This is a genomic window from Blastococcus sp. SYSU DS0510 (assembly GCF_054050835.1).
On sequence record NZ_JBJHAC010000013.1, the window covers coordinates 55,824 to 111,080 of the forward strand.

Here is a 55,257-nt window from a genome sequence, read left to right on the forward strand (position 1 = left end):
GCATCCTCGACATCCGCCCGCTGACCAAGGCGACGGGCGTGACGAACGACGACATCGCCAAGCGCCTGATCGACTTCGGCTTCCACGCCCCGACCATGAGCTTCCCGGTCGCCGGCACGCTCATGGTCGAGCCGACCGAGAGCGAGGACAAGGCGGAACTCGACCGCTTCGTCGACGCCATGGTCGCGATCCGCGCGGAGATCGAGAAGGTCGCGACGGGGCAGTACGACCGCACCGACAACCCGCTGCGCAACGCGCCGCACACCCTGGCGATGGTGGCGGGGGAGTGGGGCCGGCCCTACCCGCGCAGCCAGGCGGTCTACCCGGTGCGTGCGCTGCAGGGCCGCAGCTACCTCAGCCCCGTCCGCCGCATCGACCAGGCCTACGGCGACCGCAACCTGGTGTGCTCCTGCCCGCCACCGGAGGCGTTCGAGGACCACGACTTCGGCGCGCACGCGTCCTCGGGGAACGGTGCGGTGCCCTCACGCGGTCAGGGGCACCCCGACGACCTCGGGACGACGGCCGACGTGGTAGGGGCCCCGGCCTAGCGTCGGCACCCGGCGGCAGGGTGCCGGTCACGGATGCGCCTGCCGCGGTGCGTCGTGCCTCCAGTCGGGGCGCGGCGCGCTCCTCCGGGACGCTGCAGGGGGCCGCTCAGGCGGGGGCCAGCCAGACGTGGTGGTCGGGGACGGCCCGGCCGTCGGGGAGCAGTTCGCCGTCGTCGTCGAAGAGCACGACGCCGTTGCACAGGAGGCGCCAACCCTGCTCGGGGTGGCTGCTGACCACGGCGGCGAGGTCGCGCGCCTCGCTGGCTACGTCGGGGCAGGGCGTTGCGTGGTGGCACATGACGGTTCCTCTTCGTCGGTTTCCAGGACGGCCGGTCCGGGTTGCGTACCGCGCTCGTCTGACTCCTGGATTCGGCAGGTGTGCGCGCGTCCTGAAGCAGAGCGCGTGAGCCGGGTCACCAATCCACCCGGAGGAGTAGGCAGGTCCTGCCATGGCCGTCGGCCACGCCGGGCATCGGCCCAGGTCGGCCGCGGCGTGTCGGGCCTAGAGCTTGCGCAGCAGCACCCGGCGCACCGAGTGGTCCGCGGACTTCTGCAGCACCAGCCGCGCCCGCGACCGGGTCGGGGCGATGTTGTCGCGGAGGTTCGGGCCGTTCACCGCCGACCAGATGCCCAGCGCCGTCTCCCGGGCCTGGTCGTCGGTGAGGTCGGCGAAGCGGTGGAAGTAGGCCGTGGTGTCCTGGAACGCCGTCCGGCGCAGGGCCTGGAACCGCTCGACGTACCAGCGCTGGATGTCGGCCTCCGCCGCGTCGACGTAGACCGAGAAGTCGAAGAAGTCCGAGAGGAAGATCTCGGGCGCTGACCCGTCCGTCCGCCGGCCCGCCTGCAGGACGTTCAGCCCCTCGAGCACGAGGATGTCGGGCCGGTCCACCGCCTGCACGCGGCCGGGCACGATGTCGTAGGACTGGTGGTCGTACACCGGCGCGAAGACCTCCTCGCGCCCGGACTTCACGTCGGCCAGGAAGCGCAGCAGCGCCCGCCGGTCGTAGCTCTCCGGGAAGCCCTTGCGCCCCAGCAGGCCGCGCTCCTGCAGCACGGCGTTGGGCAGCAGGAAGCCGTCGGTGGTGACCAGGTCGACCCGGGGGACGCCGGGGGTGGCCGCCAGCAGCGTCTGCAGCAGGCGCGCGGTCGTGCTCTTCCCGACGGCGACGCTCCCGGCGACGGCGATGACGAACGGCACCTTGGCCGTGGCGTTGCCGAGGAACTCGCTCTGCGCCGCCCAGAGGCGGCGGCTGGCGGTCACGTGCAGGCTCAGCAGCCGGGCCAGCGGCAGGTAGACGGTGGCGACCTCGTCCAGGTCGATGCGGTCACCCAGGGAGGCGAGGGTCTCCAGCTCGGCCGCGTCCAGCGGCAGGTCCGAGCCCGCGGCCAGGGCCCGCCACGAGTCGCGGTCGAACACCGCGTAGGGCGAGATGGAGCCACGAGTCCCAGCCGTCACGCGCCCCATCGTGCCGTCCACCCCCGGGGCGGGGTGCGCGCGGGTCACCCGGCCGGGTCGGGTCACGGGGTACCGGGGGCGTGCGGAGCCCCGGCGGGGCGGAGCCGGTCTAGTGTTTCCCCGTGCCGACCCGCCCGGGGCTGCTCGAGTGCATCGAGCGCTACTTCGCCGCCGCGCCCCAGCCGGACGCGCGGATCCGGACCGCCGGGGCCCTCGACGTCCCGATCGCCGATCCCGCCTGGCCCTACCCCGCCCGCCCGCGGCACGACGGTGGCCAGGTCACCGCCGATGACGTGCGGGCGGCCCTGGACCTGCAGCGGGCGGCCGGCCTGCCGACGGCCCTGGAGTGGATCCCCGAGTGCTCGCCGGAGGTGGGGGCCGCCGTCCGTGCGGCCGGGATGGCCGTCGAGGAGCTGCCGCTGCTCGTGGCCGACGAACCCGTCGACGTCGTCCTGCCGGCGGGGGTCCGCCTCTTCCTGGTCGGCGCCGAGGACCCGGAGCTGCCGCACTACCAGCACGTGGCCGCGCTCGGCTTCGCCCACCCCGGGGGAGCCGTCGACGTGGAGGAGAGGGCGCCGGAGGAGTCGCCGGAGGCGGTGCGCCGCACCGAGGTGCTGCGCGAGCGGATCGCCGACGGGCGGACCGTCATGATGGTCGCCATCGACCACGGCCAGCCGGTCGCGGTGGGCTCGCACCAGCCCCTCGACGTCGACGGCACCGAGGTGAGCGAGATCGTCGCGGTGGCGACGTTGCCGCGGCTGCGCGGCCGCGGGCTGGGCGCCGGCGTCGCCTCGGCGCTGACCGCGCACGCCCGGGAGACCGCGGACCTGGTGTTCCTGGCCGCGGGTGACGACGACGTGGCGCGGGTGTACGAGCGCATCGGGTTCGCCCGCATCGCGACCACCGCCGTGGCGGAGCTGCCGCCGGGCTGAGCCCGCGCGGGATCAGGAGTCCCGCGGCGTGGGCAGCTGCGCCGCCGCGGCGTCGAGGGCGGCGCGGGCGGCGTCCCAGCCCACGGATGCGGGGACCTCGCTGAGCAGGACGACGACCTTGCGCCCGATCACCCCGACCGAGTGCAGGTGCCGGTTCCCCGCGACGCAGCACATCCACCCCTGCTTGACCGCCGGGCGCCCGGGGACGGCGCCGAAGACGCCGAACTCCTGGTCGAAGCCGTCGGCCGCGATCGGCGTAGCCAGCCGCATCCACGCGAGGATGGCCGCGGCGTCCGCGGGGTGCGCGACCGTGGGCAGCAGCGACAGGAACCGGGCGAGGTCGCGGGCGCTGGTCAAGGTCTGGCCCCACTGGCCGGGCACCGCCGGGGGGCTGGTGGCGCTCAGGCCGTACCGCTCGGCGACGTCCACCACCATCTGCGCGCCCCCGTAGCGCACCCACAGCTGCGAGGCCGCGGGGTCGTCGGACCGCCGGACCATCGCCTGCAGGAGCGCGAAGTCCTCCCTGTCCAGGGCCAGGCGCCCCGTCCGGGCGCGGTGCAGGAGGTCCGCGGCCATGTAGAGCTTCACCATCGACGCGCCCGGGATCGGCCGCCCGGCCACGTCGCCGTTGTCGGCCCGGAACGCGGCCGCCCGCGCCGTGGCCGCCTCCGCCGCCCGGGCCGAGCGGCCGCCCGTCGGGTCGGGCTGCCGGGCGATCGCCACCGCCAGCGTGCCCTGCGTGCCGTAGGCCGCCGTCATGGCCGAGACGACATCCTGGGCCGAGGGCCATGCGGCAGCGGCCGGGACCGGCGCGAGCAACGAGCCCACCAACGAGGCCAGCAGGGCCACCAGCAGCCCGGGGACGGGCAGCCGGCGCACGCGCCCGGGGCCGCGCCGGCCCGGGCGGCGGGGGGACGACGTCGCCATGGCGGGGAGCTACCCACCCGACGGCGGCCGCCGCACCCACCCCACGGTGGCCGCTTCAACGTTCAAGCGGCGGGCGGCGGGCCGTGGCGGTGCGGAGGTGCGCGGACGCGAGCGGTCAGCCCTGCTCGTACGTGGCCACCAGGGTCGCGCGGGCGAGCGTGTGCGAGAACAGGTTGAAGCCCAGGACCGCCGGCGTGGTGCTCTCGTCCACCTCGAGCCGGTCGGTGTCGACCGCGTGCACCACCACGAAGTAGCGGTGCGGCCCGTGCCCGGGCGGGGGAGCGGCGCCGACGTACCCGGCGAAGCCGCCGTCGTTGCGCAGTTGCACGGCTCCCTCGGGGAGCTGCGGGGCGTCCTTGTCGCCGGCGCCCGAGGGCAGCTCGGTCACCGACGCGGGGATGTTCGCCACCGCCCAGTGCCAGAAGCCGCTGGCGGTCGGGGCGTCCGGGTCGTAGACGGTGACGGCGAAGCTGCGGGTGCCCTCGGGGAAGCCGGACCACGACAGCTGGGGGGAGCGGTCCTCGCCGCCGGCGCCCATCACACCGCTGACGTGCGGCATCGCCATGGCCTGCCCGTCGGACAGGTCGCTGCTGGTCACGGTGAAGCCCGGCACCTGCGGCAGGAAGTCGTAGGGGTTGGGCGGGGTGGGCCGGTCGGCCATGGTGGTCCTCTCCCTCGGGGCGGTCGGTCGCTGGTCGGGGCCGCCGGAGCGTCCCCGTCGGACCCTAGGCAGCTCCACCGCCCGGCGCCCGTCGGGCCTGACGCCGACAGCGAGGCCGGCGCCGTCCCAGGACGTGCGCAGCGCCCGGCGCCGGTAGCGTCGCGTCAGTGTCCACCACCCGATCGGTCGGCCTCCCCGGCGGCGTCCGGGCCTGCCTGTTCGACCTCGACGGCGTCCTCACCCGGACCGCCACGGTCCACATGGCGGCCTGGAAGCGGACCTTCGACGAGTTCCTGCGGGCGCACGACCCGGCGGCACCGGAGTTCACCCAGGACGACTACAACCGGTACGTCGACGGCAAGCCGCGGGCCGACGGCGTCCGCGACTTCCTCGCCAGCCGGGGCATCGTCCTGCCCGAGGGCGAGCTCGGCGACCCCCCGGACGCCGAGACGGTGCAGGGGGTGGCCACCCGCAAGAACCACCTGGTGCAGCGGGAGCTCGAGGAGCACGGCGTCGAGGTGTACGAGGGCTCGGTGCGCTACCTGCGGGCGGTGAAGGAGGCGGGCCTGGCCACCGCGGTGGTGACCGCCTCGGCCAACGGTGAGCAGGTGGTGGCCGCCGGCGGCTTCGCCGACCTGATCGACACCCGGGTGGACGGCGTCGTCGCGCGGGAGCGGGGGCTGGCGGGCAAGCCGGCGCCCGACACCTTCCTCGCCGGCGCGCACGCGCTGGGGGTGACCCCGCGGGAGGCCGTCGTCTTCGAGGACGCCCTGGCCGGGGTGGCCGCCGGGCGCGCGGGCGGGTTCGCCCACGTCGTCGGCGTCGACCGCGTGGGTCACGCCGAGGCGCTGCGCGAGGCCGGGGCCGACGTCGTCGTGACCGACCTGGCCGAGCTGCTGGAGCGGCCATGACCGAGGGGCGGGCGGTCTTCCCGGTCCAGCCGTGGGCGCTCACCGAGGTCGGGATGGACCACGGCAGCCTCGGGGTGCACGAGTCGGTCTTCGCCCTGGCCAACGGGCACCTGGGCATGCGCGGGTCGCTGGAGGAGGGCGAGCCGGTCGTCGTCCCCGGCACCTACCTCAACGGCTTCTTCGAGGAGCGGCCGCTGCCCTACGCCGAGGCGGGCTACGGCTTCCCGGAGATGGGGCAGACCGTCGTCAACGTGACCGACGGCAAGCTGATCCGGCTGCTGGTGAAGGACTCGCCGCTGGACCTCAACTACGGCGAGGTCATCGACCACCGGCGCACCCTGGACCTGCGGGCGGGGGTGCTGCGCCGGTCCACGGAGTGGCGCTCGCCCAGCGGCCGGACCGTGCGGGTGACCAGCACGCGCCTGGTGTCGCTGGCCCGCCGGTCGATCGCCGCGATCGAGTACCAGGTGGAGGTCACCGACGACCTCGGCGACCTCTACGTCGCCCTGCAGTCGGACCTGCTGGCCAACGAGGACGGCGCCCCCGACGGCGACCGCGACCCGCGCGGTGCTGCCGCCCTGGCCCGCCCGCTGCAGTGCGAGCTCGCCGCCGGCCGGGGCCGCCGCGCGGTGCTGGTGCACCGCACGAAGCGCAGCCAGCTGCGCATGGCGGCCGGCATGGACCACCTGATCGAGGTCCCCGACAGCTGCACCGAGGACATCGAGGCCGTCGGCGACCTGGCCCGGTACACCCTCGCGGCCCGCATCCCGCCCGGCGGCTCGATGAAGATCATCAAGTTCCTCGCCTACGGCTGGTCCTCGCGCCGCTCGGGCGCGGCGCTGCGCGACCAGGTGGAGGCGGCGCTGGCGACGGCGAAGCTCGCCGGCTTCGAGCGCCTGCTCCGCGAGCAGCGCGAGCTCCTGGCCCAGCACTGGGACGAGGCCGACGTCGAGGTGGTGGGCGACGACGAGCTGCAGCAGGCCGTGCGGGTGGGCATGTTCCACGTCCTGCAGGCGGGGCTCCGCGCCGAGCGGCAGGCGATCCCGGCCAAGGGGCTGACCGGCCCCGGCTACGACGGGCACACCTTCTGGGACACCGAGACCTACGTGCTGCCGGTGCTCACCTACACCGCGCCGCACGCCGCCCGCGACGCGCTGATCTGGCGGCACACCACCCTGGGCCTGGCCCGTGAGCGCGCCCGCGTGCTGGGCCTGCGCGGGGCCGCGTTCCCGTGGCGGACGATCCGGGGCGAGGAGACGTCGGGCTACTGGCCCGCGGGCACGGCCGCCTTCCACATCAACGCCGACATCGCCGACGCCGTCGTCCGCTACCACGACGCCACGCTGGACGACGCCTTCGACCGCGACTACGGCGCCGAGCTGCTCATCGAGACCGCCCGGCTGTGGGCCTCGCTCGGTCACTTCGACACCGAGCACGGCTTCCGGATCGACGGGGTGACCGGACCCGACGAGTACACGGCGGTCGTCGACAACAACGTCTACACCAACCTCATGGCGCAGCGGAACCTGCAGGAGGCCGCCGCCGCGGTGCGCCGGCAGCCCGCCGTGGCGACCCGGTTGCAGGTCACGGACGAGGAGGTGGAGGAGTGGCTGCGCGGGGCGGCGCTCATGGCGGTGCCCTACGACACCCAGCGTGGCGTGCACATGCAGTCCGACGGCTTCACCCACCACGAGGAGTGGGACTTCGCCGGCACGCCGCGCGAGCGCTACCCGCTGCTGCTGAACTACCCCTACTTCGAGCTGTACCGGAAGCAGGTGGTCAAGCAGGCCGACCTGGTCATGGCCCTGCACCTGCGGGGCGACGCGTTCACGCTCGAGGAGAAGATCGCCGACTTCGCCTACTACGAGCAGCGCACCACCCGCGACTCGTCGCTGTCGGCGACCCAGCAGGGGGTCGTCGCCGCCGAGACCGGCCACCTGGAGCTCGCCCACCAGTACTGGGCCGAGGCGGCGCTCACCGACATCCAGAACCTGCACCACAACTCCGGCCACGGGCTGCACATCGCCTCGCTGGCCGGGGGGTGGACCGTCGCCGTCGCCGGCTTCGGCGGGCTCCGGGACCACGGGGGCCGGCTCTCCTTCGCGCCGCGGCTGCCCGAGCGGATCAGCCGGCTGCGGTTCCGGGTGGTCTACCGGGGCCGGAAGCTCACCGTCACCGTGGAGCGGGACCAGGCGACCTACCGCCTGGTGGACGGCGATCCGCTCGACATCAGCCACCACGGCCGGCAGGTGCGCATCGACCACGACGACGTGGTGCTCGAGCTGCCGCCGCCGCCCGACGTCGACCCGGTGCGTCAGCCACCCGGCTGCGAGCCGCGGCGGCGCTCGCGCGGCTGACCGCCGCCCTGCGACCGGACCCCAGCCCCGTGCGGCTGGGGCGACGACCACCGGGCTGGGGTCGTCGCGCGCTCGGTGCCCGTGATCACCGTTATCCCCAACAACGAACCACCTCAACCGGTGGTCGCGCCGATCAACCAGCTCGCGCCCAGAGCGAAGGCGCCGACGTCGACGAGCAGGAAAACGCCGACCCACACGATGGCGGGCAAGGGAGTGAGCCGGGCCAGCTGGTCGGCGTCGGAGTCCCGCGCACCGCGCCGTCGGCGGGCACCCTGGAGCTCGAGGACGGCGCGCGGAGCGGCCAGCAGGAGGAACCACGTCACCACCGCGGCGAACACCGCCTGCCCGGCCGGCGGCAGCCACCACGTGGCGGCGAAGACGACCGCGCCGGTGACCAGCACCGACCACAGCCCGTAGAAGTTGCGGATCTGCACGAGCAGCAGGGCCAGGAGCAGCAGCAGCGCCCAGAGCAACCCGATCGCGTGCCCGGCGGCGAGCACGGCGGCCGCACCGAGGCCGAAGAGGGCGGGGCCGGTGTAGCCGGCGGCGCAGGTCAGCACCATGCCGAGGCCGGTCGGCCGCCCGGCGGAGACGGTCAGCCCCGAGGTGTCCGAGTGCAGCCGGATGCCGGCGAGCCGCCGCCCGGCGGCCAGCGCCACCAGCCCGTGCGCACCCTCGTGGGCGATCGTCACCACCGCACGGGTCCGCCGCCAGAGGGTGGGGGAGAGGACCAGCACCGCGGCGGCGGCGGCGGTGGCGAGCAGGACCGTCGTCGAGAGGTCCGGGACCGTCGCCGTCACGCGGGCCCAGAAGCGGGCGAGGACCTCCACGCCCGGGAGTCAACCGCACGGACCTGTCAGCGACCGGGGAGCGGCGGGGGTGTCGGGGGAGGCAGGGCTCACACCGCCTCGGGGGACCCGGCGGACCCGGCTCCGGGCGATCCTGGGTGCATGACGACGACGACCGCCCTCACCCGGGACGACCTCCCGGTGACGGTGTCGTTCACGCGGCGCGCCGACCCGGCGCACACGCGCGAGATGACGGCGTGGATCCGCGCCGGCTTCGGCATGGCGGAGACCTTCCCCGGCTTCCTCGGCGGCGGCTGGGTGCGCTCCCGGCACGACGCCGACGAGTGGCACATGCTCGTCCGGTTCGCCGACCAGACCGCCCTGGACGCCTGGGAGGCCTCCACGGAGCGGCGGTGGTGGCTGCGCTCGGCGCAGGGGCTGGCCGAGGTCACCCGCACCGAGCGGCGCACCGGCATCGAGGGCTGGTTCGACGCGCCCGTCGCCGGGACGGTGGAGCAGACCCCTGCACCGGCCGCGCCGCCCCGGTGGAAGCAGGCGGTGACGATCTGGCTGGTGTTCTTCCCGGTCAACCTGCTGGCCACCGTGACGCTGGGGGCGGCGCTCGCCGACGTCCACGTGGTGCTGCGGGTGCTGGCCGTCACGCTGGCGCTGACTCCGGTGATGACCTACCTGGCCCTGCCGTGGATCACCGCGCGCCTGCAGTGGTGGCTGCAGGGCCGGAGCTGACGCGACCGCCGACCGCGCGGAGGGGACGGAACTTCGTCGACGTCCTGATCCACCGCTGCCACCATCGTCGGCGTGGAGGTCCTGACGACGGTGCCGGCGTTCCTGCTCGCCGTGCTGCTCATCTCGGCGTCGCCCGGGCCGGCGATGGCGCTCATCCTCCGGCGGGCGGCCCTGCGCGGCCTGCGCGGCGCCGTGCCGACGGTCCTCGGCCTGGAACTCGGCCTCTACCTGTGGGCGCTCGCGGCGGGGGCCGGGTTCGCGGCGCTGGTGGCCGCCTCGGAAGTCGCCTACCTGGTGCTGCGCGTGGTCGGTGCCGTGGTGCTGCTGTTCCTCGGGCTCCGGGCCTGGCGGGCGGCCTGGCGGGACCGGGGCAGCGCTCCCGAGGTCGCACCGGAGCCGGCCACCCCGGGGCGCCGGGGGTGGTGGGCGGCGTTCGGCGAGGGCGTCGTGGTGCAGCTGGCCAACCCCAAGGCCGCCGTCTTCGTGCTGGCGTTCTACCCGCAGTTCGTGCCGGCCGAGGGCCCGGTGCTCGCCACGACGGCGGCGCTGGCCCTGCTGCAGGTCGGCGTCGAGACGGCGCTCTACCTGGGGCTGGCGGCTGCGGTGGCCCGTGCGGGCACCTGGTTCCGGAGGCCCCGGGTCCGTCGGCGGCTGGAGGCGGTCAGCGGCACGGTGCTGGTCGCGCTGGGCCTGCGGGTCGCCGTCTCGGGCCGCTAACGGTCAGTTGCCCGGCTTGACCGCCTTGCCCCGCTCCTGGTCCGCCTCGTCCGCCTCGTAGGCGCCGGGGATCGCCTGCGCGCCGCCGTCGTCGCCCGTGCCGGGCGTGAGCGGCCGGCCGGTGAGGTCCTGCGGGCCGGGGGAGGGGGTGCCACCGGGCTCGTGCTGCTCGTCGGTGTCGGGACGGGCCTCGGTCACGGGTTCCTCCTGCGGCTTCGGGGGCGGTCCGCCGACGCCTACCCCGTCGGGTCCCGGAGGAACCCGACGCGGTCAGGCGGGAGTCACCGCCCTGGAGCGGCGGGCGCTCACAGCTGCTGGGTCAGGTTGACCGCGTTGCCGTCGGGGTCGGCGACGTGCGCGACCCGCTGGCCCCACGGCATGTCGGCCGACCCCGACGGCGCGGAGCCGCCCAGCTCGGCGACCCGGGGGAGGACCTGGTCGACGTCGGGCACCTCGATGCTGAGGAGGACCCTGCCCGGCGCGCCGGGCGCGACGGCCGGCTCCGCGGTCAGCCCGAGGTCGGAGTCCCCGACGCGCAGGCCCAGGTAGAACAGCGGGCCGTCCTCGGGGAAGCGGTCGGTCTCCTCGGCACCGAGGAGACCGACGTAGAAGGCGCGCAGCCGTTCGACGTCGGGCGTTGAGGAGGATCGGGCTGACGGCGGAGGACATGCGGGCTCCCGGTGGTCGAGGCGGTTGCTGCAGGGTGGACCGCCCCGGCCGGGGGAAGTGAGCGGTCAGCCCACGCGGGTGAACAGCCAGCGGGCGAAGGCGGCGTCCTCGTGGACCTCGGTGCGCCAGAGGACCGACACCCGGAACGCGCCTGGTGGCACGACCAGCAGCGGGCTGGCGTCGGTGGCGGTGTCGTCGGCCAGCACGGGGGACTCGGGCGTGGGGCCGGGGGACTCAGGCAGGAGGAAGGCGCCGTCCTCGCCGGTGCCGTCCAGCGCCGCACTGATGAACGCCAGCCGCCCGCTCGGCACCCGCACGACGTCGCCCACCTGGTCGTCGCCCTCCGGAAAGGCCAGCGCGGTGTCGAGGGTGGCCCGGTAGTCGCCGGCGCTCGCCTGCACGACGGCGACGCCGCCGTCGTCGGCCCGGAAGACCTCCAGCCACCCCTCGTCACCGACCTCCGGGTCGGTGAGGACCAGCGCCGCGGTGCTCCCGCCGACGGGGATGCCGGTGAGCTGGTAGTCCAGCCGCGGCACCAGGGCCTCGTAGGCCTGCTCGCTCATCCCGCGCCAGGCCGGGAGCAGGTCGCCGTCCAGGGCGAGGAAGGGTTCGCCGTTGGTCCAGCAGCGGCCGACGTGGGTCCAGGTACGGGGCATGCTCCGATGATCGCTCCTGGCCGGGTCAGCCGCCGGGGGTCAGGAGAGGTCGGCCAGCCGGTCGGGGCGGCTCACCGCGACGCGGTCGCCGGCCGCGACCTCGGCGGGCACCACCCCGAGCCGCTCGGTCGCCAGGCGGCGCAGGAGTCGGGGGGTGGTCGGGCGCGCGCGCAGTGCGAGCCAGAGCCGGCTGCAGGCGTCGCGGACGCCCTTTCCTGTGTGACGTAACTCGCCTCGACGAGCTGGGACAGTTGCTTGCTGAGCGCGGACTTCGAGATGCCGAGCTTCGCCCGATCCGGGAGGGCGACGGGGCCGGTCGGCATGTGCCCGGCACCCTTGGCTCAGCCCGACTCGGTCAGGACGATGGCCGGGTGGCGGGGACCGTGAACGTGCACGAACCGACGCATGTCGCGGTCACGGCCTCGTCGTCGGTGCTCGGGAAGCGACCTCGTCCGCTAGTTGACATAATGTCGATTATCGGCGCTATGGATCGGGCCCCGAGAGGGGCTCGTGATCACCGGGGCCGCCGCTTCCCGCAGGCGTCCCGACCGATCGGTCCACGTTCTCCTCGGCGAACTCCGCCGGCGTTGGTCGGTCGCCGCGCACGGACTGCCGGCGGCCTGGAGTCGGCGACGACGGGCCGGCCGGTGCGTGGCTCCGAGTGGCCGCCGCGGCAGACCGGCTCGACCGGTCATGCCCACCGCCGACTCCCCCATGAGTTGATCATGATCCAGACGATCTCGTGAGGCCGTCGCCCGCCGTGGGATCCGGAGCGCCGTCGACCGCTCCAGGGCTCGCCATCCGACCGTGCGCCGCGCTCCCCCCACCCACCGACACGACCGATATTCCGTCACTGTGACGTAAGAACGGGGATGTCGATGCTTCGACGGGCGGCTGTCTGCCGTGGTTCGTAGGCTCGCTCCATGAGAACCCGACGACCGCTCGCCGCACTGCTGACCTCGCTGGCGCTCTTCGGTGGAGGCGCCACGATGACCGCCTGCGGCGACCCGGCCGGGTTGGACCGCAACGACGGGAACACCGAGGACGTCGTCGAGACCGTGGACCCGGAGGAGGCGGACCGGGAGAACCTGCCGGACGTCAGCAACCCGGAGACCGACCAGAACACCGACGACGACACGCAGGACCCGGACTGAGCCGGCCGGTCAGCTGGAGCGTTCGCTGACCCAGAGCCGGTCGAGCCGGCCCGTCGAGCGGACCAGGTCGGCCAGCGAACGCTCCAGCTCGGCCTTGGTCGGCCGCTCGTGCAGCATCGTCTGCACGTCCTCGAGGGCGCAGCGCAGCTGGTACAGCCGGTCCTGCAGGCCGTCGAGCTCGGCCCGCGACACGAGCACCACGTCGCCGGGGAGCCCGGCCTTCGCCGTCGCGGAGCGCTGCTCGTAGGCCCGCTGGCGGCAGGCCTGCCCGCAGTACAGCCGCGGCCGCCCCACCGACCCCTGCTGCGGGAGGACCTTGCGGCACCACCCGCACCGCCGCTCCTCGCCGCTCCCCCGGCTGGGGAGCGGGGCGACGGGGAGGGATGCCGTGCTGCCGGTCGCGTGCTGCTGTGCCACGCCTGCGCACGGTAGACGCCGCTGCCGACAGTCCCGGATGACACGCCAGGGCGCCGGTCGGAACGGTGCAGGTCGGTGGGGCGGCGGGCACCGACGGCCGCACCCAAGGGCCCCGCACGGCCCCGCAGGCCTGCCACTAGCGTGGACGCGTGCCTGCGTCGCGCTTCGCCTTCCTGGACGCGCCGACGCCGTTGGCGATGGCCCACCGGGGCGGTGCGATCGAGCACCTGGAGAACACCATGCCGGCCTTCGAGGCCTGCGTGGGCCTGGGCTACCGGTTCCTCGAGACCGACGTGCAGGTGACCGCCGACGGCGTCCTCGTCGCCTTCCACGACCCCACCCTGGAGCGGGTCACCGGCCAGAGCGGCCGTGTCGACGCCCTCACGTGGAGACAGGTCTCCGAGGCCCGGATCGGCGGCCGGGAGCCGATCGTCCGCCTGGAGGACCTGCTCGGCGCGTGGCCCGACGTCCGGTTCAACCTCGACGTCAAGGCCGCCGGCGTGCTGGCCCCGCTGGTGCGGCTGGTGCGGCGCATGAAGGTCCTCGACCGCATCTGCCTGGGCTCCTTCTCCGACGCCCGCCTCGCCGCCGCCCGGCGGCTGTTCGGCCCGGCGGTCTGCACCTCGCTGGGGCCGCGCGGGGTCGCGGCGCTGCGGCTGTCGTCGTACTCCCCCCGCGCCGCCGGGCTGGTGCGCATCTCCGCCGGCTGCGCGCAGGTGCCGCTCCAGCTGGGCGGGCGCGCGCTGGTCGACGAGCGCTTCCTCGCCGCCGCGCACGCGCGGGGGCTGCAGGTGCACGTGTGGACCGTCGACGACCCCGCCGAGGCCGAGGCGATGCTGGACCTCGGGGTGGACGGCGTCATGACCGACCGGCCGGCGATGCTGCGCGGGGTCCTGGAGAAGCGCGGCCAGTGGGTGCCACCGTCGTGAGCCGGCTCCGGGGCCGGTGGCCGCGCACGCCGCCGCTCCCCGAGGACCTCGCCGCGCTGGTGCGCCCCGAGGACCCCGAGTGGTTCGCCCGTGAGCTCGCCGTCGCGGTGGCGCCGCCGTGGTGGTTCTGGCGACTCCTGCTGCGCGCGTCCGGCGGGCTGGTGGGGCTGTTCGGCAGGCTGGAGGTCACCGGGGAGATCCCCGAGGAGCTGCGGCGCGGCCCGCTGCTGCTGGTCGCCAACCACATCGGCGACTTCGACCCCTTCGTCGTCGCCGCGGCGCTCCAGCGGCTCGGCGTGACACCCCGGATCATGGCCACCGGGGGCATCCTCTCGGCGCCGGTCGTCGGCCCCCTCCTCGAGCGCGCCGGCACCATCCGGGTGGAGCGCGGCACCGAGCTCGCCCGGCACGCCGTCCGGGTGACGGAGGTGGCGCTCGTGCACGGTGGGCACGTCGTCGCCTACCCCGAGGGCCGGGTGGGCCTCGCGCCCGGCCTGTGGCCCGAACGGGGGCGCACCGGCATGGCGCGGCTGGCCCTGGGGCTGCGTGTGCCCGTGATCCCGGTCAGCCAGTGGGGCGCCCACGAGGTGCTGCAGTACGGCAACGACCTCGGCAAGCTGCGGTCGGCGCTCCGGGCCGTCCGACGGCGGCCGGCGCTGCGGGTGCACGTCGGGCCGCCGGTCGTCTTCGACGACCTCCGGATGGGTCGCGTCGGCGACGCCAACCGCGCCCGCACGCGCATCGCCGCCGCCCTCACCCGAGGGTTGCGCCCGCTGCGCGCCGGCGAGCCGGACGGCCCCGCCTTCGTAGACCCGACCCGGCCGACGACCGCCGTTGCCGCCTTCCCGGGCGGGGTCGTCCCGGAGGACATCCCGTGACCGCTCGGGGCCGGTGCTGGACCGGCGCCCGGCCGCCTGGGAGCCTGCCGCGGTGACCACCGCCGTCCCCTCCGCCGACCCGTCGGTCCCGCCGGCCGACCGCGCCCTCGCGCGCGAACGCTTCGGTTGGTACTCCTACGACTGGGCGATGTCGGTCTTCAACACCTCGGTGACGACCGTCTTCCTCGGCCCGTACCTGACCGCCATCGCGCGGGACGCCGCCGGCCCGGACGAGCGGCTGTCCTTCCTCGGCCTGTCGATCGCGGCGGGCAGCTGGTTCTCCTACGTGCTCTCGGCGTCGGTCGTGCTGCAGGTGCTCGTGCTGCCGCTGACCGGCGCCGTCGCCGACCGCACCGGCCGCAAGCGGGAGATGCTCGCCGCGTTCGCCGCCCTGGGAGCGCTGGCGACCACGGCCCTCTTCTTCGTCGGCGACGGCCGGTGGCTGATGGGCGCGCTGCTGTTCGTGCTCGCCAACATCAGCTTCGGCGCGGCCACCGTCGTCTACTACTCGTGGCTGCCCGACCTGGCCGGCCCCGACGAGCGCGACCAGGTCTCCAGCCGGGGCTGGGCGTTCGGCTACGTGGGCGGCGCGCTGCTGCTGGCCGTCCACCTCGGGCTCGTGGTCGCCGCCGAGGACCTGGGCCTGACGACCGGTGAGGCGGTCCGCATCGCCCTGGCGACGGCGGGGTTGTGGTGGGGCGCGTTCACGCTGTTCTCCGTCTCCCGGCTCCGCAACCGCCCGGTCGCCGCCTCCGCGGTGCGCTCGGGCAGCAGCTTCCGGCAGCTGGCCACCACGTTCCGCGAGATGCGCGCCTTCCCGCTGACGCTGTGGTTCCTCGGCGCCTACCTGCTCTTCAACGACGGCGTGCAGACGGTGATCTCGCTGTCGGCCACGTACGCCACCGAGGAGCTCGACCTGGCGCAGGACGTGCTCACCGGCGCGATCCTGATGGTGCAGGTCGTGGCGATCTTCGGGGCGCTGGGGCTCGGCCGGCTGGCGGGCCGCTACGGGGCCAAGCGGGTCGTCCTGGGCGCGCTCCTGGCCTGGATCGGCGTGCTGTTCGCCGCGTTCTTCCTGGAGACCGGGGCGGTGGCGCAGTTCTACGCGCTGGCCGCCGTCATCGGCCTCGTGCAGGGTGGCACGCAGGCCCTCTCCCGGTCGCTGTTCAGCCAGCTGATCCCGGCGGGCAAGGAGGCCGAGTACTACGGCTTCTACGAGATCAGCGACCGCGGCACGAGCTGGCTGGGCCCGCTCGCCTTCGGCCTCACCTACCAGCTCACCGGGTCCTACCGCCTGGCGATCGTCAGCCTGGTGGTCTTCTTCGTGGGCGGGTTCATCGCGCTCGCGACCCTGCCGATGCGCCGCGCCGTCCTCGCTGCCGGCAACACCCCACCGGAGAAGCTGTGACCTCCCCTGCCGCCGGCGAGCGGCCCGCTCTCCCGCTGCCGGCGCCCGGCGCGGTCCCCGCCTCCGGGGACCGGCGCCGCCACCCGGCGCCGGCGCACCTCCGGTTCTTCCACGGGCCCATGGACTGCGGGAAGTCCACCCTCGCCCTGCAGGTCGACCACAACCACAGCAGGCAGGGCCGGCACGGGCTGCTGGTGACCCAGGGCGACCGGTCCGCGGCTCCCCGGATCAGCTCCCGGGTCGGGCTGAGCCGGGCGGCTGTGGAGATCGGCGCGACCACCGACCTGCGGCTGCTCGTCCGCGACCGCTGGGCCGGCGGTCAGCGCGTCGACTACCTGATCGTCGACGAGGCGCAGTTCCTCTCCCCCGCCCAGGTCGACCAGCTGGCCGAGCTCGTCGACGAGTCGCACGTCGACGTCTACGCCTTCGGGTTGACCACCGACTTCCGGACCAGGCTCTTCCCGGGGACCCAGCGGCTGCTCGAGCTCGCCGACGACGTGCAGCGCATCCAGGTGGAGGTGCTGTGCTGGTGCGGTCTTCCGGGGCTGTTCAACGCCCGCGTCGTGGACGGCGTGATGGTCCGCTCGGGCGAGACCGTCGTGGTGGCGGACACCGCCCCGCCGGAGCTCCCCGGCGGGGGCGCCGGAGCGCCCGCCGTCCGGTACCAGGTGCTCTGCCGGCGGCACTACGTGCGGGGCGAGCTGGCCCCCACGGCGGCCGGTCCCGGGCAGCTGGCCCTGCCCTGAGGAGCCGGTCCTCACCCCTGCGGGGGGCGAGCGCGCCGCAGATCCCACCCCATGCGATGATGAGCAGCCGATTCGGCGGAATCTCTCCGCCTTTTCGGTCGTTCACTCCTCTGACTCCCCGATCGCCTGGGTACTGCCCTGGCCATCGGACGTCGAGTCCCGACCGACACGAGCACGAGAGGACGGTGTGCCATGGGTGAGCGTTCCCTGCGCGGCAGCCGACTGGGCAGCGTCAGCTACGAGACCGAGCGGAACACCGCGCCCATCGAGCGGCAGTACGCCGAGTACCGGTGCCCCTCGGGCCACCTGTTCACGGTGCCCTTCGCCGATGACGCCGAGCTCCCCGACACCTGGGAGTGCAAGTTCGACGGTTCCGCGGCGAAGCTGGTCGGTGGCTCCGAGCCGGCCCCCAAGAAGGTGAAGCCCCCGCGGACGCACTGGGACATGCTGCTCGAGCGACGCAGCGTCGAGGACCTCGAGGAGGTCCTGGCCGAGCGCCTCGAGGTGCTCCGCGGTCGGCGTACCCGCGCCAGCTGACGACGGCCCCGCCCTCAGGGCGGGTTGCGCTCACCGTCTTCCGGACGGCCCCGGTGGAGAGATCCACCGGGGCCGTCCGTCGTCGTGGGACCGGGGCGACCCGGCGGTCCGCGCTGACGCGTCAGGGCCGGCCGTCGGTGTCCCGCAGGACCTCTCCTTCGATCACCCGCGGCTCGGCCGGCCGGGAGGGGTGCGTCGCGTCGACGGGAGCGGTGCGGGTGCTGCCCACGCGCACCGGTCCGCGCATGTGCTCGGGCAGCCGGGCGAGCACGAGGCGCCGGAGCACCCCGCGAACGAGCCCCCGGGTGCCCGGCAGCAGGCAGAGCAGGCCGATGAGGTCACCCAGGAAGCCCGGCAAGACCATCAGCAGGCCGCCGACGGCGACCAGGCCGGCGTCGCCGAGCTCGCGGCCCGCGGCCTCGCGGGACTGCGCCCGCCGGCGCAGGTCGGCGAGGGTGCGCCGGCCCTGGCTGGCCAGCAGCACCCAGCCCAGCGCGCTGGTGACGAGGGTGGCGACGATGGTCCACCCCAGCCCGATCCAGGCGGCGACCAGGACGAAGACCACCAGCTCCGCCAGCGCGGTCAGCCCCACCACCGTGCGCAGTCTCCGACGCACCACGTCAGCCACGTCGCCTCCTCCCTGTCGGTCGTCCCATCCCTGCTCCCCCGTCGGCCGGCCGCCGTCTCAGCGTCCGGCCGGATCGGCCGGGCCGGTCACCGGCGGGCGCACCCGGCGGGGCAGCCAGTCGGCCAGCCGGTCCTGCACGCCCCACACGGTCACGCGGGCCCACGCCTCCCCAACGATCGAACTGCTCATCTTGCTCCGGCCGAAGGCGCGTTCGGTGAAGGTGATCGGCACCTCGGTCACCCGGGCCCCCGCCCGCAGCGCCCGCCAGGCCCAGTCGACCTGGAAGCAGTAGCCCTCGCTGGCCACCTCGTCGAAGGGCAGCCGGTCGATCAGCTCGGCGCGGACCGCACGGAACCCGCCGGTGGCGTCGCGGAGCGGCAGGCGCAGCGCCCAGCGCGTGTAGCGGTTGCCGATGCGGGAGAGCACCAGCCGGTGCACCGGCCAGTCCTCGACCCGGCCGCCGGCGACGTAGCGGGAGCCCAGCACCAGATCGGCGTCGGCCAGTGCAGTGAGCAGGTCGGGCAGCTGCTCGGGCGGGTGCGACCCGTCGGCGTCCATCTCGACCAGGACGTCGTACCCGCGTTCCCGGGCCCAGCGGAACCCGGCGACGTAGGCGCGCCCGAGACCGGCCTTCGCGCTGCGGTGCAGCACGTGGACCCGCGGGTCGGCGGCGGCGCGGGCGTCGGCGACCGCCCCGGTGCCGTCCGGGGAGGCGTCGTCGACGACGAGGGCGTGCGCATCCGGCACGCTGGCGTGCAGGCGGTCGAGGACGCGCGCGAGGTTCTCCACCTCGTTGTAGGTGGGGATGACCACCAGGACGCGTCCGCTCACCCCCGGCCCGCCCTGCGCCGCCGGAGAGCCGCGAGGAGGACCGCGCCGAGACCCAGTGCGGTGAGGAGTGCCTCCGGCACCGCGCCCAGGCGCTGGGCGACCGTCCGGTCGTCGCGCTGGGCGATCTCCTCCACGAACACCGCCGGCTCGAACAGCTCCGAGGAGCGCACCACGGTGCCGTCCGGGGCCACGACGGCCGAGATACCGCTGGTGGCGGCGACGGCGACGGTGCGCCCGAACTCGACCGCCCGCAGCCGGCTCAGCGCCAGTTGCTGCGCGCTCTCGTCGGTGTAGCCGAAGGTGGCGTTGTTCGTCTGGACGACGAGCATGCCGGCGCCGCCGTCGACGACGTCGCGCACGAGGCCGTCGTAGACCACCTCGAAGCAGATGAGGTCGCCCAGGCGCACCCCGCCCACGTCGAGCACCCCCACCTCGTCCCCCGCGGCGAAGTCACGCCGCACGAGGTCCACCTTGTCGCTGAACGTCCGGAAGAAGTCACGGGCGGGGATGTACTCGGCGAAGGGCACCGGGTGGCGCTTCACGTAGGTCTGCCCGGGCCCGTCCTCGGGCGACCAGACGATGGCGGTGTTGCTGATGTACTCCCCCGGGCCGTCGACGACCGCGCCGACGAGCACCGGGGCCCCGACGGCGTCGGCCGCCCGCTGGATGCCGTCCGCGGCGTCGGCGTTGCGGTAGGGGTCGATGTCGGAGCTGTTCTCCGGCCAGAGCACGACGTCCGGTCGCGGCTGCCGGGCCGCCGCCACCTCCGCGGCCAGGCGCAGCGTCTGCTGCACGTGGTTGTCGAGCACCGCCCGGCGCTGGGCGTTGAAGTCCAGCCCGGCGCGCGGCACGTCGCCCTGGATGACCGCGACGATGGCGGTCGGCCCGCCCGCGGTGAGGGACGCCCCGGGGAGCGGCAGCCACGCCAGCGTCCCGACGAGCGGGACGACGAGCGCCCCGGCCAGCGCCACCGGGGCCGCGCGGCGGCCCCGCCCGGCTCGCAGGCCGAGGAGGGCCGCAGCGAGCAGGGCGCCGGTCAGGGCCACGGCGAAGCTCACCAGCGGGACACCGCCGTACGCGGCGAACGCCAGGAACGGCCCGTCGGTCTGGGAGAACCCGAGCCGGCCCCAGGGGAAGCCGCCGAAGGGGAACCGGCCGCGGGCGGCCTCGACGGCCACCCACAGCGCCGCCGCCCACAGCGGCCAGGCGGGGAGGCGGGAGGTGAGCGCGGTGAGCCCGCCCAGCGCGGCTAGGTACAGCGCCTGGCTCACCGCGAGCGCCAGCCACGGGAAGGCGCCCACGTAGATGCCGGTCCACGACAGCAGCGGCACGAAGAAGGCGAGACCGGTGACCAGGCCCAGCCAGAGACCGGCGCGCACGCCGCGGCCGTGCACGGCGACGGCCAGGGCGGCCGGGCCCACGACGGCCAGCGCGACCAGGTCGTACCCGGGGAAGGCCAGGAACATGGCCAGGCCGCCGGCTGCGGCCAGGAGCGTGCGCCAGGGAGCGCGTGACCAGCGGGCTCCGCGCCCGGTCGACGGCACGGGCCGATCCGCCCCGCCCGGGCCGGTCGGCCGCGGGAGCGTGCCGGTTCCCGGCCCGCCATCGCCTGCGGGCACCCAGCGCCTCCCCGGTGCAGCCGCCCTGCGTGGGCGGGACGTCCCCGCGCCGGACTGGGCGGGGTCCGGACCGCGGTGTCCACGCGGTCCCGACCCAGCATCCCATCCCGGCGGAGCGGGTGACCCCGCCCGTGGCCGCCCCGTCCGGACCCCCGTCCCGGATGCGCCGGCGGTCACCCTCCGCGGACGGCGCGCCTTCGGGCCGGACGGCCGGTCGCTGGGGGCGATCGGCGCGACCGTTGTCTGATGGCGCGCGTCCGTGCGGGCTCCGCCGGGGTACCCGCCCGCGGTCGCCGGCCGGCCCGCCCGTCGTCGGCGGCCTGGGGGCGCCCTCCGCGGGAGGGCGCCGACCGGGAGGACGGACGCGCCTGCCGGGGTCGTGCGTGCGGTGCTCCCGGTCAGGAACTGCAGGGACTGTAAGAAGCGCGCGGCCCCGGATCGAGACCTTCGGCACCTCCGGGTCGCAGTGTGACCGGATCGTTACTGATCGTCGCGAGTCGGAACGGGCCGGCCGTCGACGACCAGCCCCGCGCACGCCGGCCGCGCGCGGTGCTCCAGCACGGCGGAGAGCCCGTCGTCGGTGGCCCACAGGGCCAGGTCCGCGGGCGCTCCCACGGCGAGCGGCCCGGCCGGGTGCTCGGCGCGGACGGCGGCCCAGCCGCCGTGCGTCGCGGCGTCGAAGGCGTCGAAGGGGCGCATCCCGGAGTCGGGGCTCCGGTGGTCGACGGCGGCGTGCACCGCCCCCCAGGGGTCCAGCGGCGTGACCGGCGCGTCGCTGCCCAGCGCCAGGACGACGCCGGCGTCGGCGAGGTCTGCCAGCGGGTTGGTCGCCAGCGCCCGCTCGACGCCCAGCCGCTCGGCGTACATCCCCGAGTCCCCGCCCCATGCGGCGTCGAAGGCCGGCTGCACGCTGGCCACCATCCGCCAGTTCCGCATCCGGGCGATGGCCTCCGCGGAGGGCATCTCCAGGTGCTCGAGGCGGTGGCGGCAGGCGCGCACGGCGTCGACGCCGAGCTGGGCGACGACGACCCCCACCGCGTCCAGGACCTGTTCGACGGCGGCGTCGCCGATGACGTGGAAGCCCGCCTGGATCCCCGTCGCGGTGCAGGCGCGCACGTGCTCGACCAGCGAGGAGGAGTCGAACCGCAGAGCCCCGGACGTCTCGGGCCGGTCGCTGTAGGGAGTGCTCAGCGCGGCCGTGTGCGAGCCGAGGGCGCCGTCGCAGAACAGGTCCCCCCCGGCGCCGGCGAGGCCGAGCTCCCGCACGAGGTCCAGGCCGCCGCGCTCGGACAGCTCGCCCCAGTACCCCACGACCCGCGGCCCGGGGACCTCGGCCGCCAGCGCCAGCAGCTCTCGCAGGTCGTCGGCGGAGGAGACCTCCGGGCCGGCCATCTCGTGCAGGCTGCCGATCCCCAGCGCGGCGGCGGTGGCGCGGGTGGCGTGCTGGGCGTCGGCCCGCTGCGCAGGGCCGACCGCCCCGTAGGCGGCCTGGCGGGCGGCGTGGTGGGCGTCCAGACGGAGCCGCCCGTCCGGTGAGAAGCCCGGGAGCGCGGCGATGCCGGGGACCAGGTCCAGCAGCGCGGTGGAGACGGTCGCGGAGTGGACGTCGACCCGCGCCAGGTAGACCGGCCGGCCCGCGGCCACGGCGTCGACGTCGGCGCGGGTCGGTCCCCGGCGCTCGGGCCAGTCGGTCTCGTCCCACCCGGTGCCCAGGACGATCCCGGCGGGGGTCGCGGCGACGTGCTGCCGGAGGGCGGCCATGGCCTCCGCAAGGCTGAGGCTCGAGTGGAGGTCGAGACCGGTCAGCGCGAGCCCCGTCGCCGTCGCGTGCACGTGCGCGTCGACGAAGGCCGGGGTGAGCAGGGCTCCCTCGCCCGGGATCACTCGCTCCGCCCGTGGGGCGTCCGCCGCGGCGCCGGTCCAGGCGATCCGGCCGTCCACGACGTGCAGCGCACGCCCGAGCCGGTCACCCACCCGCACGTCGGTGAGCAGCAGGCTCACGTCGCTCCTCCTCCCGTCCCGTCGCCTGCCGGGGCGGCGGGCCGACGAGTAGGAGACCACGACCCGCCGGGCCGGCGTCCGGGTGGCCGGTCCTGGCGGCCGGCGGTAGGCAGGAGCGATGGGCGGTGAGGAGACGGGGCTGCGGACCGGGCGGTTGCGGCTCCGCCCGTGGACGACGGCGCCGGCGGACCTCGCCCGGCTCTGCGACCTCTACGGGCGTGTCGAGGTGACGCGCTGGCTGGGCGGCACGCCGTCGATCCCGCCCCGGGAGCTGGTCGACCGCTGGGCGGAGGTGCACCGGCGCGACGAGCGGCACCTGTGCTGGGCGATCGAGCGAGCCGACGGCGTGCCGGCGGGCACGGTGCTGCTCAAGCCACTGCCGGACGGGGTCGGTGAGGTGGAGGTGGGCTGGCACCTGCACCCGGACTCGTGGGGGCACGGCTACGCCACGGAGGCGGCGCGGGCGGTCATCGACCGGGCCTTCGCCTGCGGCCTCCCCGAGGTGTACGCCGTCGTCCGCCCCGGCAACGAGCCGTCGATGGCGGTGTGCCGGCGGCTGGGCATGACACCGCTGGGGCGGATGCGCCGCTGGTACGACGTGGAGCTCGAGGCGTTCCGCCTGATGGCGCCGGTCGTCGTCGAGTGATCCCGGTGCTCAGCGCCGGCGGAGCAGCCCGGTCAGCCGGCTGACCGCCGTCCGCTTCGGCGGCTTGGTCGCCCGGCCGGTGGCGCGCAGGGTGTCGGCGGCCGCGGCCTCCGACGGCGTCGGGGCGGTCCCCCCGAGGTGGGCCGGGAGCCACCAGCGGTCGTCGTCCCCGGCCGGCTGGTCCGGGTAGCTGCGCTGCGCCTCGTCGAGGAGCGCCTCCATGGCGGTGCGCGTGCGTCCCAGCAGCGAGGCGATCTGCTCCCCGGGCTCGGCCGCGATGGGCTCGCCGAGGATCACCGTCACCGGCACCCCGCGGCGCAGCTCGACCTTGTGGTTCTTCGTCGCCACGCGGTGCCCGCCCCAGACGGCGGCGGGGATGATCGGGACCCCGGCATCGATCGCCATGCGGGCGGCGCCGGCCTTGAGCTCCTTGACCGTGAAGCTGGTGCTGATGGTCGCCTCGGGGAAGACGCCGACCACCTCGCCGTCCTTGAGGGCGCGGACGGCCGCCTCGAACGCCGCCGAGCCCGCCTTCCGGTCGACGGGGATGTGCTTCATGGCGCGCATGAACCGCCCAACGAACCAGTGCTCGAACACCGGCGACTTCGCCATGAACCGCACGAGGCGGTGCTGCGGCAGCGCCCCGAGCCCGAGGAACGTGAAGTCGAAGAAGCTCACGTGGTTGCTGCAGATGATGGCGCCACCGGTGGGCGGCACGTGCTCCGAGCCGCGGACGTCGAACCGGAAGCGGAGCAGCCGGAAGACGACCAGGGCGAGCCGGATGATGGCGCGGTAGGGCTTGTCCCGCGGATCGGGCGAGGGGCCGAACAGCCCGGGACGGACGACGTCGCGCCAGCTCGCGGTGTACATGGCGGGAATCTAGCGGCTGACCCCGGCTGCTGCCCGGGCGGTCTCCTCCCCCGCGGTGGCGGCGACGGCCGCTCGGACGACCGCGGTCAGGTCGCCGGTCTCCCGGTGCACCTGCCGCTGCAGGTCCGCTCCCGTGCCGCGGTCGAGGATCGCCCGGAGCCCGTCGCCGACCAGGGCCTCGTCGCCCGCGTCGGCCAGCGCCGGCCGGACGTGGTCGAGCAGATCGGCGAGGACGTCGGCCGCGGGCGCGGGGCGGCCGGTGCGCGGGTGCACCAGCTCTCCGGACAGCCCGGAGCGGGAGGCGCGCCAGCCCGCCAGGCGCAGCACCTCGGGCCGCATCTCGGGCACCGCTCCCCCGGCCCGGGCGTCGCGGGCGGCGGTCTCGACCAGGCCGCGCACCAGCCCGGCGAGGGTGACGGCGTCCTCGATGCGCAGCGCCACGTCCATCGTGCGCACCTCGATGGTGGGCCAGCTCGCCGACAGCCGGGCGTCGAAGTAGACCATCCCGTCGTCGAGCACCGTCCGCGTCGCCAGGACCGCCTCCACGAGCCGGTGGTAGTCCTCCGCGTCGCGGAACGGTCCGTTGGGGCCGGCCGAGGGCCACCGGTGCCAGACCTGCGACCGGAAGCTGGCGTAGGAGGTCTCCCGGCCCTGCCAGAACGGCGAGTTGGCGCTCAGCGCGGTCAGCACCGGCAGCCAGACGCGGATGCGGTTGAGCACCGCGACCCCCTCGTCGTCGTCGGCGACCGAGACGTGCACGTGGCACCCGCAGGTCAGCACCTCCTCGGCGGTGCGGCCGAAGGTCTCCAGCAGCCGCCGGTACCGCTCTCCGTCCGTCGGCATCGGTGCGACCTCCACCGGCGAGCTGGCCAGGGCGGCCACGCGGGCGCCGACGGCCGATGCCGCCGCGTCGGCCCGGCCGCGCCAGTACCGCAGCTGGGCCCCGACCTGGGCCAGCGTCGTGCACACCGGCGTCCCGAGCTCCAGCTGCTGGGCCTTCAGCTCGGGCACCAGGTGCGCGGTCTCCGGGACGGCGACGTCGGCACCCTGCTCCTCGAGGTCGTGCTGGTGCACGTCCTCGCCCTCGCCGCGGCGGGCCGCCACCGCGAGTGCCTCCGGTGCCCGGGGAACGGGGACGCCGTCCGCGTCGACCACGAGCAGCTCTTCCTCGACGCCCACCGTTCGCACCGCCCCATGATCCGGAGGGTGGTCCTCCGGTGCACGGTCAACCGGGAGGGTCGTTCGTCGGTGCCTGGGCGCCCGGAGGGCGCCGTGATGGTGGCTTCGTCACGTGCCCACAACCATGAAGCGTATGTTTGTTGGGGATAACGGTAGTATTCGACCATGCCTCGTGCATGGCAGCAGCCACTGCCCGACATGCCCGCCCTCCCCCCGGCGCGTGCCTGGTCGCGGCTGCGCCCACCACCCGGGTACGAGACCCAGTGGCGGCGACTGGCCGAGGCGGCCCTCGAGCTGGGCCTGGGACCGGAGGAGCTGGCGGCCGGCGGCCTCGGCGACCTGGCTGCCGCGCGGGGGTGGAAGCCGGCGACCGTGGCGCTCTACAGCAAGGTGGCCCGCTACGGCGGCCTGGCGCTGGCGCTGCCGGTGACGCCCGAGCCGGATCCTCCGCAGCTCGACCTGCGCCCGCTCACGCAGATCCGGGCCGAGGACCCCGAGCACCTGCGGTCGGTGGCCTGGTGTGCCCTGGCGCTGGGCTGGCCCGCCCCCGTGGGGACGTTCCGCTCCCTGCGCCGGGACCAGGTGCGGGCGACCGCGCGCCGCCTGCTGATCTCCACGGACGACGGCGAGTGGGCCGTGCCCGGGGCGGTGACCGCCTGGCACGCGTGGGAGGCGACGCGCGGGGCCTTCCCGGCGTTGGCCGCCAGCCCCTGGGTGCTGCCGGCGCTCCGCCGGGGTCCGGGCCTGGACTCGCGCATCGGTGGCCGCCTGTCCAACCAGGCCCTGCAGGCGACGTTCACCAAGCACGTGCGCGCGACGGTCGGGCACCTGCGGGCAACGGTCGCGCCCTCCCGCCGGGAGGACGTGGAGGAGCTCGCCGCCGCCTACCGCCAGCTGTCCTACGACAGCTACCGCCGGCTGGCGCTGGCGGCCGGCGCACCCCCGGTGGGGGCGCGCGGCATCGTGCGTGCCGCCCGCGCGACGGCCCGGGCGGCACGCACCGGCGGCTGACCCCGCCCCCTCACAGCAGGGTCAGCTGCTCGGCCGGGCCGGCCGGTGCGTCGGGGGGCCGCCCACCCGTGACCCGCGACGGCAGGCTGCCGGCGGGGAAGCCGACCTCCTCGTCGCCGGGGACGCCAGCCACCTCGACCTTCCGGGCCGCGCCGCCGCGCTGGCGGTCCAGCCCGTGCCGGGCGAGCAGCGGGGCCACCTGCCGGGCGAGCCAGGTGCGGTACTCCGCCGGCACGTAGGCCCGGCGCGCGTAGAGCCGCTCGTAGCTCGGGACCAGCTCGGGGTGGCTGCGGCGCAGCCAGGCCATGAACCATTCCCGGGCCCCCGGGCGCAGGTGCAGCGGGATGACCGTCACCCCGGTGGCGCCCGCCGCGGCGATCGCCCCGAGCGCGGTGTCCAGGCGTTCCGGGGAGTCGGTGAGGCCCGGCAGGACGGGCGCGAGGAAGACCCCGCAGGGGAGCCCGGCGTCGGCGAGGGCGCGGACCAGCTCCAGCCGTGCCCGCGGCGTGGGGACACCGGGCTCCAGGCCGGCGTGCAGGTCGTCGTCCCAGATGGCGATGGAGACGCCCAGCCCGACAGGTACGTCGCGGGCCGCTGCAGAGAGCAGCGGCACGTCCCGGCGCAGCAGGGTGCCTTTCGTCAGGACGGAGAACGGCGTGCCCGACCGCGCGAGGGCGTCGATGACCCCGGGCATCAGCCGGTAGCGGCCCTCCGCGCGCTGGTAGGGGTCGGTGTTCGTGCCGAGGGCGACGTGCTCCCGCTGCCACGCCGGCCGGGCCAGCTCCCGCCGCAGCACCTCGACCAGATTGGTCTTCACCACGACCTGGGTGTCGAAGTCCCGGCCCGAGTCCAGCTCCAGCCACTCGTGCGTCCGGCGCGCGAAGCAGTTGTGGCTGACCACGCCGTTGGCGATGAAGTCACCGGTGCCCGTGGTGATGTCGTACATCGGCATCTGGAGGCCGAGGTCCTCCACGCCGGCGACGCGCAGGTCGGCCGTGCTCTTGATCGCGGTGCCCTGCAGTCGGCATTTCCGGCGAATGGCGGGATCGACCAGGTGGATGAACCGCACGTGCTCCTTCAGCCCACCGCGCAGGCGAACGGTGCGGACCCGGTCGGGCCGTCCTGGGTCCTCGAGGACGCTGTCGAACCCGTGCGCGGCGAGCGCTGCGCTCGTCTGCGCCAGCATCTCGTCGTCCGCGTTGCTCACCCGGACGACGTGTCGGCTGCGGCACCCCTCCGCATCGAAGATGCCGGCGAGGAAGCCACGCCTCCACTCGGCCGGCGGGGTGGCCGGCCAGCGCACCAGAGCTTGGATGTCCGCAATCGCACGACCGCGCGCGGCGCGGATGCCGTGCATGGCCTGGCGCCCTTCCGACGCCGGGGAGAAGTCGAACCGGGCAGTCGTGACGCCCTCCTCCTGCAGAAACCTCTGGGTGCGGAGGAGGGCGTCCAGGTCGATCAGGGCGAGTCGGAACTGGTGGACGACGCCCGGCCGTCCGTTGGACCGCCGGTACCCATACGTCGTGAGTGTCGCGTCTCCACGGATCATCCCCGTGAGATAGCCACGCCGGTACGCGACCGTCTCGTCGGGCGTCACGACGGTGCTGCCGAAACCGAGCATCTCGTCGTTGCAGGTCAGGTGCGGGCGCTGGCCGGCGCCCGCACCGGTACCCGCGACGCGTTTCCACCCGCGACCGGTGAGGAAGCGGTGGTCGCCGCTGGCGACCAGGGTCGTCCCGTCAGCGAGGGTCACGCGGTAGGCGCGCTTGAGGGTCGACCAGTGCGCGAGCACCGTGGTCTCCACGTAGAAGCGGTACCGGCCGCGCTTCACCGTCCCGACGATCCGGTCGCCGACCGCGAGGTCCGCGATGCGGACCTGGCGGCTGTCCGCCGTGAGGACGAGCGTGTCTCCGCCTACGCAGTAGACGCACGAATGGGAGCAGCCACGGTAAGGGTTGATGGTCCACGGGAACGGCATCGCCGACTCCCCCGGTACCCGGTTCAGCGCGCTCTTCGACCGCACCTCGTGGAACGTCAGCCCGGGGAACTCCGGCACCTGCACGCTGCGCAGCAACCCCCGGATGCTCGGCATGCCGGGGAGCGCCCCGGGCTCCTCGAGGTCCAGCCGCTGCGCGTCCCACCGCATGCGCTCATCCGAACACATGTTCGAACAGATGTCCACGGGGGCCGACGGACGTCGTGTGCGCCGGGACCCCACCTCGAACCGGCACCGGGCGCTCAGCGCCTGGTCTCGTACCTGGCCAGGAGCACGCCGCCGGGGAACGTCCGGGTCTCCACCAGGGTCAGGTCGACCCAGTTGTCCAGGGCCGCGAAGAACGGCGTGCCTCGGCCCACCAGGACCGGATGGGTGACGAGCGCGTACTCGTCGATCAGCCCGGCCCGCATGGCCGCCGCGGCCAGGGTGGCGCCGCCGACGTCCATGGGGCCGCCGTCCTCGGTCTTGAGCCGGGTGATCTCGGGAACCGCGTCGCCGGTGACCAGGCGGGCGTTCCAGTCGACCGCGCTGGTCGTCGAGGAGAACACCACCTTCGGCATGTCCCGCCAGCGGCGGGCGTACTCCCTGTGCGCCGGTGCGGCCCCGGGCTGCTGGTCGGCGGTGGGCCAGTGGGAGCTCATCGCCTCCCACAGCCTGCGTCCGTACAGCGCCGTGCCCGTTCCCCCGACCCGGTCGGACCACCACTGGAACAGCTCGTCGCTCGGCACGCCCCAGCCGAGGTCGCCGCCGGGCGCGGCGATGTAGCCGTCCAGGGACAGGTTCATGCCGAAGGTCAGTCTCCGCATGGCGTCGGCCTCTCCGAAGTCGGTGTTCGGCGTACCGACCAGCACGGCGGTGGGAAATCATCGGTCCGGCCACACCCCAGGCCATCACGCCGGTCAGATCAGCGGCCGGGCCTCGTAGGACGTGGAGAGCACCACCGTGGTCCGCGTGGTGACGTTCGCGGCGGAGCGGATCTCCTTGAGCAGGTTCTCCAGGGCGTCCGGTGAGGCGACCCGCACCTTGAGGATGTAGCTCTCCACCCCGGCGACCGCGTGGCACTCCTCGATGGCGTCGAGGTGGGCCAGCAGCGTGGGGGCGTCGTCGGTCTGCGCGTCGGTCGGGGTGATCGACACGAAGGCGGTCAGCGGCAGCCCGATCTTCGTGGCGTCCAGCGTCGCCCGGTACCCGGTGATGAGGCCGCGCTGCTCGAGCCGGCGCACCCGCTGGTGCACGGCCGAGACCGAGAGCCCCACCCGCTCGGCGAGGTCGGTGAAGCTGGCGCGGCCGTCGCGCGCCAGCGCCGCCAGGAGCGCCCGGTCGACGTCGACGGCGCCGCCCTCAGCCGGGGAGCTCGACGAGGCCACGGGGACCGTTGTTCAGGACGCGGACGCCGTCGTCGGTGCAGACGACGATGTCCTCGATGCGGGCACCGTGGCGGCCGGGCAGGTAGATGCCCGGCTCCACGGAGAAGGCCATGCCGGGCTCGAGCGGGAGCGGGTTGCCGGCCACGATGTAGGGGGCCTCGTGGGAGTCCAGCCCGATCCCGTGGCCGGTCCGGTGGATGAAGTACCCGCCCCATCCGGCTTCGGCGATCACCTGGCGGGCGGCGGCGTCGATCTCCTCGGCGGGGACGCCGGGGCGGACCGCCGCGGTCGCCGCCTGCTGAGCGGCGTGCAGGACCGCGTACCACTCGGCGACCTCGGCGTCCGGGCTGCCGCCGACGACGTACGTGCGGGTGCAGTCGGAGCGGTAGCCGGTGGCGGTCTCGCCGCCGATGTCGACGACGACGAGGTCGCCGGCCTCGATCACGCGATCGGAGAGCTCGTGGTGCGGGCTGGCCCCGTTCGGGCCCGACCCGACGATGGTGAAGTCGACGGCGACGTGCCCCTCGGCGAGGATCGCCGCGGCGACGTCGGCGCCCACCTCGGCCTCCGTGCGGCCGACGGTCAGCCACTCCCCCATGCGCGCGTGCACTCGGTCGATCGCCGCGCCCGCCCGGGCCAGCTCCTCGACCTCGGCCGGCGTCTTGACCATGCGCAGCTGGTCGATGACCGGCGACGCGAGCTCCAGCACCGCGCCGGGCAGCGCGCGTTGCACGCCGAGGGCGTGCTCGGCCCAGGTGCGGGAGCCGACGGCGACGCGCGCCGGCGCGGCGCCCAGGCGGCCGACGGCGGCCCCGGCCAGGACGGCGAAGGCGTCGTCGGTCTCGTCCCACGCCAGGACCTCGAGACCCAGCGCTCCCGCGGGCCCGGCGTCGACCATCGGGGCCTCCAGCCGTGGCACCACCAGGAACGGCTCGCCCCTGCGCGGCACCGCGAGCGCGGTGAGCCGCTCCATCGCGTGGGCGGCGTACCCGCAGAGGTAGCGCAGGTCGGCGCCCGGCGTGAGCACGAGGAGGTCGATCCCCAGCTCGCCGGCGACCGCGCGGGCGGCGTGCAGGCGGTCGAGGCTCACGAGCGGGCCGCTTCCGGCCGGTTCTGTCACGGTTCCCACCGGCGCAGAGTAGCCAGGCGGGACGGCGCTGCTCCCGAATCGTTGCCAGACCGCTACCGTCCGCGGACGTGGGCGAGCGCGCGAGGTCTCAGCGGACGACGGCACCCGGCGGCAGCGGGGCGGCCGCGTGACCACCATGCTCCTGGACGCCGCGTCGCTGTACTTCCGGGCGTTCTACGGCGTCCCCACCAGCGTCACCACCCCGGACGGGCGGCCCATCAACGCCGTCCGCGGGTTCCTGGACATGACGGCGCGCCTGGTGACCGCCCACGGCCCCGACCGGCTGGTCGCCTGCTGGGACGACGACTGGCGGCCGGCCTTCCGCGTCGAGGCGCTGCCCTCCTACAAGGCGCACCGCCTGGCGCCCGACGGCGGTGAGGAGACGCCGGACGAGCTCGGCCCGCAGGTGCCGGTCCTGGTCGAGGTGCTGGCCGCGGCGGGGATCGCCCGGGTGGGCGCCCCCGGCTACGAGGCCGACGACGTGATCGGCACGCTCGCCACCCGGGCCCGCGGGCCCGTCGACGTCGTCACCGGCGACCGCGACCTCTTCCAGCTCGTCGACGACGCCCGCGGGATCCGGATCCTCTACACCGCCCGAGGGATCTCCGACCTCGAGTACGTCGACGAGGCCGGCGTGGCCGCCAAGTACGGCATCCCCGGCCGGGCCTACGCCGACTTCGCGGTGCTGCGCGGGGACCCCAGCGACGGGTTGCCGGGCGTGGCCGGGGTGGGCGCGAAGACCGCGGCCGCGCTGATCAACGAGTACGGGGACCTCGCCGGGATCCGGGCGGCCGTGGCGCGGACCGTCGTCCCGACGCCGCCGCTGACCGCAGCGGTGCTGAAGAAGATGCACGCGGCCGCGGACTACCTCGACGCCGCGCCGGTGGTCGTCGCCGTCGCGCGGGACGTCGACCTGCCCGCCGTGGACGGGGCGCTCCCCCGCTCCCCCGCCGATCCGGGGACGCTGGCCGCGCTCGCCGAGCAGCACGGCCTGCAGTCCTCCATCGGCCGCCTGGGCGCCGCGCTGGGCTGGCCGGCCGACGTGCTGGGCTGAGCCCCCGGTCAGCGCTCGCTCCAGGTGTAGCGGGCGTCGTCGGCGTCCGTGATCTCGATGCGCAGGGTCACCTCCTCGTCGTCCGCCGTGACGCCGGTGCACTCGTAGCGGGCGCCGGTCTCCACGCGCATCTCCTGGTCGCAGTCCAGGTCGACGGCGACGCCCTCGCGCTGCTCGAACTGCGCGGCCACGTCCCGCTCGACGGCCGACCGGGAGAGCACGACCGGGCCGGTCGCCGTCGCCAGGAGCGCGACCCCCGCGACGAGCGCGAGGACCACGGCGGCGAGGAGAAGCAGCAGGGTGGCCCGGCGCCGGCCGTCCGGCGGCGGCTGCGCCGACGAGCCGTACCCGGCGCCCCCAGAGCCGGGTGCGACGTGTGCGGGGGGCCCGTACGCAGCTCCCCCGTACCCGAGTGCACCGTGCGGCGGGGAGCCCGGGTGGGGTGCGGGCCGCGGGCCCTGCGACGAGGGCTGCCAGCCCGGCTGCGGGAGCCGCCCGGTCCCCTCGTGCGGCCGTTCGCCGTACGGCGGGTGGGTCATCGTCGCTCCCGGATCGGTGGGGTGCCCCCTCGGGGCCGCTCGCATCCTGCCGCACCGGTTGCCGGCGGGACCGGCGACGCCGCGGGTCAGCCGCCGACGGCGACGGCCACGACGCCCCGCCGCACCCGCTCCACCGCGGCCCGGGCGGTGCGCGCCACCGGCTCGTCGGCGACCTTGCCGAGCTGGTCCAGGAGGTCCAGCAGCTGCCGCGCCCAGCGGACGAAGTCGCCGCCGGAGAGCTCGGTGCCGGCCTGCTCGGCTCCCGCGAGCACCCGGTCCAGGCTCTGGCCGTCGGCCCAGCGGTAGGCGGCCCAGGCGAACCCGAGGTCGAGGTCGCGGCTCGGGGGCACGTCGTGGTCGAGCTCGACGTCCTGCAGCCGGGAGCGGATGCCGCGCATCTCGCCGATGGCGGCGCCGACCTTGCCGGCGGGCACGGAGGGCAGCCCCGGGGTGTCCCGCCGGGCCTCGAACACCAGCGTGGAGACGGAGGCCGCCAGCTCGGCCGGGCCGAGCCCCCGCCAGACCCCCTCGCGCAGGCACTCGGCGACGAGCAGGTCGGACTCCGACCAGATGCGGGCCAGCCGCCGGCCGTCCTCGGTCATCACGGGCACGTCGTCGACCGCCCCGAGCACCTCCGTGTCGGCGGGCACCAGCGGCGCCACCTCCGGCACCAGGTAGCCCAGCTCCTCCAGGACGTCGCAGGTCCGGTCGAACTGCCGGGTGAGCGAGCCGGTGCGCTCGGCCATCTTCCGCTGCAGCGACTCCGCCTCCTGGACCGCCCGCAGCCAGCGCTCGGCCACCCGCACCCGCTCCTCCCGGTCGGGCAGCTGGTGGACGGGGTGGTTGCGCAGCGCCTGCCGCAGGTCCTCCAGCACCGGGTCGTCCGCCGCCGCTGAGCGGCCCTTCTTCACCCGCCGGGCGCCCAGGTCGTGCTCCACCCGGGCGTTGCGCAGCGTCGAAGCGAGGTCGCGGCGGGCGTGCGGGCTGCGGTGGTTGAAGTTCTTGGGCAACCGCACCCGCGCGAGGGCCTGCACCGGCGTCGGGAAGTCCACCGAGCCGAGCCGGCCCGCCCACTTGTCCTCGGTGAGCACCAGCGGCCGCGGATCGGCCAGGTCGGTGATGCCGGGGTCGAGGACGACGGCCAGCCCCTGCCGCCGTCCCGTGGGCACCCGGATGACGTCGCCGGGGCGCAGCGCGGCCAGCGCGTCGGCGGCCTCGATCCGCCGCTTGGCCTGGGAGTCGCGGGACAGCTCCTTCTCGCGTTCGGAGATCTGCCGCCGCAGCAGCGCGTAGGCGCCCACGTCGCCCCGGTCGGAGTGCATGTGGGCGGCGAACTCCTCGGCGTCCCGCTCGTGGCGGGCAGCGGCCCGGGCCAGCCCGACGACCGAGCGGTCGGCCTGGAACTGCGCGAACGAGCTGGCCAGGAGCTCGCGGGCGCGAGCCCGCCCGAACGAGCCGACCAAGTTGACCGCCATGTTGTAGCTCGGCCGGAAGGACGACCGCAGCGGGTAGGTGCGGGTGCTGGCCAGCCCCGCCACGACGCTCGGGTCCATGCCGGGCGCCCAGATGACGACGGCGTGCCCCTCGACGTCGATGCCGCGCCGACCCGCCCGGCCGGTGAGCTGGGTGTACTCCCCCGGCGTGACGTCGACGTGCGCCTCGCCGTTCCACTTGACCAGCCGCTCGAGCACGACGGTGCGCGCCGGCATGTTGATGCCCAGCGCCAGGGTCTCGGTGGCGAACACGGCCTTGACCAGGCCGCGCACGAAGCACTCCTCGACGGTCTCCTTGAACGCCGGGACCAGCCCCGCGTGGTGGGCGGCGAGCCCCGCGAGCAGGCCCTCGCGCCACTCCCAGAAGCCGAGGACGTGCAGGTCCTCCTCCGGCAGCGAGCCGGTGCGCTCGTCGATGATCGCCGCGATCTCGGCGCGCTCGGCCTCGTCGGTGAGCCGGAGCCCGCTGAGCAGGCACTGGTGGACCGCGGCGTCGCAGCCGTTGCGGCTGAACACGAAGGTGATCGCCGGCAGCAGCCCCGCCCGGTCGAGGCGCTCGACGACGTCGGACCGCGCCGGTGGCCGGTACCGGGGCCGGTGGTGGCCCTCCCGGCGGCCGTTGCCGCCCCAGGTGTCCAGGCGGCGCTCGTGCTCCCGCACGTAGCGGACGAGCTCCGGGTCGACGACGGAGGCGCCGCGTTCCCGCGTGGACAGCGGCCGGGGCCCCTCGCCCTGCTCCCCGGCGTGCGCCGCGGGCCGCAGCGAGAACAGGTCGAACACCCGGTTGCCCACGAGCATGTGCTGCCACAGCGGGATGGGCCGCACCTCGCTGACCACCACCTTGGTGTGGCCGCGCACGGTGACCAGCCAGTCGCCGAACTCCTCGGCGTTGCTCACCGTCGCCGAGAGCGAGACCAGGGTGACCGACTGGGGCAGGTGGATGATCACCTCCTCCCACACGGCGCCGCGGAACCGGTCGGCGAGGTAGTGGACCTCGTCCATCACCACGTAGCCCAGACCGTGGATCGCCGGGGACTCCGCGTAGAGCATGTTGCGCAGCACCTCGGTGGTCATCACGACCACCGGGGCGTCGCCGTTGACCGCGTTGTCGCCGGTCAGCAGGCCGACCCGGTCGGCGCCGTAGCGCTTGACCAGGTCGTTGTACTTCTGGTTCGACAGCGCCTTGATCGGCGTCGTGTAGAAGGCCTTGCGCCCCTCGGCGAGAGCCTTGTGCACGGCGAACTCGCCCACCACGGTCTTGCCGGCGCCGGTGGGCGCGCAGACCAGGACGCCGGAGCCCTCCTCCAGCGCCTCGCACGCCTCCACCTGGAACGGGTCCAGGGAGAAGCCGAGCTCGGCGGTGAAGTCGGCCAGCGTCGGGTGGGAGGTCCGCCGCCGGGCTGCGGCGTACCGCTCAGCGGGGCTGGACATGCCCCCACGTTAGGCGCGCCCCGGGCCATCGGCTCGCCACGATCAGCTTCCCTGATCGTGGCGCGTCCTCCCTGAGCGCCTGCGCTGAGGGAGGACACCGCATGATCAGGTCAGCTGATCATCGCCGGGCCCGGCGCCGGCGATCCGGACGGCGGCGAGCACACACTCGACGACCACCGGCAGGGGCCCGATCAGCTCCCCGTCGGCATAGGTCCTGACGCCGGCGCACGACAGCTCCACGCGGGCCGCCCGGTGCACCGTCACCGCGGGGTGCCCGACGTGGCTGCCGTCGGCCAGCCGCGGTCGGGTGCGCACCAGCTCGCGGCGCGTCACGGGCCCGACCACGGTGACGTCGAACAGCCCGTCGGCGCAGTCGGCGCCCGGGCACATCCGCAGACCGCCGCCGTACCAGGCGGTGTTGCCGACGGCGACCATCGTGGCGGCCAGCGTGCGGGTCTCGCCGTCCAGGGAGAGCGTCACGTCATACGGGCGCAGCCGGGCCAGCTCGGCCAGGACGGCGACGTCGTAGCGGCGCCGGCCCCGAGGCCAGCGCAGCCGGTTCGCGCGGTCGGTGACGGCCGAGTCGAACCCGCAGCACAGCACGGTGGCCCACCAGCGGCCGGCGGCGCGCCCCGCGTCCACCGCCCGGTGGCGCCCGGCCAGCAGGTCGCGGGCGGCGGCGCGGGCGGCCACCACCGGATCGGCCGGAACGTCGAGGGCCAGGGCCAGGTCGTTGCCGGTGCCCGCCGGGACGACGGCGAGCGGGACCGCCGACCCCGCGACCGCCTGCAGCGCCGCGTGCCCGGCGCCGTCACCGCCCACCGCGATGACGGCTCCGGCGCCCCCGGCGATCGCCTCCGCCGCCTGGCGCTCGGCGTCGGGCCGGGTGGTCGCGTCGAGCACCCGGGGCACCACCCCCTCTTCGCGCAGCGCGTCGAGGACCGACCGGCTCGCGGTGAGGGCGCGGCCGCGCCCGGCCGCCGGGCTGACGAGGACCGCGACATCCACCGCCGTCAGCCGCGGGCCGACGGCGAGTGCTCGACCGGTTCCTCCAGCTCCGAGGGGCGGGCGTCCAGCGGCGAGGCCTCGTCGTCACCCAGGTCGTGGAAGTGCTCCGCGGCGGCCCGCCGGGCCCGGCGCCGGTCGACGACGCGGGCGAGCTGGATGGCGAGCTCGAAGAGCACGATCATCGGGCCGGCCATCAGCAGCATGGTGAACGGGTCCTGCGTCGGCGTCACGAACGCGGCGAAGACGATGGTGAGGAAGAAGATCCACCGGCGGCTCTTCGACAGCACCTCGTAGCTCAGCACGCCGGCGAGGTTCAGCGCGACGGCGATCAGCGGCACCTCGAAGCTGACGCCGAAGGCGACCAGCAGCGACAGCACGAAGCCGATGTAGTCCTGGGCGGTGAGCGCGACGACGACGCCGTCGCCGGCGAGGCTCAGCAGCAGCTCCAGGCCGGCCGAGAGCGAGACGTAGGCGAGCACGGCGCCGAGGGCGAAGAGGGTCGAGGAGACGACGACGAAGCCCACGCCGTAGCGCTTCTCGTTGCGCTTGAGGCCGGGGGTGATGAACGCCCACAGCTGGTACAGCCAGAACGGCGCGGAGAGCACCACGCCGGCCAGGAAGGCGACCTTGAGGCGGATGAACACGCCACCGAAGACGTTGGTGATCAGCAGGCCGCAGCCCCCGGCGTCGTCCCCGCCGTAGCGCAGCTCCTCGGGGAGGCCGCAGTACGGGGCACGGATGAACTCCCCGAGGCCGTGCCCGTACCACCAGAACGAGATCGCGGTGGCGACGAGGATCGCCAGCCCGGCCTTGAGGATGCGGTTGCGCAGCTCGGTGAGGTGCGCGATCAGGCTCATCGTGGCCTGCGCGTCGCGCGGCGGCCGCCGGCGCCGGCGCGCGCCACGGGTCGCCTCGCTCACCGCCGTCCCCCCGGGTGCGGTGCGGTCAGCGGGAGCGGTCGGCCGCGCGGGCCTGCTCGGCCTGCGCCCGCAGCTCCGCGGCCCGGAGCTCGGCCTGCCGCGCCTCCTCCTGCAGTTGGGCGCCGAGGTCGTCCGACGCCGGCGACGCGGGCGCGACGATCTCCCCGCGCACCGGCGTGGTGCGCGCGGCGTCCTTGGTGCGGACGTCGTCGTCCTTCATGCCCTTCATCTCGCCCTTGAAGATGCGCAGCGAACGGCCCAGGGACCGCGAGGCGTCAGGCAGCTTCTTGTACCCGAAGAGCAACAGGATGGCCAGGATGATCAGACCGATCTCCAGCGGGCCGAGTCCGGCCATGGCGCGTCCTCCAGAGGTGTGGTTGCTGCGGTGATGCTACGCCGCCTCGCGGCGATTCCCAGAGGTCTGCGCGCGAGGTGGAGCCGCCGGCCGGTCGAGTTCGCCGGCCGTTCAGCCGGCGGTCGTCCGGGCGTCGCGCAGCCGGGCGGCGTGGTCGGCGGACTGCTGCAGCTCCGCGCGCACGGGGGCGACGTCGTCCTGCGCGGCCGTCAGCTCGCGCGTCAGCCGGCCGAACGACCCGAGCACGCCGTGGACGAGCACGCCGAGGACGACGAGCGCCAGCAGGACCACGACGGCGAGGACGATCCAGAACACCACGGCGGAACCCTAGCCCGCGCCGCCGGAGGGCACCCCGTACCGGGCCAGGGCGGCGCGGGCCTCGGCGGCGACCTGCGCCCCGAGCTCGGCCGGCTCCTCCACGACCGCGTTGCCGCCCAGCAGGGCGACCAGCCGCCGGGCCCACGCCAGGTCGGCGGTGCGGACCGTGACGGCGAGCCCGCCGGGTGGGTCGTCGACGGGGGTGAGGTCCTCGGTCGGGTAGTAGTCGGCGACCCACCGGGCGCTGCGGGACAGCCGCAGCCGGACGGCGGGCGTCTCGGGCCCGGGCTGGTACAGGCTGTCGTCGATGCTGCGGCTGGTGGCCTGGGGCGGTGCGGCGGCCGGCTCGTCGAGCACCGTGGCCTCGTCGACCCGGTCGAGCCGGAACAGCCGCACGCCCTCGGCCCGCCGGCACCAGGCCTCCAGGTACCAGTGGCCGTCCACGTACAGCAGCTGCATCGGGTCGACGGTGCGCTCGGTGCGCTCGTCGCGGGCGGGCACGTAGTAGTGCAGGTGGAGCGCGCGCCCCTCCTGCAGCCCGCGGCGGGCGATCGCGAGGGTCTCCTCCTGCGCGTCCACGCTCACCGCCAGGGGCGCCGTCCCCGCCGCGGCGTCACCGGTGGCCGCGGAGACCTTGGCCAGGGCCCGGCTCACCGCCTCCCGCTCGACGAGACCGGGCAGCTCCAGCAGGGTGCGCAGGGCCACGACGAGCGCGACCGCCTCGTCCGTCGTCAGGCGCAGCGGCCGCACCATGCCGGCGTCGAAGGTGACCCGCACCCGGTCGCCCTCGAAGGCTACGTCGATCAGGTCGCCCGGGCCGTAGCCGGGCAGCCCGCACATCCACAGCAGTTCGAGGTCGCGCTGCAGCTGCCGCTCGGGGACGCCGAAGTCGCGGGCGGCCTCGGCCAGCGGCACCCCCTCGGGGCGGGCGGTGAGGTACGGGACGAGGGCCAGCAGCCGGGTCATCCGGTCGGTGGTCGCGCCGGCGGTCACGCGTGCACCTCCATGGCGGCCAGGCGGGTCAGCCGGGCGATCACGGCCTCCCGCATCGTGGTCGGGGCCTCGACGACGACGTCCGCGCCGTAGGCGGCGATCTGGTCGGCGAGCGCCCAGGGCTCGGTGGTGCGCAGCTGCAGCCGGTCCTCCACCTGGCCGGTGCCGTCGTCGGCCGGGCCGAGGGAGGTGGCGTGCCGGCGCAGCCCCACGGCCGTGCCGGGGCGTGCCCGGACGACCACCAGGTGCTCCTCCCCCTGCACCTGCTGGCCGGCGACGACCGCGGTCAGGTCCAGGTCGGCCGGCGGTTCGAAGGCGCCCGCCCGCCCGACGGCCTTCGGGGTGCCGACCACGCGGGAGAGCCGGAACACCCGTGGCGCCTGACGGTCGAGGTCCTGACCGACCATGTACCAGCGGCCGTGCCAGGCGACGACGCCCCAGGGCTGCACGTCCCGGCGGACGGCGGCGTCCTCGTCGGGGCGCCGGTAGTCGAACTGGAGACGGCGCCGGTCGCGGGCGGCGGCGTAGCAGGGCTCGAAGGCCGCCTCGCCGCGGTCCAGCCGGTGCTTGATGGGCAACGCGCGGGAGGAGTCGACGTCGACCCCGGCCGCCCGGAGCTTGACCAGGGCGCCCTGCGCGGCGCCGGCGAGCTGCGCGGACTCCCAGAGCCGCAGCGCCAGGCCCACGGCAGCTGCCTCCTCCCCGGTCAGGTGGATCTCGGGGAGCTCGTAGTCGGCCCGGGCGATGCGGTAGCCGTCCTCGGTGTCGAAGGCACTGGTGCGCCCGGTCTCCAGGGGCACCCCCATCTCGCGGAGCTCGGCCTTGTCGCGCTCGAACATGCGCTTGAACGCCTCGTCGGCCCGGTCCGTGCCGTCGTCGACCTCGTAGCCCGGCACGGTGGCGCGGATGCGCGCCGCCGTCACGTACTGGCGCGTGCTCAGGAGCGCGATGACCAGGTTGACCAGTCGTTCCGCCCGCTTGGCCGCCATGGCCCTCAGGCTAGTCAGCCCGCCGGCGCCCCGTCGCCGCCCGGCCGGTCCGCGGCCCGCTGGATAGCCTGCCGGTATGACCCGTGCTGCTGCCTCCGCGCCCGCGTCCCGGATCCGCTGGCGGCGCGGCCGGGTCACCGCGACCGGCCGGTCCTGGCCCGACGCGCTGGAGCTGACCGTCGAGGTGGGCGGTGAGGGCGAGCTCCGCGCACTGGCCCACCCCTCGCTGGTCGGCGTCCCCGAGGTGGGCGACGACGTGCTGCTGAACACCACCGCCCTGGCGCGGGGCCTGGGCACCGGGGGCTACGCGCTGGTGGTCGCCGTCCCCGACCGGCTGCCGCCGGACCCCGAGGGCCCCGGGCACCTGGTGAAGGCCCGGTACACACCGCTGCAGGTGATGGTGCAGGGCGTCGACGAGCAGGAGACCGAGCACCACGCGACGATCGCCGACGCCGACGACCTCGGCGGGATGCCGGTCGTGGTGGCCGACCTGCACTCGGCGCTGCCGGCGGTCCTGATCGGGATGCTCGCCACCGACCCCGACCTCAGGGTCGCCTACGTGATGACCGACGGCGGGGCGCTGCCGGCGGCGTTCTCCCGCACCGTGGGGGCGCTCAAGCCCTCGCTGGCCGGCGTCGTCACGGTGGGGCAGGCCTACGGCGGCGACCTGGAGGCGGTCACCCTGCACACCGGGCTGCTGGCGGCCCGGCACGTGCTCCGCGCCGACCTGGCGATCGTCAGCCAGGGGCCCGGGAACCTGGGGACGGGGACGCCGTGGGGCTTCTCCGGGGTGGCCGCCGGTGAGGCCTGCAACGCGGTCAGCGTGCTGGGCGGGGTGCCGGTCGGAGCGCTGCGCATCTCCGACGCCGACCCCCGCCCACGGCACCGCGGGGTCTCCCACCACTCGCTGACCGCCTTCGGGCGGGTGGCGCTGGGCGGGGTGGCGCTGGTGGCGCCGCGCGGGCTCTCGTCCGAGCTCGGCGGGCAGGTGGACGAGGACCTGGCGGGCCAGCCCGAGCGCAACACCGTCGTCTGGGTGGACACCGACGGGCTGGACGCGGCGCTGGGCCTCTCGCCGGTGCCGCTGCGGACGATGGGTCGCGGTTACCCGGAGGAGCGCGCCTACTTCCTGGCGGCCGCGGCAGCCGGCCGCTACGCCGCCCTGCAAGCACCCCTCGCTTCGTCAGCCTCCGGCTGACACCGCGGCCACGAGCCGTCCCCCCGCTGCGCTGAGCCCAGCCGACGTGCCGCGCCGGGGGGCCTCCGGCCCCGCGTCGCAGCACGTCCCTCGCAGGGCGTGTCCGACGCGTCCATCGCGGACCCCTCCGGGGCCCACTCGGACACGTCACATAGAGGCGATGAGCTTCTCGACGCGCTCGTCCACGGCCTTGAACGGGTCCTTGCACAGCACGGTGCGCTGGGCCTGGTCGTTGAGCTTGAGGTGCACCCAGTCGACGGTGAAGTCGCGGCGCTTCTCCTGGGCCTTGCGGATGAACTCGCCCCGCAGGCGGGCGCGGGTGGTCTGCGGCGGGACGCTCTTGGCCTCGAAGATGCGCGGCTCGTGCGCCACCCGGTCGACCTGGCCGGCGCGCTCGAGCAGGTAGTACAGCCCGCGGGTGCGGCTGATGTCGTGGTAGGCGAGGTCCATCTGCGCGATGCGCGGCGAGGAGAGTGGGAGGTCCCGCTTGGCCCGGTAGCGCTCCAGCAGGCTGTACTTGATCGCCCAGTCGATCTCGCGGTCGATGAGGCCGAGGTCCTCGCTGTCGACGGCCTTGAGCACCCGGCCCCACAGTTCGAGCATCTGCCGGTGGACCGGGGTGCAGCCCTCGCGGTCGACGAACTCCATGGCCCGGCTGTGGTACTCCGACTGGATCTCCAGGGCCGACATCTCGCGGCCGCCGGCCAGCCGTACCTTGCGGCGTCCGGTCATGTCGTGGCTGATCTCGCGGATGGCCCGGATCGGGTTCTCCAGCGTCATGTCCCGGATCGGGGTGCCGGCCTCGATCATGCGCAGCACGAGGTCGGTCATGGTGACCTTGAGCAGCGTCGTCGTCTCGCTCATGTTCGAGTCGCCGACGATGACGTGCAGCCGCCGGTAGCGCTCCGCATCCGCGTGCGGCTCGTCGCGGGTGTTGATGATCGGCCGGGAACGCGTGGTCGCCGACGACACGCCCTCCCAGATGTGCTCGGCGCGCTGGCTGACGCAGTACAGGGCGCCCCGCGGGGTCTGCAGCACCTTGCCGGCGCCGACGACGATCTGCCGGCTGACCAGGAACGGGATCAGGACGTCGGCGAGCCGGCCGAACTCCCCGTGCCGGCCGACGAGGTAGTTCTCGTGGCAGCCGTAGCTGTTGCCCGCCGAGTCGGTGTTGTTCTTGAACAGGTAGATGTCGCCGGTGACGCCCTCCTCGGCCAGCCGCTGCTCGGCGTCGACGAGCAGGCCCTCGAGGATCCGCTCGCCGGCCTTGTCGTGGACGACCAGCTCCGAGAGGTCGTCGCACTCGGCCGTCGCGTACTCGGGGTGGCTGCCGACGTCGAGGTAGAGCCGTGAGCCGTTGCGCAGGAAGACGTTGGAGCTGCGCCCCCACGACACCACGCGCCGGAACAGGTACCGGGCGACCTCGTCCGGCGAGAGGCGGCGCTGCCCCTTGAAGGTGCACGTGACGCCGTACTCGGTCTCGATCCCGAAGATCCGTCGGTCCACGCTCCGAGACTAGGCGCCGGGAGCGACAGCGGCCTACCGCCGGACCGGCGGGCCGCTACCGCTTCGCGTCGAGCCGCTGCAGCAGGTCGTCGAACGCGCGCTCGATCTCGTCGTGCCCGTTCTGCGACGCCCGCTGCTTGCCGTGGATCAGCGCCGCCCGGTTGACCCTGGAGAAGTCGCCGTACGGGAAGTGGTAGCGCTTCTTGGTCTCCTCGCCGGCGTCCGGGTCGATGGCGAGGTGCCAGGCCGCGTAGCCCGTCCAGCCGTGCGCCTCGATCTCGGCGTTTCCGTCGTCGGCGGAGGGCGCGGCGTCGGACCACTCGGTCCGGTCGTCCACGTCCCCGCGGTCGATGAGCTTCTTCGCCTGGGCGAACGCGTCGTCGTTGAGGTCGTAGTGCGGCATGCCCCTCCCCTACCCCGCCGGAGCGGGTCAGCCCTCGGTCTGCGGGTGCCCCTCACCGGTGTCGGTGACGCCGCCGGCGGTGTCGGGGGCGGCCGGGTCGCCGAGCCCCGCGGGCGTGCCGGGTGCCGGGTGGCTCGGCACGTGACCCGAGGTGGGGGTCTCGTCGTCGCCGGTCTCGCCGTCGCCGAGCACGCTGTGCAGGGCGGCCCCCACGATCCGTCGGAACGCCCGCTTGGGCCGCCGGCGGTCGAGGACGGCGACCTCGAGCTGGTGGGCGGTCAGCCGCGTCGGCCCGCCGTCGCCGGCCCCGGCGGTGGCCGGGCTGACGGCGGAGAGCGCGTCGACGCCGACCCGCAGCGCGTCGGCCAGCCCCATGCCGGGGTGGAAGTTCTCGCGCAGGTGGGCCGTGACGGCCTCGGCCTGCCCGCCCATCACGACGAAGTCGGGCTCGTCGACGACCGAGCCGTCGAAGGTGAGGCGGTAGAGCTGGTCGTGCTCGGGGGTCTCGCCGACCTCGGCGACACACAGCTCGACCTCGTAGGGCTTCATCTGCTCGGTGAAGATCGCGCCGAGGGTCTGGGCGTAGGCGTTGGCGATCACCCGGCCGGTGACGTCGCGCCGGTTGTAGGAGTAGCCGCGGACGTCGGCGAGGCGGACGCCGGCGACCCGCAGGCTCTCGAACTCGCTGTAGCGGCCCACCGCGGCGAAGCCGATGCGGTCGTAGATCTCGCCGATCTTGTGCAGCGTGGAGCTGGGGTTCTCGGCGATGAGCAGGACGCCGTCGGCGTAGGTGAGCACGGCGACGCTGCGACCGCGGGAGATGCCCTTGCGGGCGTACTCCGAGCGGTCGCGCATGACCTGCTCGGCGGAGGCGTAGTACGGCATGGTCATGGCTCAGGCCTCCCCGGCGGAGTTCTCGCGCTCGGCGGCGGCGCGCTCGGTCACGATGGCGTCGGCGACGGCGGCGATCTCGGCGTCGGTGAGCCGGATCGCGCCCTCGGCGTCCACCCGGTAGACGATCGGGTAGAGCCGCCGGACCGGGTCGGGGCCGCCGGTGGCGGAGTCGTCGTCGGCGGCGTCGTAGAGCGCCTCGACGACGGTTCGGGTGGCCGCCGCCGCGTCCAGGCCCTGGCGCCAGGTCTTCTTGAGGCTGTTGCGCGCGAACAGCGAGCCGGAGCCGACGGCCGCGTAGCCGCGCTCCTCGTAGTTCCCACCGGTGACGTCGTAGCTGAAGATGCGGCCCGGGAGCGCGCCCGGGGCGGCGTCGAGGTCGAAACCGGCGAACAGCGGGACGACGGCGAGCCCCTGCAGCGCCGCGCCGAGGTTGCCGCGGATCATCTGGGCGAGCCGGTTGGCCTTGCCGTCGAGGGACATGGTGAGCCCCTCGATCTTCTCGTAGTGCTCGAGCTCGACCTGGTAGAGCTTGACCATCTCGATGGCGATGCCCGCCGCACCCGCGATGCCGATGACGCTGTAGGAGTCGGCCGGGTAGACCTTCTCGATGTCGCGGCTGGAGATGTAGTTACCCATGGTGGCCCGGCGGTCGCCGCCCATGAGCACGCCGCCCTCGTAGGTGGCGGCGACGATCGTGGTGCCGTGCGGCGCGATGTCACCCACGGGCAGCTGCGGGACCGGCCGGCGGCCCGGGAGCAGGTCGGGTGAGGAGGCGGCCAGGAAGTCGGTGAACGAGGAACCCACCCGGTCCAGGTAAGCGGGCGGGAACCCGCTCCGGCCAGCTGACGACTCGTTCACCCATCCGCCTCTCCCGCCTGCTCCCGCTGGCGTGCACCGCTGCTCTGCCGGACGCCGCGCTGTGCTGCTCGGACGCGGTCCCGGACGTCCCCAGGGACCCTACCGGCGGCCACTGACGTCGGCTTGGCTGTCCGGGTCCTCGGCGCCGGCAGCCTGGAGCACGGCGATCGCCTGCCGTTGCATGTGGTGCTCCACGTAGAAGGAGGCCATGCGCATCAGCCAGGGGTCGTCCCGGAACTGACCGAGCCCCCCGTTGCAGTTGAAGCACAGCAGCGCCCGGACCGCGCCGGTGGCGTGGTCGTGGTCGACGTGCTGGGCCGGCGCCGCACGGCAGATGGCGCACACGCCGTTCTGCTCCTCGAGCATGAGGTCGGCTTCCCGCGCGGTCAGCCCGTACCTCCGCGTGAGGTGGTACGTACGTGCCCCGCCCACTTTCGCGCGGGAAGCCTGGCCCCGAGCGTTGTGGCAGGGCCGGCAGTAGGTGGCCCGCCCGGACCGGGACGCCCGCGTCCTCGGGAACTGCTCAAGGGTCTTGACCTCGCCGCAGTCGGGGCACCACTTGGACCCTTCTGGTACGTGGAGGTCCGGTGGGACCGCCCGGTTCTTGCGCGGCTGCAATCGACGAGCCTCACGGCTCCGCGCAGTCCGCTCCGCCAGGTGAGCCCGACAATAGAAAGCAAGCCCGTCGCGCGATCTCTTGTTCCTGCTGAAGTCGGACACGGGGCGGTGTGCCCGGCAGTCGCGGCAGAACTTGGTGTCCATGAATCACCTTCCCGAAAGAAGATGATCTTGGTCATTGGCCCCCTTTTTGTACGTAACTACGCACGAACTCTTCACTATTCTCCTCGAGCACGTCGTCGATTTCGTCGAGAAGGGAATCGACGTCCTCGGACATCTTCTCGTGGCGCTCGGCCACCTCGGAGTCGACCGAGGCCTCGATCTCCTCGTTCTCCTCGCGCGACCGCGTCGCCTTCTGCTGCCCGCCGGTGTCCCTGGTGGCCATGCTGCCCTCCGGTCCGTCAAGTGGCTGGTGCTGGTCAGGAAACTACCCGCCGGCACCGACATCCGGCGTCCGCCGACCGGAACCGGTGGACGCCTCCCCGCACTGTGGACGACCGGTCAGGGGCCGGTGATCGTGTCGACGAGCTCCTGGGCCGTCGCCGAGGCCTCGAACAGCGCGCCCACGTGCTCCCGCGTGCCGCGCAGCGGCTCCATCGTCGGGATGCGGACCAGGTTCTCCCGGCCCAGGTCGAAGACGACCGAGTCCCAGGAGGCCGCGGCGATCTGCGCGGGGAAGCGGCGCAGGCACTCGCCGCGGAAGAACGCGCGGGTGTCCGAGGGGGGCATCACCATGGCCCGGGTCACCTCCTCGTCGGTGACCAGGCGCTTCATGGCACCGCGCGCGACCAGCCGGTTGTACAGCCCCTTGTCCGGCCGGACATCGGAGTACTGGAGGTCCACCAGCTGCAGCCGGGAGTCGTTCCACTCCAGGCCGTCGCGCGACCGGTAGCCCTCCAGCAGGCGGAGCTTCGCCGGCCAGTCCAGCCGGTCGGCCAGCCGCATCGGGTCCGTCTCGAGGTCGTCGAGGACCGCGGCCCACTGGCGCAGCACGTCGTCGGTCTGCTCGTCGCGCTCCCCGCGGGTCTCGACGAAGCGCTCGGCCCGCTCCAGGTACAGCCGCTGCACCTCGATTGCGGTCAGCCGCCGGCCGTCGCGCAGCCGCACCCGGTGGGTGAGCGAGGGGTCGTGGCTGACCGCCTGCAGCTCGGCCACCGGCTCCTCGACGGCCAGGTCCGGCGGCAGCACGCGCGCCTCGATCATCGCGAGGACGAGCGACGTCGTCCCGACCTTGAGGTAGGTCGACAGCTCGGCGAGGTTGGCGTCCCCGATGATCACGTGCAGACGGCGGTACTCGTCGGGGTTGGCGTGCGGCTCGTCGCGCGTGTTGATGATCGGCCGCTTGAGCGTCGTCTCCAGGCCGACCTCGACCTCGAAGAAGTCGGCACGCTGCGAGAGCTGGAAGCCCGCCGTCCGGCTCTCCACCCCGATGCCGACCTTGCCGGACCCCGCGAACACCTGGCGGGTGACGAAGAACGGCACGAGCCCGCGGATGATGTCGATGAACGGCGTCCGGCGGTCCATCAGGTAGTTCTCGTGGGCCCCGTAGGAGGCGCCCTTGCCGTCGGTGTTGTTCTTGTACAGCTGGATGGGGTGGGTGCCGGGGATCTGCGCGGCACGACGGGCGGCCTCGGCCATGACGCGCTCCCCGGCCTTGTCCCACAGCACGATGTCGCGCGGGGTGGTCACCTCAGGCGTCGAGTACTCCGGGTGTGCGTGGTCGACGTAGAGCCGGGCGCCGTTGGTCAGGATGACGTTGGCCATCCCGGAGTCCTCGTCGAGGTCGTTGTGGTCCAATGCCTGCGCGGGGGTCAGGTCGAAGCCGCGGGCGTCCCGCAGCGGCGACTCCTCCTCGAAATCCCAGCGGGGACGACGGGGTGTCGGCGCCTCGGCCACCGCCCATGCGTTCACCACGAGACTGGACAGCGTCGTCGGGTTGGCCCCCGGCTGCCGCGGCACCGAGATGCCGTACTCGACCTCGGTGCCCATGACCCGCCGCACGCTCATGGCCCAACCCTAGGCCGGTCCCGTCCGCGGGCCCGGCGCCGGCATCGAGCCGCGGCCTGGCGCATGCCGGAACCCTTCCGTAGCCTCGGTGACGCCCCGGCCGCACCGAGCGGTCATCGGGGTCGTGCACGGATGTCGGCCGTCGAGCCGGTCCGCCGCACCCTCAGGACGCGCCGCGCGCCCTCTCCGCCCAGCGGCCGCGCTCCTTCTCCATCGATCCGGCACCGTGGGTGGACCGTGCTGCCCCGTCGCGGGTCGGTCGCGTGGGCGCCCGCCGTTCGAGAGGGTCATGACCAACCGCAGCACTCCCCGCCCGTCCACCCGCTCCTTCCGCCGCGGCGCCGCGGGTGTCGCCGTCGCCGGCGCCGCGCTGATCGCCCCGTTCCTCGGCACGGGCACCGCCGCGGCCGCCGACGGCGCGACCTGGGACCGCCTCGCGCAGTGCGAGAGCAGCGGCAACTGGGCGATCAACACCGGCAACGGCTACTACGGCGGCCTGCAGTTCTACCAGCCCACCTGGGAGGCGTTCGGCGGCCTGGAGTACGCCGCGCGGGCCGACCTGGCGACGCGCGAGCAGCAGATCTCGATCGCCGAGAAGACCCTCGCGGCGCAGGGCTGGGGCGCCTGGCCGGCCTGCTCGGCGAAGCTCGGGCTCACCGAGGCCGACAAGGCCGGCAGCGCCGCCGCACCGGCACCCGCCCCGGCACCGGCCGCCCCCGCGCCCACCCCTGCTCCGGCCGACGCCGGACAGCAGTACACGGTCCAGGCCGGTGACACCCTCTCGCGGATCGCAGCCGCCGCCGGCCTGGACTGGCGCGCCGTGTACGACGCCAACCGCGACGTCATCGGCGCCGACCCGGGGCTCATCTACCCCGGCCAGGTCCTCTCCCTGGGCTGACCCGCCCGACCGGCGTCCGGGGTTCCGGACTCCTTACGCCGTCCTCCCTCACCGTGACGTGTCCGTCCTCGCGGTGTGCGGTGAGGGAGGACACGCCGCGATCAGGTCCCCTGATCGTCGCGAGCCCCGACGGACGAGCCCCGACAGACGGGCTGCCGGCAGGCAGACGGACGGCCCGGCCACCGCGCAGGTGGCCGGGCCGTCCGTCGTCGGCGCTAGAGGTACTGGCCGGTGTTCGTCGCCGTGTCGATGGCGCGCCCGGCCTCGTTGCCCTTGCCGCTGATGAGCGTGCGGATGTAGACGATCCGCTCGCCCTTCTTGCCCGAGATCCGCGCCCAGTCGTCGGGGTTGGTCGTGTTGGGCAGGTCCTCGTTCTCCTTGAACTCGTCGAGGCAAGCCTGCATCAGGTGGCCGACGCGGAGCCCGCCGGTGCCGGTCTCCAGCCGCTCCTTGATCGCCATCTTCTTCGCGCGGTCGACGATGTTCTGCAGCATGGCGCCGGAGTTGAAGTCCTTGAAGTACAGGACCTCCTTGTCACCGTTGGCGTAGGTGACCTCGAGGAAGCGGTTCTCCTCGCTCTCCGTGTACATCCGCTCGACGGTGCGCTGGATCATCCCGGCGATCGTCGACTCGCGGTTGCCGCCGTGCTCGGCGAGGTCGTCGGCGTGCAGCGGCAGCTCGGGCACCAGGTACTTGCTGAAGATGTCGCGCGCCGCCTCGGCGTCGGGCCGCTCGATCTTGATCTTCACGTCGAGCCGGCCGGGCCGCAGGATCGCCGGGTCGATCATGTCCTCGCGGTTGGAGGCGCCGATGACGATGACGTTCTCCAGGCCTTCGACGCCGTCGATCTCGCTGAGCAGCTGCGGGACGATCGTCGACTCGACGTCGGAGGAGACGCCGGAGCCGCGGGTGCGGAAGATCGAGTCCATCTCGTCGAAGAAGACGATGACCGGCGTGCCCTCGCTGGCCTTCTCCCGTGCCCGCTGGAACACCAGGCGGATGTGCCGCTCGGTCTCCCCGACGTACTTGTTGAGCAGCTCCGGGCCCTTGATGTTGAGGAAGTAGGACTTCGCCTGGTTGACGCCCTCGCCCTTGACCGCCGCCACCTTCTTGGCCAGCGAGTTGGCGACCGCCTTGGCGATCAGCGTCTTGCCGCAGCCGGGCGGGCCGTACAGCAGGATGCCCTTGGGCGGGCGCAGCTGGAACTCGCGGAACAGGTCGGCGTGCAGGAACGGCAGCTCGACGGCGTCGCGGATCTGCTCGATCTGCCGCGAGAGCCCACCGATGTCGGCGTAGTCGATGTCGGGGACCTCTTCGAGGACGAGCTCCTCGACCTCGCTCTTGGGGATCCGCTCGTAGACGTACCCCGACCGGCTCTCCAGCAGCAGCGAGTCGCCGACGCGCAGGGGCTGGTCGCTGAGCGAGTCGGCGAGGTAGACGACGCGCTCCTCGTCGGTGTGGCCGATGACCAGCGCGCGCGGCGTGACGCCGTCGACCGGCTCGAGCAGCTCCTTGAGCATGACGACGTCGCCCTGCCGCTCGAAGTCGCGCGCCTCGACGACGTTCATCGCCTCGTTGAGCATGACCTCCTGCCCGGTGCGCAAGCCCTCGACCTCGACGTTCGGCGAGACGGAGACCCGCAGCTTGCGGCCGCCGGTGAACACGTCGACCGTGCCGTCGTCGTAGGAGGTGAGAAAGACGCCGTAGCCCGACGGCGGCTGGCCCAGCCGGTCGACCTCCTCCTTGAGCGTGACCAGCTGCTCGCGGGCCTCACGCAGGGTGCCGGCCAGCTTGTCGTTGCGCTCGGAGAGGAAGGCCGCACGCCCCTCGGCCTCGGCGATCCGCTCCTCCAGCGCGCGCACCTGGCGCGGGCTGTCGGCCACCTTGCGGCGGAGCAGGCCGATCTCTTCCTCGAGGTAGGAGATCTGGCTGAGCAGCGAGGCGACGTCACGCTCGCGCCGCGCCCTCAGCTCGTCAGGACCCAGGCCCATCACGCACCTCCGCACAGTCGGGGGAGCCAGGACGCAAATCTATACACGCGGAGGGACAGTTCGCCGTGGGCTCGCGGAGGTCGTGACGGGCTGCTAGTGACGCCCTCGTGACCCCGCGCCACCGCCGCGGGCACCCGCGCCGAGCCGCGTGACGTGCTGGAACGGCCCTCCTGCAGGGACCCGCCGCGAGCGTGCGAGCGGCGGGGGGCAGGAGGGTCCTTTCAGTGCTTCTGAGCGCGCCGCTGGCGGATGGGTGCGACGGCGCCCTCGGCGAGCCGGCGGGCGGTGACGAGGAAGGCGGTGTGGGCGACCATCCGGTGCTCCGGGCGGACGGCGAGGCCGACGGCGTGCCACGGCCGCAGGAGGGTCTCCCAGGCGTAGGGCTCGGTCCAGACGCCCTGCGCGCGCAGCGCCTCCACGTAGGTGGAGAGCTGGGTCACGGTGGCCACGTAGCCGACGAGCACGCCGCCCGGCCGCAGCGCCGCGGCGACGGTGGGCAGCACCGCCCACGGCTCCAGCATGTCCAGGACGACGCGGTCGACGACCTCCTCGGCCGGGTGGTCGGCCAGGTCGCCCAGCCGCAGGTTCCAGTTGTCCGGGACCTCGCCGAAGAAGGCGCCGACGTTGGCCCGGGCCACGTCGAGGAAGTCCTCGCGCCGCTCGTAGCTGGTCAGCGAGCCCTCGGAGCCCACGGCCCGCAGCAGCGAGCAGCTCAGCGCCCCGGAACCCGCCCCGGCCTCCAGCACGCGCATGCCGGGGCCGACGTCGCCGAAGCCGACGATCTGCGCGGCGTCCTTCGGGTAGATGACCTGCGCGCCCCGCGGCATGGAGAGCACGTAGTCGGCCAGCAGCGGCCGCAGCGCGAGGTAGCCGGTGTTCGCCGTGGAGTGCACGACGGAGCCCTCGGGCGCGCCGATGAGGTCGTCGTGCTCGATGGCGCCGCGGTGGGTGTGGAACTGCTTGCCCGGGGTCAGGACGACGGTGTGCAGCCGCCCCTTGGGGTCGGTGAGCTGCACGCGGTCCCCCGCGACGAACGCGCCCTCCACGGGCTCGGCCCGCTGGACGGCCGGCTGCTCCCCCGCGTCCTCCGGCGTCCCGGCCGGCGCGGGCTGCGCCTCGTCGACGACGTCGGTCCCGGGCTCCTGCTCACTGGTCACGGGCGACCAGGGTACGGACGGTGCCGGTGTGACCCGGGACGCCGATGCGGCGCGGGCGCTCGGAACTGTCGGAGGCGCCACCTAGCCTCGGGTGCATGACGGCGATGGTGCAGACCGACACGGGAATCGACACGCCCGCGGAGGGTGCGGCGGCGCCCGGCGAGGCGGCGGCACCGCGTCGCCCGTCGCTCTCCCCCAGCCGCGCGGCCGACTTCAAGACCTGCCCGCTGCTCTACCGATTCCGCACGATCGACCGGCTGCCCGAGCGCAAGAGCCTGGCTGCCGTCCGCGGCACCCTGGTGCACTCCGTGCTGGAGCGGCTCTACGACCTGCCCCCCGCGCGGCGCACCCCCGAGAGCGCGCTGGAGCTGGTGGAGCCGGCCTGGGCGGAGCTGCGCGAGGAGCCGGGCATCGCCGAGCTGTTCGAGACCGGGCAGGAGGAGGGCGCCGAGACCGACGCGAACGCCCCGGAGTCGGTGGCCGCCTGGCTGGCCTCGGCCGGCAAGCTCGTCGAGAAGTACTTCACGCTGGAGGACCCCCGCCGCATCCAGCCGGCCGGGCGCGAGGAGCTGGTCGAGGTCACGCTGCCCGACGGGCTCCTGCTGCGCGGCTACGTCGACCGGCTCGACGTCGCCCCGAACGGCGCACTGCGGGTCGTCGACTACAAGACCGGCTCGATGCCCCGCGAGGCGTTCGAGTCCAAGGCGCTGTTCCAGATGAAGTTCTACGCGCTGGTCCTCTGGCGCACCCGCGGGGTCGTCGCCGCTCAGCTCAAGCTGCTCTACCTCGGCGACGGCGACGCGCTCACCTACGCCCCGGAGGAGGCGGAGCTGGTCCGGTTCGAGCGGACGCTGCTGGCCATCTGGTCGGCGATCGAGCGCGCCGTCGCCACCGGCGAGTTCCGGCCGAACAAGAGCCGGCTGTGCGGTTGGTGCGACCACCAGGCGCTGTGCCCGGCGTTCGGGGGCACTCCCCCGCCGTTCCCGGCCGACGCCGCAGCGGCGGCCGGCTGGCGCACGACGCTGCCGGTCACACCGGTCTGAGCCCCGGCTGACGCTCGTTCAGCTCAGCGGCCGGCGAGCAGCGCCGACCGCCCGGCGGCGAGGACCTCGAGGAGCTCGCGCACCCCGACGCCGGCGAGCGTGTCGCGCAGGGTCAGCCCGGGCGCGGGCGGGACCGGCTGCAACGCCGGCACCCCGAGCACCGCCATGCCGGCGGCCAGCCCGGCGGTCACGCCCACCATCGAGTCCTCCACGACGACGCAGGCCGCGGGCTCCACGCCCAGGGCGACGGCCGCCTGCAGGTACGGCGCCGGGTCGGGCTTGCGCGCGGGCACCTCGTCGCCGCACACGGTGACCTCGAACGGGCTGCTCCCAAGGTCGGCCGCGATGCTGCCCAGGACGATGTCGGCGAGCCGGCGCGGCGTCGTCGTCACCAGGGCCGTCCGCAGCCCCGCGGCACGGACGGCCGAGATCAGCTCGCGGGCGCCTGGCCGCCACGGGATCCCGCGCCCCATGAGCTCGCCGACCCGGTCCTCGACCCACCGGGCGTCGGCCTGCAGCTGCTCCTGCGTGCGGACGACGCCCAGGTCGGCGTGGAGCACCTGCATCGACCGGCGCATGCTCGTCCCCACCGTCGCCGCCCGGGCCTCGGGTGACATGCGCCCGCCCAGCGAGGCGGCGAGCTCGAACATCGCCTCGCCCCAGTACTCCTCGGTCTGCACCAACGTGCCGTCCATGTCGAACAGGACGGCGGCGAGGTCGTTCGGCATCAGGGCTGCGACGTTCCTTCGTGATCCGGCTGAGGAGGCACGGCGCGCAGGGCAGCCGTCCACGCGGTGGGTGGTCCGCGGCTCCGAGTGTCCCAGCCCGGGCGGCGGGGCCGGAGCGGCGCCCTACCGGAGTGGTGCCACCGGAGGAGCGCCGGACGCGGTGCTGGTCCGGCTGCGTGACCGGTGGCGGCCGGGTGTCCTCGGGCCGCCGGATCACCGGGTCCCGAACCGCCGGGATCAGGCCGGTTCGGTGCGCACCAGGGTGGCGAAGGCGATCACGTTGTCCTCGTAGCTGCGCACGGAGGAGTCGAAGTCCCCACCGCAGGTGATCAGCCGCAGCTGCGCGTCGTCGGTGTTGCCGTAGACCTCGAGGGTCGGGAAGTCGGCCTTCGGGTGCCGCTCGACCCGGTCGACGGCGAAGACCGCGACGGTCCCGTCGGCGCGGGCCACCTCCACCTCGTCACCGGGTGCCAGCGCGCCGAGGTCGAAGAACACCCCCGGGCCGTGCTCGGCCGAGTCCACGTGCCCCAGGACGACCGCGGGGCCGACCGCACCGGGCGCCGGACCGCGCTCGTACCAGCCGGCCTGGTCGTCCGGCTCCAGCGGCGGCACCTCCACGGTGCCGTCGTCGTTCAGCCCCAGGCGGAGCAGGTCGCTGGTCACCCCGATGGCCGGGATGCTCACCGCCACCGGCTCGGCCACGGCATCGGCATCGGCCTCGGCTGCCGGCTCCGCGGCCGCGGTCCCCGGGCCGGGCGGGGCGGGCGCGGACGGGCTGGCGGGCGCGGAGGCAGTGGCGGACGCGGAGGCAGTGGCGGACGCGGCGGCAGTGGCGGACGCGGAGGCCGACGCCGCCGGCTGCGGGGCCTGCCGCTGCCCGGTCACCGCCACGGCGAGGGCCACGACGGCAACGAGGGCCAGCCCGACGGCCAGCGCCGTCCACGTGCGGGTGCTCGGCCGACGGCCGTTCTGCTCGGTCACGCGGGCTCCCTCCGGGGTGTGCGGCCCGGGGACGGATCAGGCCTGGTCGGCCTGACGACGCCGGTAGGCCAGCCCACCGGCGACCGCGGCGCCGGTCAGCGCGAGGGCGCCGACGCCCATGGCCGTCTGCTGCTCGGCACCCACGGTGCTCCCACCGCCGGTCTCGGCGCCACCGGCGGGCGCGGCGCCCATCTGCGCGACCTCCAGGGTGCCGCACGCCGCGGGCGCGGTCGCCTCCATGGGCAGCGACGGGTCGAGGTCGCTCATGATGTCGCCGTCGTAGGTGCCGGAACCGTTCTGGTCGACGCCGTGCACGACGAGGACCGCGGTGCCGTCCTCGAACGCCTGGTGCACGTCCTCGCTCACCTCGAAGGTGCGCTCGTAGCTGACGGAGCCGCCCTCGGCGGTCGGGAAGCGGTCGATGGCCAGGCCGCTGTCCGGACCGGTGTCGCCGGTGGTGGTGAGGGAGGAGCCGATGGCGCCGTAGAACGGCGCCCCCTCGGTCACGCTGACGAAGCCGTCACCGTTCTCGTCGGCGGCGTCGGTCGGGCAGGTGCCCTGGGCGCCGATGTGGAAGTGCTGGGCGTGGGGCGCGCCGGCGAGGAGCCCGGAGGCCTCGATCATCACGGTCGCCGTGGTGTCGTCGAGCGTCACCATGCCGGTGCCCTGGACGCCGGACTGGTTGAGGGCGCCGAGGTCGGCCTGGTAGCTGTGCGGCCCCTCGTGCGCCGAGGCGGTGGAGACGGCCAGCAGCGGGAAGGCCGCGGCGGCCAGGGCGACGGTCGGGAGTGCGAGTGCCTTGCGCAAGGTGTGCTCCTCGTGTTCGGAGTGGTGGCGGCGGGCGCCGGCGAGAGCGCCGATCACCCGTCGCGCCGGCCGGCGCGCCTCTGCGCCGGCCGTGGTTCCGGTCCGGAGACCCGGATCAGCGGACCGGTCCCCGGCCGCGCTGTCCGTCCTGCCTTCGGGAGCCGGGGCCGGATCGGTTCACCCGGTTTTGGGGAGGCCGTGGGCACAGGGGTGGTGGTTGACCGCCGCGTCGGTGCTCGCCGAGGCTCATGGGGCCCGGGCAACCGGAAGCCCGACTGGGAACGAAGGACGGGCATGACTGCTTCGCGACAGGTCCGCCACCGGCGGGGCACGGCGCTGCTGCTGGCCCTGGT

Annotated in this window: 58 protein-coding genes (2 of these 58 running past the window's edge); 19 read left to right on the top strand and 39 right to left on the bottom strand. The window is 74.5% G+C overall.

Translation table 11 applies throughout. From position 1 onward, the window contains the following. Positions 1–548, top strand: partial view of an aminomethyl-transferring glycine dehydrogenase gene (gene gcvP / locus ACI79P_RS12245; RefSeq protein WP_456581327.1) — the 3' portion only. Its footprint begins 2,485 nt before the window's first position; only the last 548 of its 3,033 coding nucleotides appear in the window; the start codon falls outside the window, past its left edge; its stop codon occupies positions 546–548. A 106-nt stretch (positions 549–654) separates the two neighbouring features. Here the strand turns inward: gcvP and ACI79P_RS12250 are convergent, their stop codons facing one another. Both ACI79P_RS12250 and coaA read right to left on the bottom strand, forming a co-directional pair. Beyond that, positions 655–846, bottom strand: a complete 192-nt coding sequence (locus ACI79P_RS12250; protein ID WP_456581328.1) for a DUF5999 family protein — start codon at positions 844–846, stop codon at positions 655–657. A 204-nt stretch (positions 847–1,050) separates the two neighbouring features. After that, positions 1,051–2,013, bottom strand: a complete 963-nt coding sequence (coaA, locus tag ACI79P_RS12255; RefSeq protein ID WP_456581400.1) for a type I pantothenate kinase — start codon at positions 2,011–2,013, stop codon at positions 1,051–1,053. A 113-nt stretch (positions 2,014–2,126) separates the two neighbouring features. Here coaA and ACI79P_RS12260 point away from each other — a divergent pair, with 113 nt between their 5' ends. Then, entirely contained in the window at positions 2,127–2,936 is an 810-nt protein-coding gene (locus tag ACI79P_RS12260) for a GNAT family N-acetyltransferase (protein ID WP_456581329.1), read from the top strand. Between the two features lie 12 nt (positions 2,937–2,948). Here the strand turns inward: ACI79P_RS12260 and ACI79P_RS12265 are convergent, their stop codons facing one another. After that, a complete protein-coding gene (locus ACI79P_RS12265; RefSeq protein WP_456581330.1) occupies positions 2,949–3,863 on the bottom strand; it encodes a serine hydrolase in 915 nt (304 codons plus the stop codon). Positions 3,864–3,978: 115 nt separating this feature from the next. Continuing rightward, positions 3,979–4,524 carry a YbhB/YbcL family Raf kinase inhibitor-like protein gene (locus tag ACI79P_RS12270; RefSeq protein WP_456581331.1) on the bottom strand — a complete coding sequence of 182 codons (546 nt, stop codon included), beginning with the start codon at positions 4,522–4,524 and terminating at the stop codon, positions 3,979–3,981. Between the two features lie 167 nt (positions 4,525–4,691). Between ACI79P_RS12270 and ACI79P_RS12275 the strand changes: the two genes are divergently transcribed. Together ACI79P_RS12275 and ACI79P_RS12280 are read left to right on the top strand one after the other, a co-directional pair. Next, entirely contained in the window at positions 4,692–5,435 is a 744-nt protein-coding gene (locus ACI79P_RS12275; RefSeq protein WP_456581332.1) for a beta-phosphoglucomutase family hydrolase, read from the top strand. Continuing rightward, positions 5,432–7,792 carry a glycoside hydrolase family 65 protein gene (locus ACI79P_RS12280; RefSeq protein WP_456581333.1) on the top strand — a complete coding sequence of 787 codons (2,361 nt, stop codon included), beginning with the start codon at positions 5,432–5,434 and terminating at the stop codon, positions 7,790–7,792. Before ACI79P_RS12275 ends, ACI79P_RS12280 begins: the two co-directional genes overlap by 4 nt. A gap of 113 nt (positions 7,793–7,905) precedes the next feature. Here ACI79P_RS12280 and ACI79P_RS12285 read toward each other — a convergent pair whose 3' ends face one another. Beyond that, positions 7,906–8,622 carry a M50 family metallopeptidase gene (locus ACI79P_RS12285; RefSeq protein WP_456581334.1) on the bottom strand — a complete coding sequence of 239 codons (717 nt, stop codon included), beginning with the start codon at positions 8,620–8,622 and terminating at the stop codon, positions 7,906–7,908. A gap of 120 nt (positions 8,623–8,742) precedes the next feature. On the opposite strand from ACI79P_RS12285, the gene ACI79P_RS12290 reads away from it, so the two are divergent. Beyond that, positions 8,743–9,327 (top strand): antibiotic biosynthesis monooxygenase, encoded by a 585-nt coding sequence (locus tag ACI79P_RS12290; RefSeq protein WP_456581335.1) that lies wholly within the window; start codon positions 8,743–8,745, stop codon positions 9,325–9,327. A gap of 72 nt (positions 9,328–9,399) precedes the next feature. Further along, complete coding sequence (locus tag ACI79P_RS12295; RefSeq protein ID WP_456581336.1) at positions 9,400–10,044, top strand: LysE family translocator; 645 nt, start codon at positions 9,400–9,402, stop codon at positions 10,042–10,044. A gap of 3 nt (positions 10,045–10,047) precedes the next feature. Here ACI79P_RS12295 and ACI79P_RS12300 read toward each other — a convergent pair whose 3' ends face one another. The 3 genes from ACI79P_RS12300 to ACI79P_RS12310 all read right to left on the bottom strand — a co-directional run bounded on the left by ACI79P_RS12300 (position 10,048) and on the right by ACI79P_RS12310 (position 11,369). Next, positions 10,048–10,242: a hypothetical protein gene (locus ACI79P_RS12300; RefSeq protein WP_456581337.1), complete on the bottom strand. Its 195-nt coding sequence runs from the start codon at positions 10,240–10,242 to the stop codon at positions 10,048–10,050. 107 nt (positions 10,243–10,349) lie between these two features. Further along, positions 10,350–10,664, bottom strand: coding sequence for a VOC family protein (locus ACI79P_RS12305; protein ID WP_456581401.1), 315 nt, complete (start codon positions 10,662–10,664; stop codon positions 10,350–10,352). A 114-nt stretch (positions 10,665–10,778) separates the two neighbouring features. Beyond that, on the bottom strand, positions 10,779–11,369 hold the full coding sequence (locus ACI79P_RS12310) for a hypothetical protein (protein ID WP_456581338.1): 591 nt from the start codon (positions 11,367–11,369) through the stop codon (positions 10,779–10,781). Positions 11,370–12,292: 923 nt separating this feature from the next. Here ACI79P_RS12310 and ACI79P_RS12315 point away from each other — a divergent pair. Next, entirely contained in the window at positions 12,293–12,523 is a 231-nt protein-coding gene (locus tag ACI79P_RS12315) for a hypothetical protein (RefSeq protein WP_456581339.1), read from the top strand. A 9-nt stretch (positions 12,524–12,532) separates the two neighbouring features. Here the strand turns inward: ACI79P_RS12315 and ACI79P_RS12320 are convergent, their stop codons facing one another. Then, positions 12,533–12,940 (bottom strand): hypothetical protein, encoded by a 408-nt coding sequence (locus tag ACI79P_RS12320; protein ID WP_456581340.1) that lies wholly within the window; start codon positions 12,938–12,940, stop codon positions 12,533–12,535. 149 nt (positions 12,941–13,089) lie between these two features. On the opposite strand from ACI79P_RS12320, the gene ACI79P_RS12325 reads away from it, so the two are divergent. The 5 genes from ACI79P_RS12325 (at position 13,090) to ACI79P_RS12345 (ending at position 17,438) form a co-directional block, all read left to right on the top strand. Continuing rightward, on the top strand, positions 13,090–13,869 hold the full coding sequence (locus ACI79P_RS12325) for a glycerophosphodiester phosphodiesterase (RefSeq protein WP_456581341.1): 780 nt from the start codon (positions 13,090–13,092) through the stop codon (positions 13,867–13,869). Then, positions 13,866–14,747 carry a lysophospholipid acyltransferase family protein gene (locus ACI79P_RS12330; RefSeq protein WP_456581342.1) on the top strand — a complete coding sequence of 294 codons (882 nt, stop codon included), beginning with the start codon at positions 13,866–13,868 and terminating at the stop codon, positions 14,745–14,747. The genes ACI79P_RS12325 and ACI79P_RS12330 overlap by 4 nt, the downstream gene beginning before the upstream one ends. 52 nt (positions 14,748–14,799) lie before the next feature. Continuing rightward, on the top strand, positions 14,800–16,155 hold the full coding sequence (locus ACI79P_RS12335; protein ID WP_456581343.1) for an MFS transporter: 1,356 nt from the start codon (positions 14,800–14,802) through the stop codon (positions 16,153–16,155). Then, the gene (locus ACI79P_RS12340; protein WP_456581344.1) at positions 16,152–16,901 is read left to right on the top strand and encodes a thymidine kinase; all 750 of its coding nucleotides are present in this window, start codon (positions 16,152–16,154) and stop codon (positions 16,899–16,901) included. The genes ACI79P_RS12335 and ACI79P_RS12340 overlap by 4 nt, the downstream gene beginning before the upstream one ends. A 192-nt stretch (positions 16,902–17,093) precedes the next feature. After that, the gene (locus ACI79P_RS12345; RefSeq protein ID WP_091932539.1) at positions 17,094–17,438 is read left to right on the top strand and encodes an RNA polymerase-binding protein RbpA; all 345 of its coding nucleotides are present in this window, start codon (positions 17,094–17,096) and stop codon (positions 17,436–17,438) included. A gap of 121 nt (positions 17,439–17,559) precedes the next feature. On the opposite strand, the gene ACI79P_RS12350 is transcribed toward ACI79P_RS12345, so the two are convergent. From ACI79P_RS12350 to ACI79P_RS12365, 4 genes are all read right to left on the bottom strand, one after another. Continuing rightward, positions 17,560–18,066 carry an FxsA family protein gene (locus ACI79P_RS12350; RefSeq protein WP_456581345.1) on the bottom strand — a complete coding sequence of 169 codons (507 nt, stop codon included), beginning with the start codon at positions 18,064–18,066 and terminating at the stop codon, positions 17,560–17,562. 57 nt (positions 18,067–18,123) lie between these two features. Then, positions 18,124–18,897: a polyprenol monophosphomannose synthase gene (locus ACI79P_RS12355; protein WP_456581346.1), complete on the bottom strand. Its 774-nt coding sequence runs from the start codon at positions 18,895–18,897 to the stop codon at positions 18,124–18,126. Beyond that, the gene (gene lnt / locus ACI79P_RS12360) at positions 18,894–20,441 is read right to left on the bottom strand and encodes an apolipoprotein N-acyltransferase (protein WP_456581347.1); all 1,548 of its coding nucleotides are present in this window, start codon (positions 20,439–20,441) and stop codon (positions 18,894–18,896) included. Before lnt ends, ACI79P_RS12355 begins: the two co-directional genes overlap by 4 nt. 555 nt (positions 20,442–20,996) lie before the next feature. Further along, a complete protein-coding gene (locus ACI79P_RS12365) occupies positions 20,997–22,517 on the bottom strand; it encodes an amidohydrolase (protein WP_456581348.1) in 1,521 nt (506 codons plus the stop codon). A gap of 118 nt (positions 22,518–22,635) precedes the next feature. Here ACI79P_RS12365 and ACI79P_RS12370 point away from each other — a divergent pair, with 118 nt between their 5' ends. Continuing rightward, positions 22,636–23,163: a GNAT family N-acetyltransferase gene (locus ACI79P_RS12370; protein WP_456581349.1), complete on the top strand. Its 528-nt coding sequence runs from the start codon at positions 22,636–22,638 to the stop codon at positions 23,161–23,163. 9 nt (positions 23,164–23,172) lie between these two features. Here ACI79P_RS12370 and ACI79P_RS12375 read toward each other — a convergent pair whose 3' ends face one another. Both ACI79P_RS12375 and ACI79P_RS12380 read right to left on the bottom strand, forming a co-directional pair. Continuing rightward, complete coding sequence (locus ACI79P_RS12375) at positions 23,173–24,033, bottom strand: lysophospholipid acyltransferase family protein (RefSeq protein WP_456581350.1); 861 nt, start codon at positions 24,031–24,033, stop codon at positions 23,173–23,175. Between the two features lie 9 nt (positions 24,034–24,042). Continuing rightward, positions 24,043–25,221 carry a carboxylate-amine ligase gene (locus tag ACI79P_RS12380; RefSeq protein WP_456581351.1) on the bottom strand — a complete coding sequence of 393 codons (1,179 nt, stop codon included), beginning with the start codon at positions 25,219–25,221 and terminating at the stop codon, positions 24,043–24,045. Positions 25,222–25,377: 156 nt separating this feature from the next. On the opposite strand from ACI79P_RS12380, the gene ACI79P_RS12385 reads away from it, so the two are divergent. After that, a complete protein-coding gene (locus tag ACI79P_RS12385; RefSeq protein WP_456581352.1) occupies positions 25,378–26,223 on the top strand; it encodes a hypothetical protein in 846 nt (281 codons plus the stop codon). A gap of 10 nt (positions 26,224–26,233) precedes the next feature. Here ACI79P_RS12385 and ACI79P_RS12390 read toward each other — a convergent pair whose 3' ends face one another. The 4 genes from ACI79P_RS12390 to ACI79P_RS12405 form a co-directional block, all read right to left on the bottom strand. Continuing rightward, positions 26,234–28,369, bottom strand: coding sequence for an intein-containing Rv2578c family radical SAM protein (locus ACI79P_RS12390; RefSeq protein ID WP_456581353.1), 2,136 nt, complete (start codon positions 28,367–28,369; stop codon positions 26,234–26,236). Positions 28,370–28,461: 92 nt separating this feature from the next. Next, positions 28,462–29,070 carry a dihydrofolate reductase family protein gene (locus ACI79P_RS12395; RefSeq protein WP_456581354.1) on the bottom strand — a complete coding sequence of 203 codons (609 nt, stop codon included), beginning with the start codon at positions 29,068–29,070 and terminating at the stop codon, positions 28,462–28,464. A 48-nt stretch (positions 29,071–29,118) separates the two neighbouring features. After that, positions 29,119–29,586, bottom strand: coding sequence for an Lrp/AsnC family transcriptional regulator (locus ACI79P_RS12400; RefSeq protein ID WP_456581355.1), 468 nt, complete (start codon positions 29,584–29,586; stop codon positions 29,119–29,121). Next, positions 29,561–30,676 (bottom strand): M24 family metallopeptidase, encoded by a 1,116-nt coding sequence (locus ACI79P_RS12405; protein WP_456581356.1) that lies wholly within the window; start codon positions 30,674–30,676, stop codon positions 29,561–29,563. Before ACI79P_RS12405 ends, ACI79P_RS12400 begins: the two co-directional genes overlap by 26 nt. Positions 30,677–30,851: 175 nt before the next feature. Between ACI79P_RS12405 and ACI79P_RS12410 the strand changes: the two genes are divergently transcribed. Further along, positions 30,852–31,769, top strand: a complete 918-nt coding sequence (locus ACI79P_RS12410; RefSeq protein WP_456581402.1) for a 5'-3' exonuclease — start codon at positions 30,852–30,854, stop codon at positions 31,767–31,769. An 8-nt stretch (positions 31,770–31,777) separates the two neighbouring features. Here ACI79P_RS12410 and ACI79P_RS12415 read toward each other — a convergent pair whose 3' ends face one another. The 8 genes from ACI79P_RS12415 to ACI79P_RS12450 all read right to left on the bottom strand — a co-directional run bounded on the left by ACI79P_RS12415 (position 31,778) and on the right by ACI79P_RS12450 (position 39,815). Further along, complete coding sequence (locus tag ACI79P_RS12415; RefSeq protein ID WP_456581357.1) at positions 31,778–32,047, bottom strand: DUF4333 domain-containing protein; 270 nt, start codon at positions 32,045–32,047, stop codon at positions 31,778–31,780. Positions 32,048–32,394: 347 nt separating this feature from the next. Then, the gene (locus ACI79P_RS12420; RefSeq protein WP_456581358.1) at positions 32,395–35,232 is read right to left on the bottom strand and encodes a DEAD/DEAH box helicase; all 2,838 of its coding nucleotides are present in this window, start codon (positions 35,230–35,232) and stop codon (positions 32,395–32,397) included. A gap of 105 nt (positions 35,233–35,337) precedes the next feature. Beyond that, positions 35,338–36,240 carry a diacylglycerol kinase family protein gene (locus ACI79P_RS12425; protein ID WP_456581359.1) on the bottom strand — a complete coding sequence of 301 codons (903 nt, stop codon included), beginning with the start codon at positions 36,238–36,240 and terminating at the stop codon, positions 35,338–35,340. Positions 36,241–36,245: 5 nt separating this feature from the next. Beyond that, the gene (tatC, locus tag ACI79P_RS12430) at positions 36,246–37,160 is read right to left on the bottom strand and encodes a twin-arginine translocase subunit TatC (protein WP_456581360.1); all 915 of its coding nucleotides are present in this window, start codon (positions 37,158–37,160) and stop codon (positions 36,246–36,248) included. 25 nt (positions 37,161–37,185) lie between these two features. Beyond that, positions 37,186–37,515, bottom strand: a complete 330-nt coding sequence (tatA, locus tag ACI79P_RS12435; protein WP_456581361.1) for a Sec-independent protein translocase subunit TatA — start codon at positions 37,513–37,515, stop codon at positions 37,186–37,188. A 111-nt stretch (positions 37,516–37,626) separates the two neighbouring features. Continuing rightward, entirely contained in the window at positions 37,627–37,833 is a 207-nt protein-coding gene (locus ACI79P_RS12440) for a hypothetical protein (RefSeq protein ID WP_456581362.1), read from the bottom strand. 9 nt (positions 37,834–37,842) lie between these two features. Beyond that, positions 37,843–38,826, bottom strand: coding sequence for a helix-turn-helix transcriptional regulator (locus tag ACI79P_RS12445; protein WP_456581363.1), 984 nt, complete (start codon positions 38,824–38,826; stop codon positions 37,843–37,845). Continuing rightward, positions 38,823–39,815 (bottom strand): helix-turn-helix transcriptional regulator, encoded by a 993-nt coding sequence (locus ACI79P_RS12450; protein ID WP_456581364.1) that lies wholly within the window; start codon positions 39,813–39,815, stop codon positions 38,823–38,825. The genes ACI79P_RS12445 and ACI79P_RS12450 overlap by 4 nt, the downstream gene beginning before the upstream one ends. 76 nt (positions 39,816–39,891) lie before the next feature. Here ACI79P_RS12450 and ACI79P_RS12455 point away from each other — a divergent pair, with 76 nt between their 5' ends. After that, positions 39,892–41,013 carry a DUF3866 family protein gene (locus ACI79P_RS12455; RefSeq protein ID WP_456581365.1) on the top strand — a complete coding sequence of 374 codons (1,122 nt, stop codon included), beginning with the start codon at positions 39,892–39,894 and terminating at the stop codon, positions 41,011–41,013. Positions 41,014–41,160: 147 nt separating this feature from the next. Here ACI79P_RS12455 and pafA read toward each other — a convergent pair whose 3' ends face one another. From pafA to dop, 7 genes are all read right to left on the bottom strand, one after another. Then, positions 41,161–42,519 carry a Pup--protein ligase gene (pafA, locus tag ACI79P_RS12460; protein WP_456581366.1) on the bottom strand — a complete coding sequence of 453 codons (1,359 nt, stop codon included), beginning with the start codon at positions 42,517–42,519 and terminating at the stop codon, positions 41,161–41,163. Between the two features lie 55 nt (positions 42,520–42,574). After that, on the bottom strand, positions 42,575–42,922 hold the full coding sequence (locus ACI79P_RS12465; RefSeq protein WP_456581367.1) for a hypothetical protein: 348 nt from the start codon (positions 42,920–42,922) through the stop codon (positions 42,575–42,577). A gap of 27 nt (positions 42,923–42,949) precedes the next feature. After that, a complete protein-coding gene (gene prcA / locus ACI79P_RS12470) occupies positions 42,950–43,813 on the bottom strand; it encodes a proteasome subunit alpha (protein WP_456581368.1) in 864 nt (287 codons plus the stop codon). A gap of 3 nt (positions 43,814–43,816) precedes the next feature. Next, positions 43,817–44,620 (bottom strand): proteasome subunit beta, encoded by an 804-nt coding sequence (gene prcB / locus ACI79P_RS12475; RefSeq protein ID WP_456581369.1) that lies wholly within the window; start codon positions 44,618–44,620, stop codon positions 43,817–43,819. A 153-nt stretch (positions 44,621–44,773) separates the two neighbouring features. Then, positions 44,774–45,040 (bottom strand): endonuclease VII domain-containing protein, encoded by a 267-nt coding sequence (locus ACI79P_RS12480; RefSeq protein WP_456581370.1) that lies wholly within the window; start codon positions 45,038–45,040, stop codon positions 44,774–44,776. A gap of 427 nt (positions 45,041–45,467) precedes the next feature. Beyond that, entirely contained in the window at positions 45,468–45,677 is a 210-nt protein-coding gene (locus tag ACI79P_RS12485; RefSeq protein ID WP_456581371.1) for a ubiquitin-like protein Pup, read from the bottom strand. Positions 45,678–45,793: 116 nt separating this feature from the next. Then, positions 45,794–47,299 carry a depupylase/deamidase Dop gene (gene dop, locus ACI79P_RS12490; RefSeq protein ID WP_456581372.1) on the bottom strand — a complete coding sequence of 502 codons (1,506 nt, stop codon included), beginning with the start codon at positions 47,297–47,299 and terminating at the stop codon, positions 45,794–45,796. Between the two features lie 289 nt (positions 47,300–47,588). Between dop and ACI79P_RS12495 the strand changes: the two genes are divergently transcribed. Then, on the top strand, positions 47,589–48,197 hold the full coding sequence (locus ACI79P_RS12495) for a transglycosylase family protein (protein ID WP_456581373.1): 609 nt from the start codon (positions 47,589–47,591) through the stop codon (positions 48,195–48,197). 215 nt (positions 48,198–48,412) lie between these two features. Here the strand turns inward: ACI79P_RS12495 and arc are convergent, their stop codons facing one another. Both arc and ACI79P_RS12505 read right to left on the bottom strand, forming a co-directional pair. After that, positions 48,413–50,188, bottom strand: a complete 1,776-nt coding sequence (arc, locus tag ACI79P_RS12500; RefSeq protein WP_456581374.1) for a proteasome ATPase — start codon at positions 50,186–50,188, stop codon at positions 48,413–48,415. Between the two features lie 221 nt (positions 50,189–50,409). Further along, complete coding sequence (locus tag ACI79P_RS12505) at positions 50,410–51,345, bottom strand: tRNA (adenine-N1)-methyltransferase (protein WP_456581375.1); 936 nt, start codon at positions 51,343–51,345, stop codon at positions 50,410–50,412. A 95-nt stretch (positions 51,346–51,440) separates the two neighbouring features. Here ACI79P_RS12505 and ACI79P_RS12510 point away from each other — a divergent pair, with 95 nt between their 5' ends. Next, positions 51,441–52,388 (top strand): RecB family exonuclease, encoded by a 948-nt coding sequence (locus tag ACI79P_RS12510; protein WP_456581376.1) that lies wholly within the window; start codon positions 51,441–51,443, stop codon positions 52,386–52,388. 23 nt (positions 52,389–52,411) lie between these two features. On the opposite strand, the gene ACI79P_RS12515 is transcribed toward ACI79P_RS12510, so the two are convergent. From ACI79P_RS12515 to ACI79P_RS12525, 3 genes are all read right to left on the bottom strand, one after another. After that, positions 52,412–53,116 (bottom strand): HAD family hydrolase, encoded by a 705-nt coding sequence (locus ACI79P_RS12515; RefSeq protein WP_456581377.1) that lies wholly within the window; start codon positions 53,114–53,116, stop codon positions 52,412–52,414. Between the two features lie 237 nt (positions 53,117–53,353). After that, positions 53,354–54,097 carry a class F sortase gene (locus ACI79P_RS12520; RefSeq protein WP_456581378.1) on the bottom strand — a complete coding sequence of 248 codons (744 nt, stop codon included), beginning with the start codon at positions 54,095–54,097 and terminating at the stop codon, positions 53,354–53,356. 36 nt (positions 54,098–54,133) lie between these two features. Continuing rightward, the gene (locus ACI79P_RS12525) at positions 54,134–54,904 is read right to left on the bottom strand and encodes a hypothetical protein (RefSeq protein ID WP_456581379.1); all 771 of its coding nucleotides are present in this window, start codon (positions 54,902–54,904) and stop codon (positions 54,134–54,136) included. Between the two features lie 294 nt (positions 54,905–55,198). Here ACI79P_RS12525 and ACI79P_RS12530 point away from each other — a divergent pair, with 294 nt between their 5' ends. Beyond that, positions 55,199–55,257, top strand: the 5' portion of a protein-coding gene (locus ACI79P_RS12530; RefSeq protein WP_456581380.1) for a copper resistance CopC family protein. Its footprint extends 541 nt past the window's final position; 59 of the gene's 600 nt are visible here — the first part of the coding sequence; it begins with the start codon at positions 55,199–55,201; its stop codon lies off the right edge, out of view.

Coding starts and splice junctions, on each gene's coding strand:
- ACI79P_RS12250 (WP_456581328.1), bottom strand. CDS start 846: ATGTGCCACCACGCAACGCCCTGCCCCGACGTAGCCAGCGAGGCGCGC.
- coaA (WP_456581400.1), bottom strand. CDS start 2,013: ATGGGGCGCGTGACGGCTGGGACTCGTGGCTCCATCTCGCCCTACGCG.
- ACI79P_RS12265 (WP_456581330.1), bottom strand. CDS start 3,863: ATGGCGACGTCGTCCCCCCGCCGCCCGGGCCGGCGCGGCCCCGGGCGC.
- ACI79P_RS12270 (WP_456581331.1), bottom strand. CDS start 4,524: ATGGCCGACCGGCCCACCCCGCCCAACCCCTACGACTTCCTGCCGCAG.
- ACI79P_RS12280 (WP_456581333.1), top strand. CDS start 5,432: ATGACCGAGGGGCGGGCGGTCTTCCCGGTCCAGCCGTGGGCGCTCACC.
- ACI79P_RS12290 (WP_456581335.1), top strand. CDS start 8,743: ATGACGACGACGACCGCCCTCACCCGGGACGACCTCCCGGTGACGGTG.
- ACI79P_RS12310 (WP_456581338.1), bottom strand. CDS start 11,369: ATGCCCCGTACCTGGACCCACGTCGGCCGCTGCTGGACCAACGGCGAA.
- ACI79P_RS12315 (WP_456581339.1), top strand. CDS start 12,293: ATGAGAACCCGACGACCGCTCGCCGCACTGCTGACCTCGCTGGCGCTC.
- ACI79P_RS12345 (WP_091932539.1), top strand. CDS start 17,094: ATGGGTGAGCGTTCCCTGCGCGGCAGCCGACTGGGCAGCGTCAGCTAC.
- ACI79P_RS12370 (WP_456581349.1), top strand. CDS start 22,636: ATGGGCGGTGAGGAGACGGGGCTGCGGACCGGGCGGTTGCGGCTCCGC.
- ACI79P_RS12375 (WP_456581350.1), bottom strand. CDS start 24,033: ATGTACACCGCGAGCTGGCGCGACGTCGTCCGTCCCGGGCTGTTCGGC.
- ACI79P_RS12385 (WP_456581352.1), top strand. CDS start 25,378: ATGCCTCGTGCATGGCAGCAGCCACTGCCCGACATGCCCGCCCTCCCC.
- ACI79P_RS12390 (WP_456581353.1), bottom strand. CDS start 28,369: ATGCGGTGGGACGCGCAGCGGCTGGACCTCGAGGAGCCCGGGGCGCTC.
- ACI79P_RS12410 (WP_456581402.1), top strand. CDS start 30,852: ATGCTCCTGGACGCCGCGTCGCTGTACTTCCGGGCGTTCTACGGCGTC.
- ACI79P_RS12420 (WP_456581358.1), bottom strand. CDS start 35,232: ATGTCCAGCCCCGCTGAGCGGTACGCCGCAGCCCGGCGGCGGACCTCC.
- tatA (WP_456581361.1), bottom strand. CDS start 37,515: ATGGCCGGACTCGGCCCGCTGGAGATCGGTCTGATCATCCTGGCCATC.
- ACI79P_RS12450 (WP_456581364.1), bottom strand. CDS start 39,815: ATGGCGGCCAAGCGGGCGGAACGACTGGTCAACCTGGTCATCGCGCTC.
- ACI79P_RS12455 (WP_456581365.1), top strand. CDS start 39,892: ATGACCCGTGCTGCTGCCTCCGCGCCCGCGTCCCGGATCCGCTGGCGG.
- ACI79P_RS12465 (WP_456581367.1), bottom strand. CDS start 42,922: ATGCCGCACTACGACCTCAACGACGACGCGTTCGCCCAGGCGAAGAAG.
- prcA (WP_456581368.1), bottom strand. CDS start 43,813: ATGACCATGCCGTACTACGCCTCCGCCGAGCAGGTCATGCGCGACCGC.
- ACI79P_RS12480 (WP_456581370.1), bottom strand. CDS start 45,040: ATGCTCGAGGAGCAGAACGGCGTGTGCGCCATCTGCCGTGCGGCGCCG.
- ACI79P_RS12485 (WP_456581371.1), bottom strand. CDS start 45,677: ATGGCCACCAGGGACACCGGCGGGCAGCAGAAGGCGACGCGGTCGCGC.
- dop (WP_456581372.1), bottom strand. CDS start 47,299: ATGAGCGTGCGGCGGGTCATGGGCACCGAGGTCGAGTACGGCATCTCG.
- ACI79P_RS12495 (WP_456581373.1), top strand. CDS start 47,589: ATGACCAACCGCAGCACTCCCCGCCCGTCCACCCGCTCCTTCCGCCGC.
- arc (WP_456581374.1), bottom strand. CDS start 50,188: ATGGGCCTGGGTCCTGACGAGCTGAGGGCGCGGCGCGAGCGTGACGTC.
- ACI79P_RS12510 (WP_456581376.1), top strand. CDS start 51,441: ATGACGGCGATGGTGCAGACCGACACGGGAATCGACACGCCCGCGGAG.
- ACI79P_RS12515 (WP_456581377.1), bottom strand. CDS start 53,116: ATGCCGAACGACCTCGCCGCCGTCCTGTTCGACATGGACGGCACGTTG.